Annotated in this window: 47 protein-coding genes and 2 tRNA genes; 27 read left to right on the forward strand and 22 right to left on the reverse strand. The window is 43.3% G+C overall.

Annotated features, from left to right (window positions below; all coding sequences use genetic code 11):
• The 3 genes from T538_RS0104130 to T538_RS0104140 all read right to left on the reverse strand — a co-directional run.
• On the reverse strand, nucleotides 1–247 hold a 247-nt coding region (locus tag T538_RS0104130; RefSeq protein ID WP_031540829.1), incomplete at its 3' end, for a DUF4372 domain-containing protein.
• Nucleotides 248–591: 344 nt separating this feature from the next.
• Complete coding sequence (locus T538_RS0104135) at nucleotides 592–1,752, reverse strand: OmpA family protein (RefSeq protein ID WP_081834856.1); 1,161 nt, start codon at nucleotides 1,750–1,752, stop codon at nucleotides 592–594.
• 12 nt (nucleotides 1,753–1,764) lie between these two features.
• Nucleotides 1,765–2,853 carry a hypothetical protein gene (locus tag T538_RS0104140; RefSeq protein ID WP_031540831.1) on the reverse strand — a complete coding sequence of 363 codons (1,089 nt, stop codon included), beginning with the start codon at nucleotides 2,851–2,853 and terminating at the stop codon, nucleotides 1,765–1,767.
• Between the two features lie 260 nt (nucleotides 2,854–3,113).
• Here T538_RS0104140 and T538_RS0104145 point away from each other — a divergent pair, with 260 nt between their 5' ends.
• The 6 genes from T538_RS0104145 to T538_RS0104170 all read left to right on the forward strand — a co-directional run bounded on the left by T538_RS0104145 (nucleotide 3,114) and on the right by T538_RS0104170 (nucleotide 9,965).
• Nucleotides 3,114–3,734 carry a fumarylacetoacetate hydrolase family protein gene (locus tag T538_RS0104145; RefSeq protein WP_031532324.1) on the forward strand — a complete coding sequence of 207 codons (621 nt, stop codon included), beginning with the start codon at nucleotides 3,114–3,116 and terminating at the stop codon, nucleotides 3,732–3,734.
• Nucleotides 3,735–3,742: 8 nt separating this feature from the next.
• A complete protein-coding gene (porU, locus tag T538_RS0104150; protein WP_081834857.1) occupies nucleotides 3,743–7,111 on the forward strand; it encodes a type IX secretion system sortase PorU in 3,369 nt (1,122 codons plus the stop codon).
• 30 nt (nucleotides 7,112–7,141) lie between these two features.
• The gene (gene porV / locus T538_RS0104155; protein ID WP_031532326.1) at nucleotides 7,142–8,314 is read left to right on the forward strand and encodes a type IX secretion system outer membrane channel protein PorV; all 1,173 of its coding nucleotides are present in this window, start codon (nucleotides 7,142–7,144) and stop codon (nucleotides 8,312–8,314) included.
• A gap of 4 nt (nucleotides 8,315–8,318) precedes the next feature.
• Nucleotides 8,319–8,798, forward strand: a complete 480-nt coding sequence (ispF, locus tag T538_RS0104160) for a 2-C-methyl-D-erythritol 2,4-cyclodiphosphate synthase (RefSeq protein ID WP_031532327.1) — start codon at nucleotides 8,319–8,321, stop codon at nucleotides 8,796–8,798.
• Complete coding sequence (locus T538_RS0104165) at nucleotides 8,798–9,883, forward strand: nucleotidyltransferase family protein (RefSeq protein ID WP_031532328.1); 1,086 nt, start codon at nucleotides 8,798–8,800, stop codon at nucleotides 9,881–9,883. Before ispF ends, T538_RS0104165 begins: the two co-directional genes overlap by 1 nt.
• A gap of 9 nt (nucleotides 9,884–9,892) precedes the next feature.
• A tRNA-Thr gene (locus tag T538_RS0104170) sits at nucleotides 9,893–9,965 on the forward strand.
• Between the two features lie 78 nt (nucleotides 9,966–10,043).
• Here T538_RS0104170 and T538_RS0104175 read toward each other — a convergent pair.
• Both T538_RS0104175 and ispE read right to left on the reverse strand, forming a co-directional pair.
• Nucleotides 10,044–10,643: a TlpA family protein disulfide reductase gene (locus T538_RS0104175; protein ID WP_051655868.1), complete on the reverse strand. Its 600-nt coding sequence runs from the start codon at nucleotides 10,641–10,643 to the stop codon at nucleotides 10,044–10,046.
• 11 nt (nucleotides 10,644–10,654) lie between these two features.
• On the reverse strand, nucleotides 10,655–11,476 hold the full coding sequence (gene ispE / locus T538_RS0104180; protein ID WP_031532330.1) for a 4-(cytidine 5'-diphospho)-2-C-methyl-D-erythritol kinase: 822 nt from the start codon (nucleotides 11,474–11,476) through the stop codon (nucleotides 10,655–10,657).
• Nucleotides 11,477–11,706: 230 nt separating this feature from the next.
• On the opposite strand from ispE, the gene dnaB reads away from it, so the two are divergent.
• From dnaB to T538_RS0104205, 5 genes are all read left to right on the forward strand, one after another.
• Nucleotides 11,707–13,284, forward strand: coding sequence for a replicative DNA helicase (dnaB, locus tag T538_RS0104185; protein ID WP_034538872.1), 1,578 nt, complete (start codon nucleotides 11,707–11,709; stop codon nucleotides 13,282–13,284).
• A 161-nt stretch (nucleotides 13,285–13,445) separates the two neighbouring features.
• On the forward strand, nucleotides 13,446–15,953 hold the full coding sequence (gene pheT / locus T538_RS0104190; protein ID WP_031532332.1) for a phenylalanine--tRNA ligase subunit beta: 2,508 nt from the start codon (nucleotides 13,446–13,448) through the stop codon (nucleotides 15,951–15,953).
• Between the two features lie 52 nt (nucleotides 15,954–16,005).
• Nucleotides 16,006–16,737: a YebC/PmpR family DNA-binding transcriptional regulator gene (locus tag T538_RS0104195; protein ID WP_031532333.1), complete on the forward strand. Its 732-nt coding sequence runs from the start codon at nucleotides 16,006–16,008 to the stop codon at nucleotides 16,735–16,737.
• Nucleotides 16,738–16,745: 8 nt separating this feature from the next.
• Nucleotides 16,746–16,997 (forward strand): TIGR03905 family TSCPD domain-containing protein, encoded by a 252-nt coding sequence (locus tag T538_RS0104200; protein ID WP_031532334.1) that lies wholly within the window; start codon nucleotides 16,746–16,748, stop codon nucleotides 16,995–16,997.
• Nucleotides 16,998–17,163: 166 nt separating this feature from the next.
• Nucleotides 17,164–18,831 (forward strand): formate--tetrahydrofolate ligase, encoded by a 1,668-nt coding sequence (locus T538_RS0104205; protein ID WP_031532335.1) that lies wholly within the window; start codon nucleotides 17,164–17,166, stop codon nucleotides 18,829–18,831.
• A 139-nt stretch (nucleotides 18,832–18,970) separates the two neighbouring features.
• Here the strand turns inward: T538_RS0104205 and T538_RS17010 are convergent, their stop codons facing one another.
• The gene (locus T538_RS17010; protein ID WP_081834859.1) at nucleotides 18,971–21,856 is read right to left on the reverse strand and encodes a mechanosensitive ion channel family protein; all 2,886 of its coding nucleotides are present in this window, start codon (nucleotides 21,854–21,856) and stop codon (nucleotides 18,971–18,973) included.
• A gap of 260 nt (nucleotides 21,857–22,116) precedes the next feature.
• Here T538_RS17010 and T538_RS0104215 point away from each other — a divergent pair, with 260 nt between their 5' ends.
• Nucleotides 22,117–22,980, forward strand: coding sequence for an ATPase (locus tag T538_RS0104215; protein ID WP_031532337.1), 864 nt, complete (start codon nucleotides 22,117–22,119; stop codon nucleotides 22,978–22,980).
• Here the strand turns inward: T538_RS0104215 and T538_RS0104220 are convergent.
• Nucleotides 22,977–23,363, reverse strand: coding sequence for a hypothetical protein (locus T538_RS0104220; RefSeq protein ID WP_031540832.1), 387 nt, complete (start codon nucleotides 23,361–23,363; stop codon nucleotides 22,977–22,979). The two genes, T538_RS0104215 and T538_RS0104220, sit on opposite strands and share 4 nt — an antisense overlap.
• Before the next feature lie 200 nt (nucleotides 23,364–23,563).
• On the opposite strand from T538_RS0104220, the gene T538_RS0104225 reads away from it, so the two are divergent.
• A tRNA-Val gene (locus T538_RS0104225) sits at nucleotides 23,564–23,638 on the forward strand.
• A 165-nt stretch (nucleotides 23,639–23,803) separates the two neighbouring features.
• Here the strand turns inward: T538_RS0104225 and kduI are convergent.
• From kduI to T538_RS0104270, 8 genes are all read right to left on the reverse strand, one after another.
• Complete coding sequence (kduI, locus tag T538_RS0104230; RefSeq protein ID WP_031532339.1) at nucleotides 23,804–24,802, reverse strand: 5-dehydro-4-deoxy-D-glucuronate isomerase; 999 nt, start codon at nucleotides 24,800–24,802, stop codon at nucleotides 23,804–23,806.
• Between the two features lie 24 nt (nucleotides 24,803–24,826).
• A complete protein-coding gene (locus T538_RS0104235) occupies nucleotides 24,827–26,224 on the reverse strand; it encodes a PTS galactitol transporter subunit IIC (RefSeq protein WP_031532340.1) in 1,398 nt (465 codons plus the stop codon).
• 248 nt (nucleotides 26,225–26,472) lie between these two features.
• On the reverse strand, nucleotides 26,473–28,005 hold the full coding sequence (locus T538_RS0104245; RefSeq protein ID WP_031532341.1) for an acyl-CoA carboxylase subunit beta: 1,533 nt from the start codon (nucleotides 28,003–28,005) through the stop codon (nucleotides 26,473–26,475).
• A 19-nt stretch (nucleotides 28,006–28,024) separates the two neighbouring features.
• Nucleotides 28,025–28,537 carry an acyl-CoA carboxylase biotin carboxyl carrier protein subunit gene (locus T538_RS0104250; protein ID WP_031532342.1) on the reverse strand — a complete coding sequence of 171 codons (513 nt, stop codon included), beginning with the start codon at nucleotides 28,535–28,537 and terminating at the stop codon, nucleotides 28,025–28,027.
• A gap of 2 nt (nucleotides 28,538–28,539) precedes the next feature.
• Nucleotides 28,540–30,075 (reverse strand): acetyl-CoA carboxylase biotin carboxylase subunit, encoded by a 1,536-nt coding sequence (accC, locus tag T538_RS0104255; protein ID WP_031532343.1) that lies wholly within the window; start codon nucleotides 30,073–30,075, stop codon nucleotides 28,540–28,542.
• Between the two features lie 152 nt (nucleotides 30,076–30,227).
• On the reverse strand, nucleotides 30,228–31,367 hold the full coding sequence (locus T538_RS0104260; protein ID WP_031532344.1) for a helicase associated domain-containing protein: 1,140 nt from the start codon (nucleotides 31,365–31,367) through the stop codon (nucleotides 30,228–30,230).
• 109 nt (nucleotides 31,368–31,476) lie between these two features.
• Entirely contained in the window at nucleotides 31,477–31,983 is a 507-nt protein-coding gene (locus tag T538_RS0104265; protein WP_031532345.1) for a hypothetical protein, read from the reverse strand.
• A 253-nt stretch (nucleotides 31,984–32,236) separates the two neighbouring features.
• Complete coding sequence (locus T538_RS0104270; RefSeq protein ID WP_031532346.1) at nucleotides 32,237–32,677, reverse strand: hypothetical protein; 441 nt, start codon at nucleotides 32,675–32,677, stop codon at nucleotides 32,237–32,239.
• 271 nt (nucleotides 32,678–32,948) lie between these two features.
• On the opposite strand from T538_RS0104270, the gene T538_RS0104275 reads away from it, so the two are divergent.
• Complete coding sequence (locus T538_RS0104275; RefSeq protein ID WP_031532347.1) at nucleotides 32,949–35,474, forward strand: endonuclease MutS2; 2,526 nt, start codon at nucleotides 32,949–32,951, stop codon at nucleotides 35,472–35,474.
• A 1,369-nt stretch (nucleotides 35,475–36,843) separates the two neighbouring features.
• Here T538_RS0104275 and T538_RS0104285 read toward each other — a convergent pair.
• Nucleotides 36,844–37,176, reverse strand: a complete 333-nt coding sequence (locus T538_RS0104285) for a translation initiation factor (protein ID WP_031532349.1) — start codon at nucleotides 37,174–37,176, stop codon at nucleotides 36,844–36,846.
• A gap of 140 nt (nucleotides 37,177–37,316) precedes the next feature.
• On the opposite strand from T538_RS0104285, the gene T538_RS0104290 reads away from it, so the two are divergent.
• Complete coding sequence (locus T538_RS0104290; protein ID WP_081834860.1) at nucleotides 37,317–38,384, forward strand: pectinesterase family protein; 1,068 nt, start codon at nucleotides 37,317–37,319, stop codon at nucleotides 38,382–38,384.
• Between the two features lie 38 nt (nucleotides 38,385–38,422).
• The gene (locus T538_RS0104295; RefSeq protein ID WP_139185165.1) at nucleotides 38,423–38,785 is read left to right on the forward strand and encodes a hypothetical protein; all 363 of its coding nucleotides are present in this window, start codon (nucleotides 38,423–38,425) and stop codon (nucleotides 38,783–38,785) included.
• A 62-nt stretch (nucleotides 38,786–38,847) separates the two neighbouring features.
• Here the strand turns inward: T538_RS0104295 and T538_RS0104300 are convergent, their stop codons facing one another.
• Nucleotides 38,848–39,264, reverse strand: coding sequence for a hypothetical protein (locus T538_RS0104300; RefSeq protein WP_031532352.1), 417 nt, complete (start codon nucleotides 39,262–39,264; stop codon nucleotides 38,848–38,850).
• Between the two features lie 150 nt (nucleotides 39,265–39,414).
• Here T538_RS0104300 and T538_RS0104305 point away from each other — a divergent pair, with 150 nt between their 5' ends.
• Nucleotides 39,415–40,185 carry a hypothetical protein gene (locus T538_RS0104305; protein ID WP_155992985.1) on the forward strand — a complete coding sequence of 257 codons (771 nt, stop codon included), beginning with the start codon at nucleotides 39,415–39,417 and terminating at the stop codon, nucleotides 40,183–40,185.
• Between the two features lie 49 nt (nucleotides 40,186–40,234).
• Here the strand turns inward: T538_RS0104305 and T538_RS0104310 are convergent, their stop codons facing one another.
• From T538_RS0104310 to T538_RS0104325, 4 genes are read right to left on the reverse strand one after another with little or no spacing between them, the layout of a single operon-like run.
• Nucleotides 40,235–40,981 carry an ABC transporter ATP-binding protein gene (locus tag T538_RS0104310; RefSeq protein WP_031532354.1) on the reverse strand — a complete coding sequence of 249 codons (747 nt, stop codon included), beginning with the start codon at nucleotides 40,979–40,981 and terminating at the stop codon, nucleotides 40,235–40,237.
• A gap of 12 nt (nucleotides 40,982–40,993) precedes the next feature.
• The gene (locus T538_RS0104315; protein ID WP_051655870.1) at nucleotides 40,994–42,511 is read right to left on the reverse strand and encodes a DUF5687 family protein; all 1,518 of its coding nucleotides are present in this window, start codon (nucleotides 42,509–42,511) and stop codon (nucleotides 40,994–40,996) included.
• A 38-nt stretch (nucleotides 42,512–42,549) separates the two neighbouring features.
• On the reverse strand, nucleotides 42,550–43,179 hold the full coding sequence (locus T538_RS0104320) for an outer membrane lipoprotein periplasmic chaperone LolA1 (protein ID WP_031532356.1): 630 nt from the start codon (nucleotides 43,177–43,179) through the stop codon (nucleotides 42,550–42,552).
• Between the two features lie 24 nt (nucleotides 43,180–43,203).
• Nucleotides 43,204–45,714 carry an FtsK/SpoIIIE family DNA translocase gene (locus T538_RS0104325; protein ID WP_031532357.1) on the reverse strand — a complete coding sequence of 837 codons (2,511 nt, stop codon included), beginning with the start codon at nucleotides 45,712–45,714 and terminating at the stop codon, nucleotides 43,204–43,206.
• A gap of 99 nt (nucleotides 45,715–45,813) precedes the next feature.
• Here T538_RS0104325 and T538_RS0104330 point away from each other — a divergent pair, with 99 nt between their 5' ends.
• From T538_RS0104330 to T538_RS0104365, 8 genes are all read left to right on the forward strand, one after another.
• On the forward strand, nucleotides 45,814–46,338 hold the full coding sequence (locus T538_RS0104330; RefSeq protein ID WP_031532358.1) for a DUF5063 domain-containing protein: 525 nt from the start codon (nucleotides 45,814–45,816) through the stop codon (nucleotides 46,336–46,338).
• A complete protein-coding gene (locus tag T538_RS0104335; protein ID WP_031532359.1) occupies nucleotides 46,335–46,979 on the forward strand; it encodes a 3'-5' exonuclease in 645 nt (214 codons plus the stop codon). The genes T538_RS0104330 and T538_RS0104335 overlap by 4 nt, the downstream gene beginning before the upstream one ends.
• Before the next feature lie 3 nt (nucleotides 46,980–46,982).
• Nucleotides 46,983–48,167 carry a class I SAM-dependent rRNA methyltransferase gene (locus tag T538_RS0104340; protein WP_031532360.1) on the forward strand — a complete coding sequence of 395 codons (1,185 nt, stop codon included), beginning with the start codon at nucleotides 46,983–46,985 and terminating at the stop codon, nucleotides 48,165–48,167.
• A 309-nt stretch (nucleotides 48,168–48,476) separates the two neighbouring features.
• Complete coding sequence (locus tag T538_RS0104345; protein ID WP_031532361.1) at nucleotides 48,477–49,019, forward strand: bifunctional nuclease family protein; 543 nt, start codon at nucleotides 48,477–48,479, stop codon at nucleotides 49,017–49,019.
• Complete coding sequence (locus tag T538_RS0104350) at nucleotides 49,020–49,790, forward strand: 16S rRNA (uracil(1498)-N(3))-methyltransferase (RefSeq protein WP_031532362.1); 771 nt, start codon at nucleotides 49,020–49,022, stop codon at nucleotides 49,788–49,790.
• Between the two features lie 26 nt (nucleotides 49,791–49,816).
• Nucleotides 49,817–51,250 (forward strand): DUF4836 family protein, encoded by a 1,434-nt coding sequence (locus T538_RS0104355; RefSeq protein ID WP_031532363.1) that lies wholly within the window; start codon nucleotides 49,817–49,819, stop codon nucleotides 51,248–51,250.
• Between the two features lie 3 nt (nucleotides 51,251–51,253).
• Entirely contained in the window at nucleotides 51,254–51,898 is a 645-nt protein-coding gene (locus T538_RS0104360; RefSeq protein ID WP_031532364.1) for an ATP-binding cassette domain-containing protein, read from the forward strand.
• On the forward strand, nucleotides 51,895–53,100 hold the full coding sequence (locus tag T538_RS0104365) for a hypothetical protein (RefSeq protein WP_031532365.1): 1,206 nt from the start codon (nucleotides 51,895–51,897) through the stop codon (nucleotides 53,098–53,100). Before T538_RS0104360 ends, T538_RS0104365 begins: the two co-directional genes overlap by 4 nt.
• Before the next feature lie 252 nt (nucleotides 53,101–53,352).
• Here the strand turns inward: T538_RS0104365 and T538_RS0104370 are convergent, their stop codons facing one another.
• Nucleotides 53,353–53,787 carry an NUDIX domain-containing protein gene (locus T538_RS0104370; RefSeq protein ID WP_031532366.1) on the reverse strand — a complete coding sequence of 145 codons (435 nt, stop codon included), beginning with the start codon at nucleotides 53,785–53,787 and terminating at the stop codon, nucleotides 53,353–53,355.
• A 169-nt stretch (nucleotides 53,788–53,956) separates the two neighbouring features.
• On the opposite strand from T538_RS0104370, the gene T538_RS0104375 reads away from it, so the two are divergent.
• Nucleotides 53,957–55,165, forward strand: coding sequence for a leucine-rich repeat domain-containing protein (locus T538_RS0104375; protein ID WP_031532367.1), 1,209 nt, complete (start codon nucleotides 53,957–53,959; stop codon nucleotides 55,163–55,165).
• A gap of 709 nt (nucleotides 55,166–55,874) precedes the next feature.
• Nucleotides 55,875–57,419, forward strand: coding sequence for an MATE family efflux transporter (locus T538_RS0104380; protein WP_031532368.1), 1,545 nt, complete (start codon nucleotides 55,875–55,877; stop codon nucleotides 57,417–57,419).
• Nucleotides 57,420–57,671 lie beyond the last annotated feature (252 nt).

Genomic DNA, 57,671 nt, shown 5'->3' on the forward strand with positions numbered 1-57,671 from the left:
AGTTCAGACCGAGATGATGCAGTTTGTGCGCCTCCGCTTTCATGCCTATCTCCAGTTCGCGCAGGGAATCAAAGTGATTCAATATGCCAAACAGCATAACGACCAGATGCTGGTATCCGTCAAAACGCTTCACATACGCCTCGCTGCCTTCTGTTTCACGGCTAATCTGCATGATTCTTTCACGGTCAAGCAGATTTAATATCTGACTATACACCGGCTGTCCGGTAAAATTGCTATCTTTGCCCATGTTATTGCTGTTTTGTGGTTAAAACAAAGATAACAAAAAGGGTCGGATTCCATGCGAGGAATACGACCTTAATTTTTTTCACACTAAAAATATTTTACCGGACAGCAATAATTATTAATTATGGAATTCTAATTCTACCGAAAATGTCAGACTATCAAGTTACTTAGGTAGTCTGTCAAATCGTTTATGGTGTTGATTTTTTATACTGATTTAATGGCATGCTGCAAAGGTAATAAAATTGTTGTTTTTGTCGATTGTTTTTGATTGCAATTAATAAAATAAAGTCAAAAAAATAAGGACTGTTCTTTAAAAACAGCCCTTATTATTATTTTCTGTAAATCGGGTTACTCGAAAGTTACAAATACTACCCGGTTCCAATCGTTCTCATTCTCGTATGGCTGAACTGTATCACCCTTACTTTCTGTGATTATACGATCTTCCTCAATCTTGTATCCTTTAACAAGCATCTTCTTTACATAGTCGGCACGACGCTGTGCTATGTATAGGTTGTAAACCGGAACACCAGTCTTTACGTCTGCGTATCCTACGATATTGGCTTTTGCATCAGGATGTTCCTTCAGGTATTCGGCAATAAGTGCCACCTGACTTGCCTGTGTCTTGTCAACCTTGTAGTCGTTGATAAGATAATTGATTCGGATATCATCGTCGACAGTATTGTTGTAGACGTTCTCGTCTTTTATGATTATCTTAGAAGCCTCTTCGAGTTCGTTGCGCTTTCTGTTTATCTCGTCGTTTAGATCTGCAACTTTGTTGGCATCAGTATAGTAATCATATTTCATTCGTCTGTCGCCATATCTGTCTTTGAAGTGATAACTGATACCAGCCAATACGCGAGCATAATAATCATATTCTCTCTGGTAGTAAACAGCGTTTGAAAAATCGTCTGTACTAGACAACGTTCCTTCGATGTTTAAGTCTACAGCTTCACTTAACTTTATTGCGAATTGCAAACCCAGACGTATTGCAAGGAAATGGTGTCCAGTAGTTCTGTATGGATATTTCTCTTTTCCGTAAACTTGCTTATCGAGTTCGTTATCATATCCCCAAAAGTAGTTGTAGCCAACACCTAGTAATCCGTTGACATTTACCTTTGTTGATTCTTTGTATTTACAGAACAAGCTGTTGAAGTTGAGAATTCCATCGACAAATGTATTTAAACTATTAAAGTGATAATTGCCGTTGTCCAAATTACTATTTGCTCCCCAATAGCTATCGTAACCACCTGTAAATCTGATACCCAGTGTTGGGTTGAAGAATTTACCGGCATGTATTTGTGCTGAATATCCAATATATTTGCCCATCGTCTTAAAACGTACATCTTCTATACCAGGATAGTTGATGCCGCCCTGTGCTCCAATAAACCAATTGTCGGAGCCGTTATAGTAACGAAGAGCGTGTATAGTATCAGGAGTTAGCTCTTGTGCGAATACCGAGCCAGACATTAAAACGCCGGCGCAGAGTAAACTAAAAAATCTTTTCTTCATATCGCCAAAGTTTTAATCGTTAATAAATACGTATGAAATATTCTTAGAATTTGAGTTGTCCTTTTCGATGTTATCGGCATTATCCTCGATAACAATCTTGCTTTCAGCAACATTCCAGTTGTCGATAAGCTCTTTCTTTACAGCTTCTGCACGAGAGTTGAACAACTCAACATTTCCGGTTGTCTTCTTTCGGCTGATATACACAACATCATTGTCATGTACATTCGCATTTTTTGCGATGTTGTACATTGTAGGTTTCTGACTAAATTCAATGTCGTTGTTCTTTGCTGGGAATGCAACGGTAGTGTAAATAGTCTTTGTCTCTACGTTGACCTTATTTATCTGAATGTTAGGATGCTTCTTCTTTTCCTCTATTTGTGCCTTCAGTCTGTTGATTTCATCGTTAATGTTGTCGTATTTACTCTGATCCAATCCTTTGCTATAGGTAAAGTTACGACTGCCGTCACTATTCTTGAAATGATAAGTGAAGCCTACCATTAGGTTTGCATGACCAGCCATAGCTGTTCTCTTTGGAGTATTTAGGTGGGCAGCTCCGTCGAATGTAGAAGGGTAGAATGAGTTAGTCAGTTCTGCATTCAGATGATACTTGTCATTCTTCAGTGCATAGTCGAGTCTCAAGCCGACTTTAGCGAAGAGAAAATACTTGTGTGTCAAAAGAGGATATTCTGAGCGATTTGTGTATGGTCTTCCCCAAATGTCAGAACCTCCAATACCCAGAACTCCGCTGAATGTACATCTTCTGTCCTCCTTGTAACCATAGAAAATGTTTGTAAAGTTTGGAAGCCAGTCTAGAGAGAGGCTTATTTCGTTAAAGCCGTATGACTTCTTCAAAGGAATATAGTAACCTTTGTTGTATCCATAAAGAGCCTGCAGACGCACTTCGCCTGCTGTACTGACCTTCTTACCTAATTGTAATCCGCCAGTTGCTCCGAAACGGTCGAGAAAATCGGCTTTTGTGGCGGCGTTTCCCCATGCAAATAGTCCTCCTCCGTTGACTCCGAAGTACCAGTTGTCACTGAATTTGGTATTGTTCAGGTGCTTTCCATCATTTAACTCAACGTTGTGTATGCTTTGAGCCATTGTGTGTGTGTAACCTAAACATGCCAAGAATAACATGATAAGTAATTTTTTCATTTGTCTTATGTTTAAAGTCTTTTCATTAATAATAAGATTCTATGTTATGTTCTTTTCCGACAATATTTTATTGCCGTTGATAAAATCGTATATACGGTGCAAAAGTAATGTTTTATGTGTAACTGACAAAAAACAAAGACGTTTTTTTTATTTTTTTTAATGTTTTTTGTAATTTTGCATGTAAATATAACATAATTAGGGTATTTATGAAAATTATAGCAGTAGGCATGAACTATGCCGAACACAATAAAGAACTTGATGGAACGTTAGTTAGTGTACCAGAGAATCCTGTTATTTTTATGAAACCAGACTCGGCCTTGCTGAAGGATGGAAAACCTTTTTTCATTCCTGATTGGGCTGAACAGTTTGATTATGAAACAGAATTGGTTGTTCGTATAAACAGGCTTGGAAAGTGCATCGCGCCGAGATTCGCGCATCGATACTACGATGCCTTTACGGTGGGAATAGACTTTACGGCACGAGATTTGCAGAGAAAATTCCGCGAGAAAGGTTATCCGTGGGAACTGTGCAAGGGCTTTGACAACTCTGCCGTTCTTGGAACATTTGTTCCGAAGGAGAAGTTTGCAGATGTGCAGAACTTGAATTTCAGTCTGAACATCGATGGTAAACAGGTGCAGAAGGGATGTACTGCCGATATGATTCATAAGGTTGACGATATAATTGCCTATGTTAGTCAGTTTTGTACATTAAAAATAGGTGATTTTCTTTTCACCGGAACGCCAGTTGGTGTAGGACCGGTGTCTGTAGGACAGCATCTCGAAGGTTTTCTGGAAGGCGAAAAAGTTCTTGACTTTAATATTAGATAAAAGGTTTGATGAGATTGATTGGTAAACTTTTGTTTTTTCTCTTCGGTATGTGCGGCATTTTGTCGGTACATGCATCGGGGTATGTCGCCAATTCCGTTCTCTCGCAAGGGAAGTGGGTGAAAATCAGCGTTCCTGCCGAGGGCGTTTATCAGTTGACCCCCGATTTGTTGAAAAAATGGGGTTTTACCAATCCTGATAAGGTAAGATTGTATGGCTATGGAGGAGAAATGCTTTCGGAAAACATTTCTCGGTGGCCGGGCGATGATTTGAAAGAGTTGCCTTTGTGGCGCGGACGAGGCGACAAATCGCTGTTGTTCTATGCCAAGGGCGTTGTAAAATGGAATCATTCTTACGGTCTGAAATTCTCTCGTGAAATAAATACTTATTCTACCGTATCGTGCTACTTCCTTACGGCTTCGGATGATGTAGAGCCGATGGCTTTTCCGCAGGAACAAGAGGATGGTGATGGTGATGAAACAAATACGTTTCCCGAGCATGTTTTGTACGAAGTTGATGCTGTGAGTTGGATGCCTGGTGGTCGTCATCTTTACGATTCTTTTAGTTTTTCGAATGGCGTTTCGAAGAAATACTCGTTAAGTATTCCTGGAACTAACGGTAGTGAGGCTCTGCTGGACGTCGTTTTCTCGGCTGATGCAGAATCGAGAGCTGAAATCTCGGTAAACGATGCAATGACGGGCGAACTCTCTATTCCGTCGCTTGCACAATATAATAGTGCCTCGGTTGTTTCTAACAGTTTTGAATTTATGCCTTCTGGCGATGTAGTTTCGATAGAAGTAACCCACAAATGTCAGTCTTCATCTGTTAAAGGCAGATTGGATTATCTGATGGTGTGTTATGAACGAATGTTGCAGATGACGTCGGGCTGTCTTAATTTCCGTCCTTATGAAAGTGGCGTCAAAAAGTTCTGCATTTCGGGAGCCGATGCCAATACCGTTATATGGAATGTGACGGATTCTGAAAATTATTCGGTGTTGAATGGTTCTCTTTCTAACGGAGAATACAACGTGACGGTCAAGACCTCGAAAGGAGATGAATTTGTTGCCGTAAATACAGCCTCAAATTTTGCAGCCCCTACATTTGTTGAGAATGTGAAGAATCAGAATCTTCATTCTTTGGAGGCGATAGATATGGTAATTATCGTTCCTGCCAGCGGCGCTTTGACCAGTCAGGCAGAGCGGCTTGCTGATGCTCATCGTGAGCAGGGGCTGAATGTTGAGGTCGTTCCGGCAGATTTGATTTATAACGAATTTTCTTCAGGAACTCCCGATGCAACTGCATATCGCCGTTTCATGAAGATGCTTTACGATAAAGCCGCAACCGAGGACGAAAGGCCTAAATATCTGCTCCTTTTCGGCGATTGTGCCTATGACAACCGAATGCTTACCAGCGATTTCTCGGCATATTCACAGAATGACTTTTTGCTTTGCTATGAATCGGAAAATTCATTGAGCGATACAAAAAGTTTCTGTGCAGAGGATTATTTCGGAATGTTCCAGGAAAAGAGCAATTTTGATATCTGCACGAGCACCGTACAACTTGGCATTGGCAGAATCCCGGCACGAACGGTGGCTCAGGCAAAAAATGTTGTTGATAAGACAATCGCCTATATGAAGAACGAGAATGCTGGCAAATGGCAGAATTTCTTCACGGCGATGGCTGACGACGATGAAACTCCTACGCATCAGAATGCCGAGGAAAAATTGGCTGCTGATGTCGAGGCGAATCACCCCGATATGATTGTGAACCGCATCTATTGGGATGCATACAGTCGCGAATCTACCGATGTTGGAGTGCGTTATCCCGCGGTAACAAAGGCAATAAAGAGTCAGATTAAGAATGGAAGTCTCGTTATGAATTATGCCGGTCATGGCGGCGAGACTACACTTTCGCACGAATATGCCATGACGCTTGCCGATTTCGAAGAAATCACTTCTCCTTATCTGCCGATGTGGGTTTTTGCATCGTGCAAGGTTATGCCTTTCGATGCTAATGTTTCGAATATCGGAGAGTCACTCATCCTGAAGGAAAAGGCAGGTGCGATAGCCGTCATGGCATCAGCCCGAACGGTTTATTCAAACTATAACAGCGCGCTCAACATGCTTCTTACAAAGTATCTTTTGGCTACAGATAAGAATGGAAGGCGATTCACCATCGGCGATGCTGTCCGTTTTACAAAATCGTCTCTTGTGACGGGCGAGGATGGTTATTCCGACCCAACGGAGAACAAACTTGCATACGCTCTTTTGGGCGATCCGGCAGTTACTCTTGCATTGCCAACAAATCAGGTCGTTGTGAACAGTTGCCGAGGAAAATCTGGCGTAAATAATAATAAGGTAAAAGCGAGTGCCGGAGATGTGATGACTGTAGATGGCGAAATTCGTGATGCAACAGGAAATATTATCGATGATTTTGACGGAATTATAGATTTGACAGTCTTTGATAATAAGGAGACTGTTACGACGAAAGGAAATATCGGCGAGAAACAGATTCTTGACTACGATTCTTATGAAAAGAAGATTTATATCGGTTCTGACTCAGTCCGCAACGGTCGATTCTCTATTTCGTTCCCGGTTCCGCTCGATATAAATTATTCCGACGATTACGGACTGATGAATTTCTATGCGTTGAACGACAAAGGTGTTTCGGCCCTTGGATATTATACCGATTTCATTGTTGGCGGAACGGTTGATGACGTGGCGTCTGATAATGAAGGTCCGCTGGTTGCGGCATATCTCAATTTGCCAACATTCAGCGATGGGGCGAAAGTGAATACAACGCCGTTCTTCGTTGCCCAACTCGAGGATGAAAGCGGAATAAACACGACTGGAAACGGAATCGGTCACGACATTGTTCTGATTGTTGATAACGACATAAATCAGACTTACATTCTAAACGATTATTATCAGTCTGAGGCTGGAAGTTATCAGAAGGGTAGCGTCGGTTTCTCTATTCCTGAACTCAGCATCGGAAAACATACGTTGCTTTTCAGAGCGTGGGACGTGAACAACAACTCGTCTGTTTACGAAACGTCTTTCGAGGTCAGCGAGAATGTTGCGCCTATGCTTAGTAGCGTTACTTGCTCGCCAAATCCGGCAAAAGAGCAGACTGTATTCACAATCGTAACCGACAGACCGGGCTCGACAGTTAAAGTAACCTTGCAGATTTTCGACTTTACTGGTCGAATGTTACATTCAGTTTCTGAAAGCGGAACGGCTACGACCGGAATGTTCCAGTATGTTTGGGATTTGACCACCGGCGGAGCGCGTCTGCAACGCGGAATGTATATCTATCGAATAATGGTTTCGACAGATAATGTGACATCAAATATGCAATCTGGCAAGATAATGATACAATAAAAAAGCATTTTTTGAGTTTATAGAAACAAGATGAAAAAAATATATTTATTAGCCATTGCAATTATTTCCACCTTGTGTGCCGAGGCGCAGAAAGAGAATTTTAACCCTATTTATACGGGTGTTAACTCTCTAGATATTGCTCCAGATGCACGCGGAGGCGCTCTTGGCGATGTAGGTGTGGCAACCGACCCCGACGTTCATTCGCAGTACTGGAATCCGGCAAAATATCCGTTTTGTATCAGCCGCTGCGGAGTGGCTTTGAACTATACTCCTTGGCTCAGACAGTTGGTAAGCGATATCGACCTTGCCTATGTTGATGGATATTATCGAATAGGCGATTATTCAGCCTTGAGTGCTTCATTGCGTTTTTTCTCGCTTGGCGAAGTGAATGTAAGTGAAGTTGGAGAAACTATTAATCCTCGTGAGTGGGCGGTAGATTTCGGCTATTCCCGAATGCTTTCCGAAACATTCTCGGCTGCCGTTGCTCTCCGGTACATCTATTCGGATATGTCTTACAAAGCCGATGATGAGTCTACTCCGGGTTCAGCCTTTGCTGCCGACATTGCGTTCTACTATCAGAACTATGTAATGCTTGCCAACCGCGAATGTCAGCTGGGCATCGGTCTTAATGCCAGCAACATTGGTAGTAAGATTTCGTATGATGGCGGAAACATAAACCAGTTTCTTCCGACTAATCTCCGACTTGGTGCATCGCTCATGGTTCCTATCGACGATTACAATACCTTCAGTTTCAGTGCCGATGCAAACAAACTGATGGTTCCAACCCGTCCGACAATGGATCAGTATGTGGCAGAGACCAATAGTGCAACCGATGATTATTCGGGCTACAACGAGTGGCTGTTCGACCAAGGTTATTACAATGTTTCGCCAATCGCCGGAATCTTCAAGAGTTTCCACGATGCTCCCGGTGGCTTTAAGGAAGAACTTGAGGAGATTAACTGGGGACTTGGTGCAGAATATTGCTATCACAATCAGTTTTCGCTCCGTGCCGGATATCATCACGAGAGTGCGAGCAAGGGTAATAGAAAATATTATTCAGTAGGAGCGGGCTTCAAAATGAATGTTTTCTCGCTCGATGCTTCTTACATTATTTCTACGGCACAGACAAATCCGCTCGATCAGACTTTGCGATTTTCGCTCACGTTCGATATGGATGGTCTAAAAGATATGTTCAGCAGATAGAATTATGAAAATACGCGTTGGATTTGGTTTTGACGTTCACAAACTTGTTGAGGACCGTGAACTTTGGATTGGTGGAATAAAACTTGAGCATGAGAAAGGACTTCTTGGCCACAGCGATGCCGATGTTCTTCTGCATGCAATATGCGATGCCTTGCTTGGCGCGGCTCACATGCGCGACATAGGCTATCATTTTCCCGATACAGCATCGGAATACGAAATGATTGACAGCAAGATTCTTCTGAAAAAGACAGTCGACTTGATTGCAACGAAGGGCTACACCGTCGGAAATATCGATGCAACGATATGTGCCGAGCGTCCGAAGATGAAGAATCACATCCCGGCGATGCAGAAATGTATTGCCGATGTAATTGGAATCGACGAAGAAGACGTGTCGGTTAAGGCCACAACAACCGAGAAACTCGGCTTTACCGGTCGTCAGGAAGGAATAAGCGCATACGCAACAGTGCTAATTCAGAAAGACTGATGTTCGACGGCGAATCATACAAGTGGGAAGTCGAGATGTGTCTGAAACTGCTTCGTGCGGCTCTGACAGGCGTTGCTCCCGACGAAGAACTTTTTGCCTCGCTTACCGACGAGCAATGGCGAAAAATCTACTATGCCTCGGTGGCGCACGGCGTTGCGACTTTGGTTCGCGACGGCTGGCTCATGCTCGATGAGGAACACTTTCCGCCTTCGCAAGTCCGTGTAACGTGGGCTTTCGATGCTCAGAAAACCGAGCGCAAGTATGCCGAGAAGTGGAAGGCTTTCATGTCGCTCCATTCGTTTCTGAAGTCGAACGGCATCGATTACATCCTTCTTAAGGGATTCACCACGGCGGCGTTCTATCCGATTCCGCATCATCGCGACTGTGGCGACATCGATATTTTCAGTTTTCAGCACGATGAGATTGATGAGTTGATGATGCAGAAAGGCATCGCTTTCGAGGAATCGGGTTGTGACGAAAAACATACGCTTTTTTTCTGGGAAAAAGTGCCTGTTGAGAACCATATTTTGATTTCTTACGAGAAAAGATTGAAATCTCGCGAAAAAGTTACAGATAAATATACAAATATTCTTGCAACTACCAAAAGAAAGCAGTATATTTGCGGTCCGAAAGGAGAACAAGTCGAAGTTGGCGCTGTTCCGGCAAGTATTCTGTTCCCGTATAATGCCTATCACATCGTAGGGCATTACACTTGGCAGACGGTAACGATGCGGCATCTTACCGATTGGTATGTGATGCGCAAGCACGTTTCGGAAGAAGAAACTGAGTATCCAGAGTCGGTTGCCTTGTATGTAGGGGTGATGGACGAACTAACGGAGCATTATTTCGAAGGCTCGACAAAGCCGCTCGGAGATTTAGCACAGAAGTATGTGCAGAGCGTATATAGCGTTCAGTGCGTGCCTGAGAAGGTTGACTTAAAGTTCTATTTCAATCTCCCTAAGCGTTGGAGGCATTTCAAACAACGCTATCAGAAATATTCGTCGCTTGCGCCAGAAGATAGGGCAACGGTCTGGGATATCGTGGGAGATTTGTGGCACAGATATGTGCTACAGCGTAAAGATTGATAAGATAACGCCGACGTGGCTCAGTTGGTAGAGCATTTCATTCGTAATGAAAGGGTCACGGGTTCGAGTCCCGTCGTCGGCTCATTTTAGGGAACGTTCCGAAAAATAAGAGGTCGAACAGATGTTTCTCTGTCCGACCTCTTATTTTATTCTTGATTGATTAGTTGTTCGAATTGCGAGTCAGTTCGAGTGCATTGTTCAAATCGTTTACCGAAGCCATTTTCTGAGCAAGAGTGCCAGAAAGTGCGACGTTCTTTTCGGTATCAAGATAAGTGTATTCCGTGTTGTCGCTGAACATTGAAACAACCTTGCCTGATTTGTTGCAGAAGTAAAGTCGCGGAATAATGTTCTTGGCAAAGATGTTGTAAATTGTTCTGGTGTCTTGCGGAGAGTAGGGTAAAACCAGATTGTTTTCCTGCCAGAATTTTGGAATTAACTCTAACTGAGTCTGTTCTCTTGAGATGCAGACGATTTTGAAATCAGCATCGTTCTGATGTTCTTTATAAAAGGTGTTGACAATCGGAAGTTCCTTCTTGCAGTCGCCACATTCTACGTTGAAGAACATGATGAGCGAGTTGTATCCGATGAGGTCTTGATTCGAAACTTTTGTCCCGTCGCTCATAGTTACCGAGAAGTCTGGAACTTTCTCGCCAACCTGCACATTTCCGTAGACGTTGTTATCCTCCTCGAAAATCTTGTCCTTGCATCCGAAAATGCAAAAACACAGTAGTAACACAGTGATGAATTTAACTCTTTTCATTTTATTATCTATTAAAGTTTCAAACATTTGCAGTAGCATCCCTCGAACTTTTCTTCAATATTTTCCTGCGGATTTCTGAAAATTCCGTAGACTGTCGAGCCAGAGCCGGACATCGATGCGTAGGCCGCGCCCATCTCGTACAGAGATTCCTTGATTCTGGCGATCTCGGGATGATTAGGAAATACGCTGTCTTCGAAATCGTTTACAATCAGATTTTTCCATTCTTCTATCGGCTTTTTATAGACTGATAGCAAGTTATGCTCGGGGAAGTGCGGGTGGATATTGGCGAAAGCCTCTTTCGTTGATATGAAAGTCTCGGGCTTTACAAGAATAAGATAATATCCTTTGAGCGAGAAGTCGATATCTGTGAAAATCTCGCCGATTCCTTCGGCATAGACGGGCTTGTTCTTGATGAAGATAGGACAGTCTGCCCCCAATTTCGTAGCGTATTTTTCGAGTTGCTCGTCGCTCAACTGAAGGTTGAAATGTTCGTTCAGCATCTTCAGCATGAATGATGCGTCAGCCGAGCCACCGCCGAGTCCGGCACCCGACGGAATGTTCTTTATCAAACTGGCGCGGATTCCTCTAACTTCGGGAAAATCGCGTTGCAAGGCGCGATAAGCCTTTATCACCAGATTTCCCTCCATCTCGTCGGCGGCACATTGTGTTCCGTTGACGAAGAGTTCGATGTCGCCATCGTCTAACGGGTTGATTTCGAGAACATCCTCAATAGCAATCGGATAGAAAATTGTCTGAAGATTGTGGTATCCGTCGGTTCTCTTCTCAACCACGTTCAAACCGATGTTTAGTTTTGCGTTTGGGAAAGTTATCATCTGTTTAGTTATTTTTTTCGCAAAGATAGGTAATTTTTGTTTATCATACGTTTCGAAGTCAGGAAAAACGAACCGCAGCAATCCGATTTAACCATAATATGTTAGATTGTGCCGAAGATTTGTGTCCGATGTTATGAACAGCGATTGTTTATAACTTATTGATAACTTTTGTTTGAATATTTATAAAATTATGGATAATGCGCCTATCTTTGCAGCCAAATAAATTAAATATGCCGATACAAAACAGACGCTATAGTAGAAAAAATGATGCAAACGTGCCGGAAGTGAGCGAGTTGGGACACTTGCAGCCACAGGCACCAGAGTTGGAGAAGGCTGTATTAGGAGCGTTGATGATTGAGCAGGATGCGTATTCGCTGGTGAGCGAGATATTGCGTCCTGAAAGTTTTTATGAAAAGCGTCATCAACTTTTGTATAAGGCTATTACGACTCTGGCTCTCGAACAGAAGCCTATTGACTTGCTTACCGTTGTTGAGCAGTTGAAAAGTTCGGGCGACCTCGAGGAAGTTGGCGGTCCGGTGTATGTAACCGAACTTAGCGGTATGGTGGCATCGTCTGCCCATATCTTGTTTCATGCGCGAATCATCGCCCAAAAATTTCTTGCGCGCCAGCTCATAACCTTCACGAGCAACATTCAGACAAAGGCTTTCGACGAGACACAGGATGTCGAAGACCTGATGCAAGAGGCTGAAGGTTCGCTCTTCGAGATTTCGCAGCACAACATGAAGAAGGATTATACGCAGATTGACCCAGTCATCAAGGAGGCGTATGATATGCTTCAGAAGGCGGCTGCGCGAACCGACGGTATGAGCGGATTGGCAACCGGCTTTACTCGTCTCGACAAGATGACGTCGGGCTGGCAGAATTCCGACCTTATTATTATTGCAGCCCGTCCTGCCATGGGAAAGACGGCTTTCGTACTTTCAATGGCAAAGAACATGGCGGTTGATATGAAGATTCCGGTGGCGATGTTCTCTCTTGAAATGAGCAATGTACAGTTGGTAAACCGTCTTATCTCCAACGTGTGCGAAATTCCGGGCGAGAAACTGAAGAGCGGACAGCTTGAACAGTACGAATGGGCTCAGCTCGACTATAAAATCCGCGACCTTTATTCAGCACCTTTTTATGTTGATGATACTCCGTCGCTTTCGGTTTTCGAACTGAGAACAAAGGCGCGACGACTTGTCCGCGAACATGGAGTAAAAATCATCCTTATCGACTACTTGCAGCTTATGAATGCAAGCGGAATGAGTTTCGGAAGCCGTCAGGAAGAGGTCTCTACCATCTCGCGTTCGCTCAAAGGTCTTGCCAAGGAGTTGAACATTCCGATTATTGCGCTGAGCCAGTTGAACCGTGGTGTAGAAGGACGTGAAGGTATCGATGGAAAGCGACCTCAGCTTAGCGACCTTCGTGAATCTGGTGCCATCGAGCAGGATGCCGATATGGTCTGCTTCATCCACCGACCTGAATATTATAAGATATATGAGGATGCCAAGGGTAACGACCTTCACGGCATGGCAGAAATCATCATAGCAAAGCATCGTAACGGTGCAGTTGGCGATGTGCTTCTGCGCTTCCGCGGAGAGTATGTTCGCTTCCAGAATGCCGACGACGACTACGTTCCGCAGCCGGGCGAGAATATGTCGAGCTACAAGTCGAAGATGAACGACGATTTTTCCGAGGGACAGTATGCAATGCCAACGGCGGCTGACATTCCGCCTTCTGGTGGAGCTGATAGCAATCCGTTTGGGAGTCAGTACACATCGGACAATGAGCCGATGCCTTTCTAAACAAAGACCATAAGTCCATTCCTTGAAAAGGGATTATCAATAGCGTGTCATTCTGAGTGTGAATTCCGAGTGACACTTTTTTTGTTTTTTATGAATGTCGTTTTGTATATTTTTTATAACTTTGCGCGATTTATTGTTTTTGAGTAAAAAAATAACTATATATGAATATCTCTTATAATTGGCTGAAGGAGTATGTAGATTTCGACCTTTCAGCACAAGAAGTGGCTGATGCACTTACAAGTGAAGGTCTTGAAGTTGGCTCTGTTGAAGAAGTGCAGACTATCAAAGGCGGTCTGCAAGGACTTGTTGTGGCTGAAGTGCTTACATGCGAGGCACATCCTAATTCAGATCACATGCACATAACAACCGTAAACATCGGCGAGGCTGAGCCTGTGCAGATTGTATGCGGTGCTGCAAACGTTGCTGCTGGTCAGAAGGTAATCGTTGCAACGCTCGGCACAAAACTCTACGATGGCGACGAGTGTTTCACTATCAAGAAGAGCAAGTTGCGCGGCGTTGAGAGCAACGGTATGATTTGTGCAGAAGATGAGATAGGTATAGGAAACGATCATAGCGGTATCATCGTGCTTCCAAACGACGCTGTTGTTGGAACTCCTGCTGCCGAATATTATAACATCAAGAGCGACTATGTAATCGAGGTCGATATCACTCCAAACCGTGCCGACGCTTGCTCGCACTACGGCGTGGCTCGCGACCTTTACGCATGGCTCGTTCAGAACGGATACAAGACATCAATTCATCGTCCAAGCGATGAGGCTTTTGCCGTTGACAACAACGATTTGGAGATTGACGTCGATGTACAGAATACCGAGGCTTGTCCTCGCTATGCAGCCGTAACTGTTACTGGTTGCGAGGTTAAGGAAAGTCCTGACTGGCTGAAGGACAAACTCCGCACAATCGGTTTGCGTCCAATCAACAACATCGTGGATATCACCAATTATATAATGATGGCATACGGCCAGCCATTGCACTGCTTCGATGCTGACATGATTGACGGCAAGAAGGTTGTTGTAAAGACTATGCCTGATGGAACTCCGTTCGTAACTCTCGATGGCGAGGAGCATAAGTTGAGCGACCGCGACCTTGCAATCTGCAATGCTAACGCTCCGATGTGCATCGCCGGCGTATTCGGCGGAAAGGGCTCTGGAACATACGAGACAACAAAGAACGTATTGTTCGAGAGTGCATACTTTAACCCAACCTGGATTAGAAAGAGTGCGCGCCGTCATGGCTTGAGCACTGATGCAAGTTTCCGTTTCGAGCGCGGAATCGACCCTAACGGTCAGATTTATGCTTTGAAGCAGGCTGCCATCTTGGCAAAGGAACTTGCCGGCGGTAAGGTTTCAATGCAGATAAAGGATGTTTATCCAAATCCGATTTCAGATTTCAAGGTAAGTGTAGAATACAAATATATCAACGACCTTATCGGCAAGGAGATTCCTGCCGATACCGTTAAGAGCATCGTAAAGTCTCTCGAGATGCAGATTCTTTCAGAAACTGCCGAAGGTCTTGAATTGCAGGTTCCTGCATATCGAGTTGATGTTCAGCGTCCTTGCGATGTTGTTGAGGATATCCTTCGCATCTACGGATATAACAATGTTGAGATTCCGACAAGCGTAAATTCATGTCTTGCCATCAAGGGCGACATCGACAAGAGCAACAAGTTGCAGAATCTTGTAGCAGAGCAGCTTGTAGGCTGTGGCTTCAACGAGATTCTTAACAACTCACTTACAAAGGCTGCTTACTATGACAATCTCGCAAGTTTCAAGAGCGAGAATCTTGTACGCGTAATCAATCCGCTTTCAACAGACCTTAACGTAATGCGTCAGACTCTGTTGTTCGGTGGTTTGGAGAGCATTGCTCACAATGTGAACCGCAAGAGCAGCAACCTCAAGTTCTTCGAGTTTGGCAACTGCTATTATTTCCATGCCGAGAACAAATGCGCCGATATTATTCCGGGTGTTTCAAAGAGCACAGAGCCTGAGGTTATCAAGCATGTTCTCGATGCTTACAGCGAGGATTATCATATGGCTCTCTGGCTTACAGGAAAGAAGGTGTCAGGCTCATGGGCGCATGCTGATGAGGCTTCGAGCATCTACGAACTGAAGGCTTATGTCCTGAACATTTTCGCCCGTCTTGGCGTTAACATGGCTTCTCTTGTAGTTGTTGACGGCAAGAGCGACATTTTCTCAAAGAGTGTCGAGATTCAGAATCGTGGTGGAAAAGTGCTTGCTGTGTTCGGTATCGTTAGCAAGAAACTTCAGAAGGCATTTGATATAGCAAACGAAGTTTACTATGCCGACATCAACTGGAAACTTGCTATGAAGGCAATCAAGAATAATAAGGTTAGTTACAAGGAAATCAGCAAGTTCCCTGCGGTTAGCCGTGACCTTGCATTGCTCGTTGACAAGAACGTTGAGTTTGCAGCCATCGAGGAGATTGCTTACAAGTGTGAGAAGAAACTCCTGAAGGATGTCAAGTTGTTCGATGTTTACGAAGGCAAGAATCTTGAGGCTGGCAAGAAGAGTTACGCTGTAAACTTCACTCTGCAAGATGAGCAGAAAACTCTGAACGACAAGCAGATTGATGCTATCATGAACAAGATAATCGATGCCCTCACAAAGCAACTCGACGCTAAGTTGAGATAATCTGACAGAGACATCAGAAAACGAAATATTAACTAAAAAATATAAAATACAAATGGGAAGAGCATTTGAATATAGAAAGGCTACCAAATTGAAGAGATGGGGCCACATGGCAAAGACTTTTACTCGCCTTGGCAAGCAGATTGCTATCGCTGTTAAGGCTGGTGGTCCAGAGCCAGAGAACAATCCGGCATTGCGTTCAATCATTGCTACTTGTAAGCGCGAGAACATGCCTAAGGATAACATCGAGCGTGCTATCAAGAACGCAATGGGAAAGGACCAGAGCGAATACAAGAGCATGACTTACGAGGGATACGGTCCTCACGGAATTGCTGTATTCGTTGATACTCTTACAGATAACACAACTCGTACCGTTGCCGATGTTCGCTCAGTATTCAACAAGTTCAGCGGAACACTCGGAACAACTGGTTCTTTGGCATATCTTTTCGACCATAAGTGCGTATTCACATTCAAGAAGGCTGCCGATACAGATATGGAAGAACTTATCCTTGAACTTATCGATTTCAACGTAGACGATGAGTTCGATGAGGACGAGGAAGAGGGTACAATCACAATCTACGGCGATCCTAAGAGCTATGCTCAGATTCAGAAGTTCCTCGAGGAAAAGGGCTTTGAGGATATCGGTGGTGAGTTCACTTATATTCCAAACGATTTGAAGGACGTTACTGACGAGCAGCGCGCATCTATCGACAAGATGGTTGAGCGTCTTGAGGAGTTCGACGACGTTCAGAGCGTATTCACTAACATGAAGCCAGCCGAGGCTTAATCTGTCAGATGAAAAAGGTTTATCAGACGCAGGGAACTTGCAGCAAGTTTATCGAGTTTGACGTTGAGGACGGAATCGTAAACGACGTAGTCTTTTACGGCGGATGCAACGGAAATCTTCAGGGAATAGCCCGTCTTGTGAAGGGTATGAAGGTCGATGATGTCATCTCTCGACTCGAAGGCATAAACTGCGGCGGAAAGGGAACCTCTTGCCCCGACCAGTTGGCAAAGGCTCTGCGCGAACAGATTGAAGGAATTTGATTCTTTTAGATTATAAAATAAAACTTTTAAAAAAGGATTACTTTTAAGTAATCCTTTTTTTTATTTGAATATAATTTAAATATTTATAAAAGTTGTGCGAATTGAAAAATGTTTTTATTTTTGCATGATTTTTAAATAAATATAAAAATACTGTTATAACAACAATATGAAGTCGGACATCGAAATCGCGAGAGAAAGTAAACTTGAGCCGATAGAGAACATTGCAAGAAAGATAGATATTCCTTTGGAAGAACTCGAACTTTACGGCAAGTATATTGCAAAAGTTCCAGAGAGGCTTATTGACGATTCGAAGGTGAAAGAGAGTAACCTGATTCTCGTCACGGCAATCACTCCAACAAAGGCTGGCATCGGAAAGACCACAGTCTCAATCGGCCTTGCCCTCGGTCTAAATAAGGTTGGCAAGAAAGCAGTCGTGGCATTGCGCGAGCCTTCGCTCGGTCCGTGCTTCGGAATGAAGGGCGGCGCTGCGGGTGGCGGTTATGCACAGGTTCTTCCAATGGAGAAGATAAACCTTCACTTTACGGGCGATTTTCACGCCATAACGAGTGCGCATAACATGATTTCTGCTTTGCTCGACAATTACATCTATCAGCATCAGGATGATGGATTTGGTTTGAAGCAGGTGCTCTGGAAGCGCGTTCTTGATGTGAACGACCGTTCTTTGCGCTACATCGTCACAGGGCTCGGACCTAAGACGAATGGTATAACTGCCGAGAGTGGATTCGACATCACTCCTGCCTCAGAGATTATGGCAATTCTCTGCCTTAGCAAGGATGAGGACGATTTGCGCAGAAGAATTGAAAATATTCTGCTTGGCATCACGCTCGACGACAAGCCTTTCACTGTTAAGGATATGGGTGTGGCTGGCGCGATTTGCGTGCTTTTGCGCGATGCCTTGCATCCTAATTTGGTTCAGACAACTGAGAATACGCCAGCCTTTGTACATGGCGGTCCGTTTGCCAACATTGCTCACGGTTGCAACACTGTTCTGGCAACTAAGTTGGCTATGACATATGGCGATTATGTCATCACCGAGGCCGGATTCGGTGCCGACCTTGGAGCTGAGAAGTTCTACGATATCAAATGCCGAAAATCGGGCATCACTCCAAAGTTGACCATCATTGTTGCAACGACTCAGGGCTTGAAGATGCATGGCGGCGTTCCGTTGGAGCGCATCAAAGAACCAGATGAACTCGGTCTTGTGCAGGGCTTGCAGAATCTCGACAAGCACATCCGTAATTTGAGAAAATTCGGTCAGACGGTGATTGTCTGCTTTAATCGTTTTGCAACCGATGTCGATTCAGAGTTGGAGCTCGTCAGAAAGCATTGCGAGGAATTGGGAGTGGGCTTTGCCATCAACAATGCCTTTACCGAAGGTGGCGATGGCGCTGTAGAGCTCGCAAGGCTTGTGGCTGATACTGTCGAGAAGAATCCTTCAGAGCCGCTGAATTTTGCTTATAATGACAATGATTCGGTAGAGGAGAAGATTTACAAGGTTGCTCACAACCTTTATGGCGCGAGCATCGTAACATACAGCAGTGCTGCAAAGAAGATGATGCAGAGAATTGAGCAGTTGGGCGTTTCGCACTTCCCAATTTGTATCGCCAAGACTCAGTATTCGTTCAGTACCGACCCTAAGATTTACGGTGCGGTAGATAATTTTCCGTTTGCCGTGCGCGACATCGTGATAAATCAGGGAGCAGAGATGCTTGTCGTCATTGCCGGAGAAATCCTCAGAATGCCGGGATTGCCAAAAGTTCCGCAGGCCGAGAAAATTGACATCGTAAACGGTCAGATTGAAGGTTTGTCATAGCAAAAGCATAAGTGTGTTCTCTTCCTGTAAAAAGGAAGGGCAATCATATAAAAGAAAGTCCTTATACGGACAATTAAGAATGAGAGGTTAAGAAAGAGAAGGCTGCAAGATTCGTTTCTTGCAGCCTTTGTTGTATTCATCAGTTTTCTGACGGTTTCTCGAAAATCTGGTTGTTTGCGCTTGTAACAGGAAGCGGCTCAACGTGGCGGATGTAGATATCGCGCTGTGGGAACGGAATCTCAATGTGATTAGCGTTGAGCGTGTTGTAGATGCTTTCCTTTATCTTTGCGCAGACGGCAATCTTCTTCTCAACAAGAACCCAGAAGGTAACGTACAGGTTAACGCTGTTGTCGCCGAAATCGTTGAAGATTACGCCGTAAGTCTGGTTCTTTGCCGTGCTGATGATGTCGCGGCCCAGATTATCCTTCTGAATCTCCTGTTCGATACATTTCACGAGCAGCTGGCGCACTTCCTCTACGTTTGCACCGTAAGCCACGCCAACAGGGACTTTTACAAGCTCGTACAGATGGTTCTTTGTTAGGTTCTTGAAATTCTTTGTAAAGAGCGAACTGTTCAGGAATGCAATCGTGCAGCCGTCGGCAGTACTGATTTGTGTACTCTGATATGTGATGCTCTCAACCTTTCCTCTTATGCCGTCGCACTCGATGTAGTCGCCAACATGCAGACGACCAGCCATGAGCGACATACCATAGAAGAAGTTCTCGAGCAAGTCCTTCATGGCGAAACCGACACCTGTTGCCAAACCTGCGGTGATGAGCGAAATTGCACTTGTAGAGATGCTGAACCATTTCATCACAAAGATGCAGTAGATACCCCAAACGGCAATTGTCGTGGCGTTGTCTGTAAGAGTATAGTTTGGTCTGTTCTGCCCGATAGTTGTAATCATTATGCCTTTTTCTTCCTTCAATGCCTGCGATTTTTTCTTGGCATATCTCCACCAGGCTTTTAGAGAATAGCAGATGTATCTGAAGATGAAGAACATTCCGATTACGAGGCAGATGCGTGCCAGCGACATCTGCAACTTTCCTTCTATATGAACGAATTCGAAGAAGAAGAAGTTCTTACAGATTTCCTGCATGTTAAATACTCCGGCAGCCCAGTTGATACAGAACAAAACAGAGATTACCGAGATGATTGGTACGAATGCCTGCTCAATGAAGTCGTAGAACCAAGTAATTCTAACGTATTCGCCACTCTTGTTCTTCATCACTTCCTCGGCGCTGTTGCGTTCTTTCTTAGTTGTGTTGCTGTCGTTTACAACCTCGTCAAGTTCCTTCGGACGCTTAGGTTCTGGACGGTTGTTGTTCTGAGCCTGCAACAGTTCGAACTTGTATTTGCGCTCGGCAGCCTTTCTTTTCTGAATTCTGAGATAAAGCACAACTTCGTGAAGAATGTACTTTCTCTTGTAGTTCTCAAGAATGTAATATATACATGTAATTGTTTGGATTGCCGTAAGTTGGAATAGCCACCAGATGAAAATCTGTACAGCCAATAGGGTATATCCGCACCACGACATTATGGTTGATATTACCATCGATGCCAGCGCAATCCATGTGTAGAACTGGTCAGAAAGACTGTGCTTCAAGTCCTCGAGTTCCAGTTTCTTTCTTATTCTGTTCATCGAAACATACTGCCAAATTGTGAAGATGAGCAGGATAGGAGGGAACACAAGCTCGATAATGTCGTTCGGAATGAAGATAATTCGGAACGAGATGATGATGAAGCCCATCAGGATGATTGGCGTGTAGAGCATGAATCCGCTTCGGATAAGTTTTCCGTTAAGACGGATAAGAAGCGAGATGAGGATAACGCCCACGAGCCATGCAAACTCGATAAGCAGGCTTGTCGCCATCTGCATGAAGTTGTTGCTTGGCATTATATTGCGCACAATCATAACGGCTATGGCAAACAGCACGAATGTTACGGCAAGCGTTATGCAGACTTTCTTCTGGGCAAATTCCTCACTCTTGAAATAGTTCTTTATTTTGTTGAATACGTTGTCTGACTCTTCTTCTTTCTTCTCCTTCTTCATAATCTTGCGATAGAAATTTTCGAGTCGCGAAACATTTCCGGCAATTCCGAGGATAAGTGCAGAACTGATTATTCCTGACAAAATGAGGTAGATAATGACGAAGATAGACAGGAAGATGACGATAGGACCTTTCCATTGTGAGCGAGCCTCTTTGTTTGCTGCAAACGAGTACTTGTTCTCAAAGTCCTCCTGTATGTTTCTTGTAACGCGGTCAAGACGGCTCAGAGTCTTGAAATAGTTGTTGCTTCCGTTCTTGAAGATAGAGTTCTGCAAGTCCTGATAGCGCATTTCTGCATAGTCATTCAGTTCCTTCAGTTTCTTGTTCAGACGCTCGTAGTCTTCCTTGTCGTATGTCATCTGGGTGCGCATCTGCTTGAACATTCCGAGAATCTCGTTGCAGTATTCAATACATTCGTCGCGCTCCTTCTGGCTCTTCTTGCTAAGTTGAGGGAAAGTCATTCCCTTCTTCTTCATCTCCTCCAGACGCTTTGCAAACTTGTGCTTCACGCTGTCGGGCATTGCGTTCATCCTTTTTTCTCTCTGGAGTTTTGCATTTCCCACAGCGGGACTGATGGCTTCAAGACTCGAAATCAATCCTTCGTATCTCAAAATTTCTACGTTCAAATTGTTAAGGATTGTTTCGTAAGGAACAGAATTACCTCTTGTAAACTGATGGTATAGTGTTGTTGCCTCGGAGCAGGCGTATGTCATGTCAAAAGTGTAGTCGGTTCGCTGCGAATAAATCATCAGCGACAGTTGGTTGCACTTTTGTATTGTCTGAATCATCTGCTTGTGCTGAGCGTCGTTACGCTGTTTGTATCTCACCATGCGCTTTTCCATGTTGTCATGGTAACTCTTCAGTTCCGAACGCAGCACGCTTATGGTCTGCTCCAGATTTTTTTCTTTCAGAACCGCATGCGAGTGCACGGAAAAGCACAATGCGATTAAAAGAAATAGAAAGATTTTTTTCATATATTACTACAATATTAGTTATTAAAATCTTGTGAACGAAAAATATATAGTTGCAAATATACAGCAAACATTGTTATAACAAAATAAATTCCGCATTTTATAACGGCATAATATTGCGTTTAGTGCCATCTTCCAGCGTTTTTTACGGCTATTTTTGCCCCAAAGAGGTACATTTTTGATAATTTGATATATTAAAAAATGTAAAAAGTCGGTTTGTAACCTTCTTTATCGTTAATTTTGCAGAATAAAACAGATTTTTTATGATTTTAATAGCCGATAGCGGATCTACAAAAACCGATTGGTACATAACAGGCGTTGAGCAGGCACGTCAGGTGCAGACTGCCGGCATGAATCCTTATATGCAGACTTTCGACTCGATGGTGCATATAATTCAGGACGACTTGCTGAAACTTCTTGGAACATCTTTCTTCGAGAAGGTCGAGGCTGATGAGGCTCCGCTCGAAGTCTATTTCTATGGTGCTGGTTGCACGGCAGAGAAGATTCCGTTGGTTGAATCGGCTTTGAAAACTGTTTTTTCTAACGCATCAATCTTTGTCGGAAGCGATTTGCTTGGTGCTGCTCGTGCTTTGTGTGGTGCCGAGAAGGGTATCGCCTGTATTCTTGGAACAGGTTCAAACTCATGCCTTTATGATGGCTGTGAGATTGCCGAGAACGTGTCGCCCCTCGGCTTTATTCTTGGCGACGAGGGTAGTGGTGCTGTGCTTGGCAAGATTTTCATAGGCAATTGCCTAAAAAAGCAGTTTGCAGACGCATTATGCCGTGAATTTTTGGGAGAGTATAACCTCACGGTAGCAGATATTATAAACAAAGTGTATCGTGAGCCGATGCCAAACAGATTCTTGGCAAGTTTCTGTCCGTTCATATACAAACATCGTCGAGAACCTGAAATCCATCAGATGCTCGACGAAGCATTCACTGCATTCTTTAAAAGAAATGTAAGTCTATATAGAAAGAAAGAACTTCCTGTAAACTTTGTTGGTAGTGTGGCATACTTTTATCAAGACGAACTGAAGCAAGTTGCATCGCGCGAAGGTTATCATGTCGGAACAATCCTTCGCAGTCCAATCGAGGGACTTTTGCGTTTCCACACTTTAAATGACTAATCTATAAGTCTTTCGTAAACTTTTATGTTTGCAGCGTTAGAACTAATAGAGCGCATGTTCGCATAGTCCTTTGTGATTGTCAAGTCCCACGAAGAATCAGGGTTGTCGGGGTTTTCATAGTGGAAAACATAACGACCTTCTTCCTCTTTCTGATATGCAAACTGTACATCTCCGTAATTGTTGTTGCCACTTGCATCCGAGAACCAACAAGTTGTATAGTCAGGAGTAAATGTTAAAAACTCAAGCGTATTGTTGGCTTTCATTTCCTCGTTTGTGCCTTTTATGATTTTTGCTGTGTTTCTGTATTTGAAAACGACATTTTGTGCTTCACAAAAGGCTGTGAAAAGTGTGATGCAAAATAATGTCAATAATAATCTCTTCATCTTCGTAATATTTCTGGTGTTATATATTGCAAATATAGATTACTAATTTGAAATATCAAATATAAATTGAAAAAAAAATCGCGGATTTTTTATGTTTTTTAACAATGTTGAAAATTTTGTTAAAATCGGTTAAAAAAAGTCCTGCTAAGATTTGGAAATATAAAATATTGTTTTTATCTTTGCATCGCTTTTCGAATAAAGGGCGTTTAGCTCAGCTGGTTTAGAGCATCTGCCTTACAAGCAGAGGGTCGGCGGTTCGAATCCGTCAACGCCCACTTAGGAGACTTCATTTTTTTTGAAGTCTCTTTTTTTTTATTGAATTTCCTAGTGTGTTTCTCGATTTGAATTTCTGAAATTAAAAAACGAACATTTTGTGTAATACAGAAAAAGGATAGAGTATCAAAACCCTATCCTTTCCTTAATTAGATATTATCGTCTTTTTATTTGATGTCGATAACTGGAATCTCGTCCTTGTCGTTGTAGTATAGATTCTCACCAGCCATACCCCAAATGAAAGTGTAGTAGTATGTACCGGCAGCAGCGTGCATTGACCACTCAGGGCTCATGATTGCCTGCTCGTTGTGTAACCATACGTTGCGGCTTTCCTGTGGTTCGCCCATAACGTGTGATATGGTCTGCTTCTCTGGAAGGTTGAAGTAATAGTAAGCCTCGATACGGCGACCATGAGTGTGAGGAGGCATTGTGTTCCATACTGCACCCGGGTTAAGCTGTGTCAAGCCGAGCTGCAACTGGCATGGGCCTTCTTCGAGCACGTCGTTTACGATTAGTTTGTAAACGGTACGGTTGTTTGCTTCTTCAGTAGTGCCAACTGGACCCCAAACGGCTGCTTTAAGCGAGCCCTTGCGACCGTCGAGTGTAATCCACTGTGTCTTATAGTGCTGATGAGCAGTAGCAGAGTTCAGATAGAACTTTGCTGGTTTGTTGGCGTCCTTAGAGCGGAATTCAACAACCTTGTTTACATCCTTGTCCTTGCCAATGTGACCGCGACCGATGTAAAGTGCTTCTTTTGGAGAAAGTGCATATTCCTTACCGTCAACAATTACGAAACCAACGCCCTCGCCGCAATTTACAACGCCAAGCTCGCGGTTGTAAAGGAAGTATTTCTCCTTGATGTTCTTGTCAACATCAAGACCAAGTTCCCAGAAATTCTCCAGCTTCAGAGTCTTCTTTACTGGCATTGCACCACCAAAGATAAAGCGGTCGTAGTGTGAATAAGTCAGGAGGATTGAGTCAGCCTCCATAACCTTCTCCATAACAAAACGCTCACGAAGCATCTTTGTGTCGTAGTGCTTTACATCCTCTGGATGACAAGCAGTCTGGAATTTTACATGCTGAGCACCAACGTAGCGGTCAGGCTCTGTAGCGTTTGCATTGAGTGCTGCAACTGCGAGTGCTGCAGCGAATAATATTTTCTTCATTTCAGTGTTATTGATTAGTTTGATTTAATTTGCTTTGTTAATCTGCTTTCTGTTCCAAGCAAGCAGAATGATTGTGATAACTGTCAGTATACCTGCGCCGATATAGTTGAGGTACTTCATACAACTGTATATCAAGAAGGCGATAGGAGATGAGGCAAAGTCGAGAGAACCAGCCTTGAATCCTTCTGGCACTTTCACAGCCTGATCGTCAGGGTGTGCAGCCGAAACCATCTGTGCTGCTGAAGTGAAGTTATCTGCCATCCATGTAACAAACAGCAATCCAACGGCAATAACAACCAAACCGACGATGAAACTCTTTACCACATTTCCGTTAGTGTATGGCAGAACCATTACAAAAACATAGAACATACCGGCAAGTGATGCCAATGGTAGGAACTGGTTGCCAGGAAGAACAACTGCAAGAACCAATGTAACTGGTATAAGCAGAAGGCTCACGATAAGTGTTGTTGGGTGACCGATAACAAGAGCAGGTGACATTCCGATGTAGAACTCTTTTTTGTCGCCAAACTTCTTTGCTATAAGTTCGCGTGTTGCTTCAGAGATAGGCTTCAATCCTTCGATAAAGAGGCTTGTGATTCTTGGAATAAGTTCCATCACGGCTCCCATCTTTATGCCAAGACCGAGTGTTGCTGGAATTTTGTCAACTAATTGCTTGCTGTCTTCGCAAGCCAAGCAGCCGATGGCAATGCCGATGATTACGCCCAAGAAAAGTGGTTCTCCAAACAAACCGAACTTCTTCTTCATTCCTTCTGCATCGATATTAAGTTTGTCGAATCCCGGAATCTTATCGAGAACTTTGCCTATTACGATGGCAAATGGAGTGAATCCCTGACAGAATGGCTGTGGAATGCTGATGCCTTCCATATTTGGGTAGAACTTCTGGAATTTCTTTGCTGTGAGGTCTGCCATAACAAGGGTTATGATATAGCAGATAATTGCAGCGAAGAATCCCCATACTACAGGGTAACTCCATCCAAGACTGTCGGCAAGGAAGTAAGTAACAGCGCCAATGAAGGCAAAATGCCAGTAGTTCCAAAGGTCTATGTTTACTGTTCGGGTGCAGCCACTCAGCAAAAGCAAAAGGTTAACGCCTAGACAAACAGGGATTATGAACGCTCCAACAGTTGTGTTGTATGCAACAGAAGCGGCAGCTGGCCATCCCATGTCGAATACCTTCAACTCAAGACCGTAAATTCTGACAACATCGTTTAGTGCAGGTCCAAGACTACTTGTCAGCAAGCCTGTGATAACACCCAAGCCTACGAAACCTACTCCGACATAAAGACCGCTTTTTAGAGCCTTAGAAAATTTGATGCCAATACAAACTCCAAGAATTGTGAAGATTATAGGCATCATCACGGCAGCCCCAAGGCCGATAATGTAAGAGAAAAATTGTTCCATAAAAAGGTTTTTCTTTTTTGATTAAAATATAATTAGTTAATAAATTTGGGTGCTAAGTTAGCAATTTTTTCTCATAATATAGTTATCGCACACGAAATATTTGAGTCAGCCAAATGTTAAATATTCTTTATTGCTCGTTTCCTTTTGTTTTTGGTGGTGGATATTGTCTATTTTTTGCATAAATCCCAAAAGCAAGCGCCACAAGAAAATGAATCTTGCAGCGCTTTTATATAACATAAGTCTGTTTGTTACAAAGGAATGTTTCCGTGCTTCTTTGGAGGAAGCGTCTTCATCTTGTTGCGAGCCATCTCGAGTGCCTGAATAATCTTTTTTCTTGTATCCTGAGGCATAATAATCTCATCAATGTAGCCGAGTTCTGCAACTCTGTATGGATTTGCGAAGTTCTCCTTGTACTCTTCGATGTGCTTCTTCTTCTCCTCGTCCGAAGCCTTGCGGTAAAGAAGGTTTACTGCACCCTCTGCGCCCATAACGGCAACCTCGGCTGTTGGGTATGCAAAGTTCACGTCAGAACCAATCTGTTTGCAAGACATAACGATGTATGCGCCGCCGTAAGCCTTTCGGGTAATTACTGTTACCTTTGGAACTGTTGCCTCTGCATAAGCGTAGACAACCTTTGCGCCGTGGCGGATGATACCGTTGTGCTCCTGAGTTGTTCCCGGAAGGAATCCCGGAACATCCTCGAATGTTACCAATGGAATGTTGAAGCAGTCGCAGAATCTTACGAAGCGTGCAATCTTGTCTGATGCGTCAATGTCGAGAACGCCTGCGTAGAATGCTGGCTGATTAGCAACGATGCCGACAGTTCTGCCAGCCATACGACCGAAACCGATGATTGCGTTCTTTGCAAAGTTGCCCTGAACCTCGAAGAAATAGTGGTCATCAAGCACAGGTTCGATGATATCCTTCATGTCGTAAGGCATGTTAGGGTCAGCAGGGATAACTGTATTCAGCGATTCCTCAACTCTTGCAATATCGTCGTTTGTTGGAACGGTAGCAATCTCGTCCATGTTGTTTGATGGCAAGAAACTCAGAAGCTCGCGGATTGCCATAAGCTGCTCCTCCTCTGTGTTGCTAAGGAAGTGTGCAACGCCGCTCTTGCTGCTGTGAGTGTAAGCACCGCCAAGTTCCTCCTTGCTAACGTCTTCGTGAGTTACGGTCTTTACAACATCCGGACCTGTGATAAACATGTGGCTGTTGTCCTTAACCATAAAAATGAAGTCGGTAAGTGCTGGAGAATAGCAGGCACCGCCGGCGCAAGGTCCCATGATTGCTGAAATCTGTGGGATTACGCCAGAAGAAATTGTGTTGTTGTAGAAGATTGAGGCAAAGCCTGTAAGACTTTCAACACCTTCCTGAATACGAGCGCCGCCTGAGTCGTTAAGACCGATGATAGGAGCACCGTTTCTGAGTGCCAGTTCCTGAATCTTTACAATTTTCTGAGCATTTACGGCACTTAGAGTACCGCCATATACTGTGAAGTCGAATGCGTAGACAAAAACCTGCTTGCCGTCAATCTTACCGTATCCTGAGATAACGCCATCGCCCGGAATGTGCGATTTGTCCATTCCGAAGTTTGTGCATCTGTGAACGGCAAACTTGTCCATCTCGACAAACGTACCCTTGTCGAGCAGCATATCAATACGTTCGCGGGCAGTCATCTTGCCTGCTGCGTGCTGCTTCTCAATGCGGTCAAGTCCGCCGCCAAGTTCTGCAGTCTTGTTTTTCTCTTCAAAAACTTTATATTTATCTTCTATTTCCATAAAAAAGGAATTTGAATTATCATTTATTATCTAAGTCAAGCAGCACCAATACTTGGTCGGAGGCAACGGTATCGCCCTCCTTCACAAGAATCTCCTTGATTGTGCAGTCTTGGTTCACCTTGTAGTTGCTCTGCATTTTCATTGCCTCGATAACTACGATGGTGTCGCCAGCCTTCACCTTGTCGCCAGCCTTGGCATGCACGCTTACAATCTTTCCCGGCATAGGAGAGATTATCTTACTGTCCTGACGGTCATCCTCGCCCTTCTTCAAGCGTAGATACTTGGCTGTTGAGTCGATAATCTCAACATCGTAAGAAGAGAAGTTTGCATTGACTTTGTATTTCTTTCCGCTTTCTGAGCGGATAAACTCTGCGTTAAAAGACTTTCCATCATACAAGATAGAACATCCGCCTCTTTCAACGAACGCAATGTCAAGGTCATACTCTGTGCCATCAATCTTTATGCGCACGTTATTGCCCTGCTTGCTGATTAGTTCAACGTCAGCAATTCTGTCACCTATCTTTATTTCCATAATTATATTCTTAAAACGCCTTTGTGCAAACCAAATTCTCTCCAACGGCTTGTAGCAGTGGCATCAGCCGAAACAACAGTCTTGTTCTCCTCAAGATTCATCAGATAGTCGATGTATGCTGCAACTATCGCAATGTTCTGCTTTGTACCGTTTTCTGGATCTTTCTTTGTCAGTTCCTCGCCGTGCTTTGCAATGAAGCCGGTATCGTAGTGTCCTTCTACGAAATCAGGAGTAGACATGATATTGCGCAGGTATTTTATGTTATTCTTTATACCTGTAATCTTAAACTCATACAGAACGCGGCGCATACGCTCGATGGCGTACTCGCGTGTTACAGCCCATACAATGAGTTTACCAATCATTGGGTCGTAGTGAACAGGGATTTCGTAGCCCTCATAAACATAACTATCCCAACGAACGCCGATACTGTTCGGCTCAACAAGTTGTTTGATTACGCCCGGAGCAGGCATGAAGTTCAGGTCTGTATCCTCGGCACAGATACGGCACTCGATGGCATGACCTCTCTGCTTGATGTCTTCCTGCTTTAAGCGCAATGGAATGCCTGATGCTACGTTAATCTGCTCTTTTACAAGGTCAATACCCAAAACCTCTTCGGTGATAGGATGTTCAACCTGAAGACGGGTATTCATTTCGAGGAAATAGAAATTGTGGTTCTTGTCAACCAAGAACTCGATTGTGCCGGCACCTTCGTAGTGTACAGCCTTGGCTGCTGCAACTGCGGCTTCGCCCATCTGCTTCTGTAGTTCAGGAAGCATGAATGGAGAAGGTGACTCTTCAACAATCTTCTGGTTGCGGCGCTGAACAGAACATTCGCGCTCGCAAAGATGTATAACGTTTCCATACGAATCGCCAAGAATCTGGAATTCAATATGGTGTGGTTCTTCTACGAATTTTTCGATGTAAACGGTATCGTCGCCGAATGAAGAAAGTGACTCTGATTTAGCGCTTGTGTATGCTTCAACAACCTCTTCTTCAGAGCGAATCAAGCGGATACCTTTACCACCGCCTCCCATTGATGCCTTCATCATTACAGGGAAGCCAATCTCTTTTGCTACCTTAATAGCCTCTTCTGCACTCTGCAAGCCTTTTTCTGTTCCCGGAACAACCGGAACGTTGGCTGCTTTCATACACTTGCGTGCCGAAATCTTGTCTCCCATCATATCCATAGTCTCGGCTGAAGGACCTATGAAAATTATTCCTTCTGCCTGACAACGGCGTACGAACTCGGAATTTTCAGAAAGGAAACCGTATCCCGGATGTATTGCGTCCGCATTGTGTTCCTTGGCGGCTTCGATTATCTTCTCTATGTTAAGATAACTTTCTTTTGATGCTGCAGGACCAAGGCATACAGCTTCGTCAGCATATAGTACATGTTTCGCGGTTCTATCAGCTTCAGAATAAACTGCAACAGATCTGATGCCCATCTCACGACATGAACGCATTACACGCATTGCAATTTCACCACGGTTTGCGATTAGTATTTTTTCGATCTTTCGTGGACTCTTGTTAATTTGCATTTTGTATTTAGTTTTTAATAAAAGTGCCCAAGCTAACAATAGCTTTTCGGGTATTTTTTACAAATTTGGCGCAAATATAATAGTTTTTTTTGGAACTATTACACGTTGAATATTTTTTTTACTTTTTACACCTCGTTTGTAGTGGCTGTTTATTATTCTTTCAGCAGTTTAAGCAAGCTTTCGTTGAATGGCTTGTATGTGCTTTCTTTTGGACTGTTGTTGGTTTCAGGCTCTGTGTTCTCGCCGTTTTCCCAAGGTCTGAAAGCCTTTTCTTCTTGCTGTCTGAAGTTCTTGTTATAGTTAGGACGCTGATTGCCTCTGTTGTCGTTGTTGTATTGTTGGTAGAATCCGTTACGGTTGTCGTTGTTGCGAGGCTGGAAATTTCTGTTGTTCTGACGGAAATTTCTGTTGTCGTAGTTGTTGTACTGACGCTCATTATCAAATGGCGCGTCGTTCTGTCCAAACTGGCGGTCATTATTCCGCTGGTAATTATTGTTGTAAGGACGATCGTAGTTCCTCTGCCTGTTGTCGTAGTTGTTGTATTGGCGGTCGTTGTTGAACGGTGTATCGTTCTGTCCGAACTGGCGGTCGTTATTCCGCTGGTAATTATTGTTGTACTGGCGGTCGTTGTTAAACTGTCGTCCTTTATTATTGAACTGCCTGTCGTTATTAAAGAATGGACGATCGTTGAAGAACCCGTTGTTGTCGTATCGCGTACCGTTGTCGTAAGGGTCGAACAATTCCTGATCCAAAGTTGGTGTTCTCTGGACGTTATCCTTCTCTTCTTCCTCTTCCTTTACGTATTCAACGATTTCCTCAAATAGATGTTTGAGTTTTATGTTGAGTTCTCCCTTTTCGATTTTTCTTTCGTTTCGGTAAATCCACTGGTAAAGGTTCATTTCATCCTTGTCCTGTAGATTGCTTTTAGGTAGCATACCACCATGTTCTTCCTTGAAACGTTTTACTGCATTGTACTTGTTCATCCATTGTAGTTCACGTCCTTCGGTAGGCATGGCAACAGACTTTGCTTTCTCTTCTGCGGCAACCTTAGGATCCAAAACAGTTTCTTTCCATTGGAACTGTATGTTGTTGAGCAACTGTACTTTCTCAAAATCGAGCATGTCTATTTTTGCATCCCGATAGAAGGCGCGTTGTTTTTCGCTCCATAGGTAAAGCTGCTTTTCCTTGCCGGTGCTGTCTTTTTGTGGCCAGCGCCCGTTTTGCTTGTAAAATTCTGCAAGTCTTTCGTAATTCTTCTTCCAGAAGTCTTGTGTACTCTGTATATTATCCATTGTTAATTTTTGTTCAATGCTAAATGAAATGTAGCGTTTTATCTCGTTGTGCTATTAACAGTTGATTGATATTGCTCTGTTTATAAATGGTAAATGTAAAACGCGTGCGTCACCGTTGCGGATATTCGCACTGAACTGTGTAAAGACCATCGTTGCCTTCTTTGAAAGAAAGCATGATGTCGTTCTTCTGATATGTCGTAGTACGTCCTGTACCATCGTCATTGACATCGTATTTTTGAAACAACTGTTCCCTACTTGTTTTAATAAACTCGCCAAAGAGCATTCTGTCTGTTGTCTGATATTGTATTAGTGACAGGTGCTTTCCGAAGAAAGAAACCTTGACGCATCCTGTTATTGATTCGTATGGTGGAATAACGTTGTGTATTGAATCAAAATTGCATGCTATGCTAAAACAAAGGTTCGTTACTGCCGGAAATTCTGGGTCTGGATGCTCGATGGTTCTGTAATCGGTCTGGAAGCCACTCTGCCTCATGACCTTGCAGATCTCAACCTCCTTGGCTTTTCCTAATGCGAAAAAGTCCTCTGGAGTAAGCTTCTGCCCGAAAGCCATCATAGCAAATGTAAGCAATATAATGAGTGAAAATATGCGTTTCATACCTGATTCTTTCTTTATTTTTCATCGTGTATCGACATTGCAAAGATAGTATAATTTTTTAATCTACAACAAAAAACGATTTTTTTTTGTCTCGAAAAGTTAAAAAAATATAAAAAGTGCATTTTTATCTTGCAAAATATCGCGAAAAATAACGGTTGAGAATCAATTATCGCACTGCTAAGATTCTGCTATTTATTGTTGATTTTAAATCAATTTGTGGCTTTTGCCCGTTTCTTTTGTATTCAGAATTGGTTCAACGCAACGGATAGTCGCATTGGATTGTGTAAAGACCATCGTTGCCTTCCTTGAAAGAAAGCATAATGTCACCTTTCCTATATGCTGTAGTGCGACCGGTCTCGTCGTCTGTTATGTCGAATTTCTGGAACAGCTGTTCTCTGGTCATCTTTATATACTCGCCAAATAACATTCTGTCTGTTGTCTGGTACATGGCAAGCGCAATGTGCTTTCCTATGAACGAGACTTTTACGCAGCCTGTAATGGCATCGTATGGTGGAAGTACGTTGAACTCTGAGTCGAATTTGCATGCGATGCTGTAACAAAGGTCGGTTATCTTTGGCGAATCGGGAGTTGAGGGCGGAAGCACTCTGTATGTAGATTCGAAACCGCTCTGTCGCATGATTTTATTGACGTCAACTTCCTTGGCTTTTCCGAATGAGAAAAAGTCTTCTGGCATAAGCTTTTGTCCGAAAGCTGCTATAGTAATTGTAAATAATAAAATGCTGAGTGAAAATACTCGTTTCATACCTATTCGTTCTTTTGTTTCTATCGTGTTTTTGGATTCGCAAAGATAGAATATTTTTTTCATTTTCCATTCAGAATTGTCTTCTTTTTTATAGCGAAAGGCTGAAAAACGTAAATTTTTCATTTCTGTTTTATAAAGATTCGTCTAAAATATTGTGAAGAATGCTTTATCGTGTTACTTTTGCGTCAAAATAAGAAAACAGATGATTTATCCGCAAAATTTTGAGCAGAAAATAGGTTTTGATACTATCAGGCAGCTTGTCTCGGGTTACTGCCTGAGCAGTCTTGGAAAGGGTAGGGTTGAGGATATGGCTTTCATGGACTCGCTGAACAATATAAAAGAAAAGCTTGAGCCTGTTGCTGAATTCATAAAGATGCTTGAGGCTGGTGAGGCTTTCCCCGACCAATATTTTTTTGATGTCAGAGATTCTTTGAAAAGAGTCCGCTTGGCAGGAACGTATCTCGACGAACAGGAACTTTTTGATTTGCGCCGTTCGCTTGAGACTATTCTGCTTGTGGTTAGTTTCGTGAACCGTACGTCGGGTGATGCAGAGGATGCTGGAGAATATCTTTATCCGGCTCTCCATCGCGTTGCTGGCGATGTTATGACATATCCGCAGTTGATAAAGCGTGTTGATTCGATTCTCGACAAATACGGTCGCGTAAAGGATTCGGCTTCGCCAGAATTGCTTCGAATCAGACAGGAACTTTCGCGCACGGCAGGAAGCGTTTCGAAAAGTCTTCAGTCTATTCTCCGTTCGGCACAGGCTGATGGCTTGGTAGACAAGGACGTTGCTCCGACTTTGCGCGACGGTCGCTTGGTTATCCCGGTTGCGCCAGCTATGAAACGACGCATAAAGGGCATTGTTCATGACGAATCGGCAACAGGAAAGACCGTTTTTATCGAGCCTGCCGAGGTTGTGGAGGCAAACAACCGCATCCGCGAACTTGAGGGCGAGGAAAAACGAGAGATTATTCACATTCTGACTCAATTTTCACAAATTGTACGTGAGCATGTTGACGGTATTCTCTCATCTTTCGAGTTTCTTGCAGATATCGATTTCATTCGTGCCAAGGCTTACTTTGCCCGTTCAATGAATGCCGTCATTCCCGAATGTGTCGAAGAGCCGAAGGTTGATTGGGTAAAGGTTAAGCATCCGTTGCTGCTTTTGTCGCTGGCAAACAGCGGTCGTGATGTTGTTCCGTTGGATATAAGGCTCGACAAGGCGCACAGAATCTTGATAATATCTGGTCCGAATGCCGGTGGAAAATCAGTCTGTCTGAAGACTGTGGCTCTGTTGCAATACATGGTTCAGTGCGGATTGCCGATAACAGTAGATGCAAATTCTACGGTCGGTGTATTTCAACATTTGTTCATAGATATGGGCGATGAGCAGAGCATCGAGAATGACCTCAGTACGTATTCGAGCCATCTGCTTAACATGAAGGTGATGATGAAGCAGTGCAACGGCAAGAGTCTTGTGATGGTAGATGAGTTCGGCTCGGGTACAGAGCCGATGATTGGCGGTGCAATGGCAGAATCGGTATTGAGGCGATTCAATGCGAAGAAGGCTTTTGGCGTTATAACTACTCACTATCAGAACCTTAAACATTTTGCCGAGGATAACGAGGGTGTGGTAAATGGCGCAATGCTTTACGACCGAAAGGAGATGAAGGCTCTGTTCCAACTCGAAATTGGTAATCCGGGAAGTTCGTTTGCCGTCGAGATTGCCCGAAAAATCGGTATTCCCGAAGATGTTATAGCCGATGCATCGGCAATCGTTGGTCAGGAATACATAAATGCCGACAAATATCTTCAGGATATTGTGCGCGATAAGCGTTATTGGGAGCACAAAAGACAGAATGTGCATCAGCGTGAGAAGCAATTGGAGCAGACTATAGCAAAATATGAGGCTGAAATAGCACAACTAAATGCCGAACGCAAGTCTATTCTAAAGGAGGCGAAAGAACAGGCGGCATCTTTGCTGAAAGAGAGTAACGCGCGAATAGAAAATACTATTCGCTCGATTAAGGAGGCTCAGGCTGAACAGGAAAAAACACGCAATGCCCGTCAGGAACTCGAGGAGTTCAAGGAGAACGTAAATAATAAGGAGGCAGAAGATAAGATTGCACGTAAAATGCAGCAACTTATTGACCGTCAGAACCGTAAGAATAAACGAAAGGAAGATAAGCAGAACGGCGTAGTTGCCAAGCCTAATGAAGTTCATCGCGAAGTGGTGGCAAGGGCTGTTGAAAACAAGCCATTCTTGCAGGGTGACACGGTTAGAATAAAAGGTCAGACTACGGTTGGCGTACTTGCTGAAGTGAACGGCAAAAATGCCATTGTGAATTTTGGTTCAATACGCACGAATGTGAAAATTGACCGACTTGAACATGCTAACAAACCGAAGGATAACGAGCCTAAGAGCTCGACCTTCGTGAGTCTCCAGACGCAGGACAGCGTTTATGAGAAGAAACTGAACTTTAAGCAGGATATCGACCTTAGAGGCATGAGGGGCGATGAGGCTGTGAATGCCGTGACATATTTTATAGATGATGCCATAATGCTTGGTTCGTCGCGAGTTCGTATTCTGCATGGTACAGGAACTGGCATCCTGCGTAATCTGATACGCGAATATCTGGCAACAGTTCCGGGGGTGAGGTCGTTCCACGATGAGCATGTTCAGTTTGGTGGCGCAGGCATAACGGTTGTAGAACTTGATAATTGATATACCTTTTCGGGCTCCGCGATAATTTTAGAAGTATCGCGGAGTTTTTTTATCTTGTGGTTCAGAAACTATGCGAGTTCGGAAAAAACGCAGCTTGTAATAATATGCAGATGTGAATTGAATCATTATGCAGAAAAGAGACAAAAAAGCTACTTTCAAGGTAGAGGCAAGTAAGGGGATAGTAAGGGGATAGCAAGGGGATAGTAAGAGGGTAGCTTCGAGGAAGAAAGCCGATGCGTATAATGATGCAAATGCAATTCATAATTCACAATTCAAAATTGCTTTCATAATTGCCGAGGGTTAGAAACGGACAATTTCGTCAGAAATTGTCCGTTTAGTATATGTTAGTGGCAAGGAACGTCGTAGGAACGTCGTAGGAACGTCGTAGGAACGTCGTAGGAACGTCGTAGGAACGTCGTAGGAACGTCGTAGGAACGTCGTAGGAACGTCGTAGGAACGTCGTAGGAACGTCGTGGAAATGTCGTGGGAAGGTAGGGGGAAGATAGAAGGAAGGTAGATGGAAGATAGAAGGAGAAGATAGGGAGTCCCAAATCCTTTGTTATACAAGTTCCTCTCCTCAGTAGGAAGATAGATGTAAGCAAAACTTCGTAATGACGCTGAAGGCGTCACCTCTCAGTAACCACAGCATCTGCGGACAGAAATGCTACAAATATCATCTACCCTGAAAGCGGTCGCCCGATGCGATAAATGGGGCACTCCTTCAGAGTGCTTGCTGCTTATAGCATCTATTCCGCAGGTCGTTCCGACTTACGGTCACTAAGTGGAGACGCTTTCAGCGTCTATAATGAGCATAATGCACAGAAAATCAGTTCTGTGATGTCTTGTAAAAAACAAACGATACATTGCATAAGTAAGAGGGTGTGTCAAAATGTAGTTTCAAGAGAAAAAGAATTCCAAACGATTCAATTTATACATTGCATAAGTAAGAATTGTATAATTCATCCAGAATTCGCGTAAATTTTAGTCGTAAATGTTGGGAGAAAACAGGCGGATTTGTTACATTTGATATGCGCATTTGTAAACTGGCATCAAAAAAGGGGAGCTTCTCACGAAGACCCCCTTTTCTATGTTTTATAGGTAAAATCTTTAAAGGTAAAAAGATTGAGTTTTGGATAACGATTGCAAAGGTACATTATTTTTTGAATAAACCAAATTTTTCCAGTAAAAAAATGCTTAAATCTATAAAAAAAACACAAAATAATATTTTGTATTCTTTCTTGTGTGCTCGGAAAGTGCTGTTTTATAACACTTTATGTAAATGATGACGAAAAACTGTATTAATTCGTTTTTTCGTCAAAAATACGAATCTGTTACATTTTTGATGTAACAAAAATTACCAGTTTATTTGTTACTTAGAGTTTGTGTAACCATTCTTTTTTAGGATTTCGACGATTTTTTCCTTCTGTTCGCCTTGAATTATTATTAAATCGTCTTTTGCGTTACCGCCAACTCCGCAAGCTGTCTTTAAAGTCTTGGCAAGTTGCTTCAAGTCATCTTGAGTTCCTACGAATCCGTCGACGATTGTTACCGTTTTGCCGCCTCTGCCATGCTTTTCAATCCTTACTCTCAGTTTTTGCTGGTTCTTTGGAAGTGTCTCTGGCTCGTCATTCTCCTCGGTTTCATAGTTGAAATCGGGATTGGTTGAATAAACTATGTTTAGTCTTTCTTTCCAGTCTGCCATAATCTTTAATGTTAAAATGTTTGTAAAAAAAGTTTATCTGTATTGCAAAGATAGCAGATTTCTTTAACAAACGCTGAAAAAATCTTGTTGGGATGCGAGAAAATATGTATATTGCAGCCAAAATGTAAACACATTAAAATATGAAACTATTACTTAACTCACTACAAAAAACATTTATGTTGATTCTGACCTTGACTTTATGCCATCATTCGGTGGCGAAGGAAGGAAAGAAAATATGGCTGAAGTCGGGCGATGCAAAAGGCTTGATTGATGCCATCGATGAACTGAACAAGACAAATGCTGATTCGCTTTGTGAACGTTCGTACATATTTCTGCCAAACGGAGTGTATGATTTCGGCGACAAGGTGCTGACGACCATCAGCGGAAACAATATCTCGATTATCGGCGAGAGCATGGATGGGGTGATAGTTAAAAATTCGCCCGATGTGGCAAACGAAGGCATCAGCAAGACGGCGACATTTCTGATAAAAGGTGCGGGAACATATCTTCAGAGTCTCACCATTCAGAATGCGATGAAGTTTTACGAATCGAAATTCGCAGGCAGAGCCGTAACGGTTCAGGACAAGGGAAACCATACGATAATGAAGAAGGTCAGACTTCTGTCTTATCAGGACACATACTATTCAAATTGCAGCACGTCGCAGTATTATTTTGAGGATTGTGAGATTCACGGAAATGTTGATTTCATTTGTGGCGAAGGCGATGTGTACTTTAACAGATGCACGATTGTTTCTGAAAAACGCAATTTGAATGGAAAAGGCGAGAGTACTATCGCTGCCCCTCGAACAAACAAAACCGACAGGGGATTTGTGATGTACAACTGTGTGGTGAGAACGGACAATACGCGTTTCAATTTCGGTCGTGCGTGGAAGGAAAAGGCGATGCTCGCATACGTCAATACTACTATCGAGCAGCCTGAACTGCTTGTTGCCACGCGATTCAATCCTAACTGCATGGGAACGATTGAGCAGACCTTCGTTGAGTGCGGAACGGTTGACGGTAAGGGGAAAAGTATAGTTCCGGCAAGCAATGTCGTAGAATTCTCACTGAAGGGCGAGAAACGAAAGGCAGAGACAATTCTGCCGTCTGCCGATGCAAAGAAATATGCTATCGGAAACGTCTACAAAAAGTGGCGAGCCGATAAAATCTGCAAGAAACTATATTTTGAGTGGAAGAACAACAAATAAAAATATTAAGAGACATGAAAAGAATTGCGTTTGTTTTTATGGCTTTATTCATGGTGTTGGGAGCAAACGCTCAGAAAAACACAATTCCTATCGTTAAATACGATATAAAGGATTGTATGAAGGAGCGATTCTCGCTTGAGAAGGTTGCACGAATGAATAAGTACGTTCCGCCTACATCAAGGGGAAGCGTGCTTTATTCCATCGACTATTACGATGAGATGAGCAGTCGCACTATCACCATTTTCGTACAGCCCAATGTGTGGCACAAGATTCTCGGCTTCCTCGATGCCAAGGCAGAGATGAACAAGCAGGAGGACAGTCATCCGTGGTGGCAGGAGCTTAACTCGCTAGTACTGTACAAACTGAACGGAGATTTCTGTTTTATCGATTTTTCGAAATAAACAAAAAAACAGTGCTGGGAGATTTGGTCAGTTCCAATCTTCCAGCATTGTTTTTAATATTGTTAGTCGAGCAGGTTGCCACCGATAGGGCAGAAATATTCGTCGATTACATCTTTCTTGAAGTTCTCGAATCTTATCGAGAAGCAGATGATATTGTTGTGTCGCTTTGTTTCGAGGAATACGTTTCCTTCGATGCCTCGTGATGTAACGGCCTGATATTTAATGGCGTTTCCAATGTTTTCCTTGTTTCCCTCTTCGAGATAGAATGCTTCGAGTGATGTGCTGGTGTGCATTATAACCTGCGAGCGTCCTACGACGATGAATTCTACTGTTCGCATTTCCTTGTCAATCTGCTCGCCCGTAGATGCCTGAGTACTAATTCTTTCGTTGGCATAATATACGGTAGAAACCACCTGAGTCTGAGCCTCCATTCCGAGCGATATGCAGACGAATGCAAGTATAATAAGTAATTTCTTCATAGTTCCTATTTTGTTTTATTTTGCAAAGGTAGTTTTTTTTTCCAATAGTGCAAATATACTTTACTTTTGTTTGTAAATTCTGCCTAAAAATAATACATTTGCAATATCGAATATAAATATTGAAGTCAAATCATTTAATCTTTAAAGGTCATGCGTAAATCAATTATCTTTTTACTTTCAGTTTTGTTTGGGACAACAACGCTGTTTGCCCAGAGAGATGGGGTTGAACCGTTCAAGAACTTATCGGTAGGTTTGAATATCGGAATTCTTTCGGGCGTTGGTATCGATGCCGGAACTTATGTATCTGACCATGTCGGATTACGTGCAGGATTCAATTATCTTAAAACTCCAAGTTTCGATAACGACTTTGATGCTTGGGTTGAAGAGGGACAGCACGCTAACTATAATTACGAGGCAACCGTAAAGGCTAATGCACGAGTAAATCTTTCAACATTCAAGGTGCTTGCCGACTACTATCCTAACAAGAAATGGCCGTTCCATGTAACAGGCGGTTTCTATATCGGTGCATCGAATATTGTTACCGTTGATGCGTATGCTGATGACATAAAGGTTGATGGAAAGACTTATAAGAGAGAAGACATAAAAAACTGGTACATAGATTTGGATGATACTCGCATCAAGGCGAAGGACGGAAAGGTTGATGCTGCCATTACAACGTGGTCGGTAAAACCATATGTCGGCATCGGCTTTGGAAACACTGTTCCGATGAAGCATCGTGTTGGCGTGATGGGCGAACTGGGCGTGATGTTCCATGGCAAGCCAAAAATTACAAGTAAGACCGACCCTGATATCATGACTCACGTTGCAGAGGCTGATGAATCGGACGAATTCTTCGATGTGATGCATAAAATTGTCGGAATCCCAGTTCTGAGCATCAGAATTTGCGGCAGAATATTCTAAAAATAAAGAAGTGTCATTCTAGAATAATTGAGTGACACTTCTTTTTTATTTAGTAGACGTTGAAATATTCGTTCAATGTTTTTTGAGCCTCCTCATCAACGTGAGTGATGTGCTGGATTATTTTTCCGCTTTCGAGAAGGGCAATCTCTGTACACAAGTCGACCGTGTGGTTTATGTTGTGGCTCGAAACGAGCACCGTGGCGTTGTTTTCCTGCTGATACTGCTTCAGCATTCGTTTGAAGATGCTCTGACTGCTTGGGTCGAGAAAGTTGAACGGTTCGTCGAGAATGACAATCTTCGGTGTGTGCAGAAGCGCACTGATGATGCCAATTTTCTGCTTGTTTCCTGCCGACATGTCACGTATTAGTTTCTTTTGCCCAAGAATCTCACCGTTCATGAAGTGCTCGTAAGAGGCCACTCGTTGGTTAATTGTCTCGATATCAATGTTCTCAATCTTGGCAATGAACGAAAAATATTCCTCTGGCGTGAGGTAGTCGATAAGAAATCCGGAATCGATATACGCTCCGGTGTACTTTTTCCATTCCTCGGTGTTGCTGGTTATGTAGCACACATCGGTTGTTTCGCCTTCCTCATCTGCCGGAATAGTTCCGCTGATGCTTATTTCACCCTCGTTAGGTTTTATCAGGTCGAGAATCATTCTGAAAAGCGTCGTCTTTCCGGCTCCGTTGTTGCCCACAAGTCCGAGAATTACTCCGTCGCTCACGGTAAAATCGGGAATGTCTACGGCAATCTTCTCGCCGAATGTTTTTTTTATGTCTTTTATTCTAATCTTCATAATTTCAGTTTTTTAGTTTGCTATTGTCTTTCTGAAGCCCTCAAGATTCTCGTATCTGCGTTTCATAAACTGGCGGTAGATGAATGTCAGCCAACGGCGGTGCAGAATAGTGCTTGCCAGACCTGCGACGAGCATAATGATGTAGCCGGCGTTGCTGTCGGTAAGCGCGTTTATGCTTCGGCAGATGACAATCGGAACGGAGAACGAGCCGAGTGAAACAAGCATCTGAATGTATTTGTTGTTTCGGTTGCTTGCCGTGAGAATGTTGTTGAGAGGAAGTGTCTCCTTATTTATTATGGCAAGGCTGAACATCGACGGAAAGACCAGTCCGATGGTTGCAAAAAGGTATGACAGAAGCGTAAGGATCTCGAGTTTACCCATAAAGACAGGCACAAGCATTATCAGAAACGGAAATACGGCGATGCAACACTGATAGTAGTATTTTGCACGCAGAAGCGAGTAGATGCTTTCTTTTCGTACCATAAGTCCGTCGATATAGTTGCCTTCAACGCCCATTATTCCGGTTAGCGTCATTGTGCCGATAACCGTGCAGCAGTACAGCCCGATGAAGTCGGACATAAAAGAGATGCCATCGTAGACCGATGAAAGTCCGAGTAGAATCGTGAATACAGCGACGATGCAGAGAGCCGAGATATACAGCTTCCGGATTGCTTTGTTTCTCATCGCACTCTTAACTTCGAGTTTCAGATATTCGCCAATCTCGCCCCAGCGGTCAAAGAATGTGAGCGTATTTACTTTTTTCAGCGATTTTTCCTTCGTGTTTCCTGCCAATTCGTCGAGCATAAAATATCTCTGAACCTTAATGTTTATGCCGAAAACGGCGCAGGTTATTAGAATTAGAATGAGGAACGAAATTGGATTCCACAGAATGAAACCTTCGCCAAAATCGATGAGTAGTCTGCCCACAAAGTCGAAACAGAATGAGACGGCGCACAAGGCTGCAAATGTTGCTATCGGAAGCAAAATCCACAGAATGTGATGCTTGCTAAGAGTTCGGCAAAGAAGGTAGAACAGACTGTTGATGGCGAAAAGCATCCACCAACCCAACAAGAATCCGATGATTCCGCTGAAGCCGTAGAACTTAAAGATGGTTACGCAGGCAAATGGCAGAAGCATCGAGAACCAGAAGCAGTTGTAAAGTCGGGTTGCATCTTTTACGAGATAGCATTTTATAATGGTGTCGCGACTTATTGGCAGCAGGCTGAACGGCTTTACTTGCTGCGACGGCGTTTGCTGGAACATGTACCTGATGAAGAAATCAATCGTCGGCAATACAACCATTCCGCGGTGCAGCATGTGATAAGGCTCCATTCCCGGAAAACATTCGGTAAGAATTCCGGGCAGCATTACAAGTCCTATTACAAAAAGGTAGACGACGTAAAACGCAAGAGTGAGCAGTATGAGGAATAGTGCAAGTTTGTTCTTCTCGAACATAGGATTGCGTTTTTCCGACTTCCTGTTCAGTTCCTGTACAGTTCTGTATATTTGCCAGTTTCGTCTAAGGCTCATAATTATTAGTCGTTATTTAAGGCTGATGTGCCGATTCGTTATCTTAAATCGACAACATCAACTTTTGGATATTTGCGTTTGTTGAAGTTGAAAAGCGTGTCACTGAAATTCTGCTTTGCCGAGTACGAACTGATTTTGATGTTCGTAGTGCCCTTGTTTGTCTGCATTGAAACGAAAAGAGGGTTGTTTGTCTTGGCATCGAGATAGATGTTTATGGTTTTCAGCGATGCTTTCTTGTCTTGCGCAGTCAAAACAACCTCGTTTATTTTTCGGCTGCTGTAAACCTTTTTCTTGCCCATAGTGCAAGTGTATCCATTCTTGTACAGATTCAGAAAGGCGTAAGGGTTGATGTGCTGAAGTTCGTCGGCATCGGGATTGCTCACGTTCACCTCCTCGTTTGCCTTTACGTAGCTCCACTGTGTTTTTCCGTTGAACCACACTTCCATCTGCGGAGTTGAGAGGTAGAACTTGCTGTTCTTCAGTTTTAGTGTTCCGCTGAGGCTGCCCGACGGCGCGCTGATTGAGAATCCTATTTTAACGCCTCCTGCGCTTGTAAAAGCGTATGATGCTTTGTCTAAGAGCTTTACAGCCTGATTGTTGCTTTGCTGCGCGAACAGTGTGGCAACGGCAAAAAGTAGTAAAAATAATGTAGATGCTATTTTTTTCATGATTTTAAAAGTTATTTTTTCTTGTTAAATATTTAGGTTCGAAAGTCGCATTTCGAGGTCGGTCTGGTCAACGCACAGAACCTCACGCGGTTTTGCTCCGCGAGTAGGACCAACGATTCCGGCTTTTTCCAACTGGTCCATGATTCTTCCGGCACGGTTGTATCCGATAGAGAACTTTCTCTGAATCAGTGAGGTAGAGCCTTGCTGCATATCTACTATGAGTTGAGCAGCCTCTTTGAACATTGGGTCGATGTCGCCGTCAATCTGTCCCGTTCCGCCACCTTCGCCGCCTTCCTCCGCAGGAACTTCAGGAAGCATCCATGCCGTTGTGTAGCCTTGCTGCTTCTCGATGTAGTTGCAGATGTTCTCGACCTCTGGAGTATCAACAAAGGCACACTGGACGCGCACAGGCTCTTCGCCTTGCAGATAAAGCATGTCGCCTCGTCCGATAAGTTGTTGTGCTCCTGAGCGGTCGAGGATTGTGCGTGAGTCCATCATCGCTGCCACGCGGAATGCCACGCGTGCAGGGAAGTTCGCCTTTATCGTACCCGTGATGATGTTCGTTGTAGGTCGCTGGGTTGCGATAATCATGTGAATGCCGACGGCTCGGGCAAGCTGCGCGATACGGCAGATAGGAAGCTCGATTTCCTTTCCGGCGGTCATGATAAGGTCGCCGAACTCATCGATTATGACTACGATGTACGGCATAAATCTGTGTCCGTTGTCCGGGTTGAGTTTGCGGCTCTTGAACAACTCGTTGTATTCCTTTATGTTACGCACTCTGGCTTTTTTCAGAAGGTCGTAGCGCATATCCATCTCGTAGCAGAGGCTCTTGAGTGTCTGCACAACCTTTGTAACGTCGGTGATGATGGCATCTTCGCCGTCGGGAAGTTTGGCGAGGAAGTGTCGCTCGATAGGCGAGTAGACGCTGAATTCAACTTTTTTCGGGTCTACCATCACGAGTTTCAGTTCAGCCGGATGCTTCTTGTACAGAAGTGAAGTGATTATTGCATTCAATCCAACAGACTTACCCATACCTGTTGCTCCGGCAACGAGCATGTGTGGTGCTTTGGCAAGGTCGACCATGAACACTTCGTTCGTAATCGTCTTTCCGAAGGCGATAGGCAGAGCCATCTTCGATTCTTGGAAAGTTCGGGTGTTCATGATGCTCTCCATCGAAACAATCTTTTTGTCCTTGTTCGGGACCTCGATACCGATTGTTCCCTTTCCCGGAATTGGCGCGATGATACGTATTCCGAGGGCGGCAAGGCTCAGGGCGATATCATTTTCGAGGCTTGCAACCTTGCTTATTCTCACGCCTCGCTGAAGCGTGATTTCGTAGAGCGTGATTGTTGGACCAACGGTTGCCTGAATGCTTGTTATCTCAACGCCGAAGTCGTTCAGAACCTCGGTGATGCGTTTCTTGTTGGCTTCCTGCTCCTGCTGGTCGATGGTTACGGCATTGTCGCCCATCTTGTTAAGCAGGCTTAACGTTGGAAATTTGTAGAATTCGAGGTCGAGCCTTGGGTCGTAAGGCGCGAGCGGCTTGCTTGGGTCGATGGCATCGTCGGATGTACCGGCGGTAACATCAAAAACAGGCTCTTTATCGGTGATTTCTGCCTCCGTGTTGGCATCGTCTTCTTCGTTCTGACTGTTGATGACGTTCTGTTCATCCTCCACGTTCGGGTCATCGTCAGGCTCGTTGTCAGACGGTGTAACGGCAGGCTTTCTTATTGGCTCGGTTGGTTCTGGCATTTGCTTAGGTTCAGCCTCTTCTTCAGCCTCAATTTCTTCTGGCAAAGAAGATTCGTCTTCAAGTTCTTCCTCTTCCTCGTCATTTTCTTCTTCTTCGTCCATATTGCGGAACCGCTCATCATCTTCAGGCGTCTGCTGACCGATTATAACCTTATCCTTCTTCTTTCTGTAAGTCGAAAGCGAAGTGAGTTTCTTTAGCAAGATAATTGTCTCGTCGCTGAGGCAGATGGCATAGCAGATTGCGCTGATAAACAGAAAGATGATTACTCCGGCTGTGCCAATCTGACCGTTCATCCACTTGAACATATTTATTCCGTGCTGTCCGCCAAATCGGATGAAGAAAGGACAATCGAGAAATTCAAAGTCAATCATGCCGAACAGAAGTGAGTTCCACAGCATTATGAGCGACAGGTACACGAACCATTTCCACAAACGGATGCGGAACGATTTGGTGAGTTTCAGTCCAGCCATAATCATGAAAACCGGGATTACGAAAGCCGGAAATCCGAAACATTTATTTATGAGGTAATAACTGATTTTAGCACCTCTTATACCCATCATGTTCTTAATGTTCTCAACGGCAGGTGAGCCGTCTGAAACCTCGCTGTAGTCTTCTGAGCCCGTAGAGAGAAACGACAGGAAAGCCAAGATGATGAAAATGGCTATGCCTATAAGAATTATGCCGGCAATCGGGCATATCTTCTCGCTGTCGAGCATCTTACGCGCTTCTTCGGTTGCTTTTGTTTGGAATGTATCTTTGTTGTTTGACTTGTTTGCCATACTGGTTTATCAAAATTTTGTGCAAATGTAGTTGAAAAATTGGTAAAAAACATCTATGTAAGGAAGTTTTTATATAATTTTGTAACTTAAAACGAATATATGGAAGGAAAAGATTCTATAATAATGAACCGCGATGTAGTGGAGTTCGTTACCGTTTCTGTTGAATTCTGCGCTTTTCTTGAGAAGTTCGAAAAAATCACGCGCAGGGAAATGGCTGGCTACATGCTCAAGGTTTTACCACTTATATACATTAAAGCAACGCTTTTGCCCAAGATTGATGCTATTGGTATGGGAGAGGTCGAATCGTTCGTAAAGGAAGACGATTACGAGGCGGTGCGCAGTTATGTGTCGGTGAATTTTGCCGACCTTGATACTTATCTCGATGTATTCGTCGAGGATTTCAAGTATAGCGAAACACCGGTGATGAAGACAATTTCCGAGGATATTGCCGACATCTATCAGGATGTGCGCGACTTTGTGTCAAACTATCGTTCGGGAGTCGAGGACATCGTTGTCGATGCGCTTGCCCAAGTAAAGGAAAATTTCGAGATGTTCTGGGGGCAGAAACTGGTGAACACAATGCGTGCCATTCACGAGGTTTATTACAACGAGAGCGAAGAATGAAACAACTATATAATAAGGTTGACAAGAAGAGCATAGCCGAGATGGAACGCGTGCTCTTCGACGGAAAGATTGTGGTAGTGCAGAGTCAGCGCGAGGCTGAATCGGCTGTGAAATATTTGTTGGAGCAGGACATTCTGGGCTTCGACACCGAGACTCGTCCAAGTTTCAGAAAGGGTGTTGAATATAAGGTGTCGCTCGTTCAGTGCGCCTCTCGCGATATGTGCTTCCTCTTCAGATTGAATCTCATCGGAATGCCCGATTGCTTGATAAAACTTCTCGAAGACCTCACCGTTCCGAAGGTCGGTCTGTCGCTGAAGGACGATTTCAGCCAACTTCACAAGCGTGCAGGATTCACCCCCGGAGATTTCTATGAACTTCAGCAGTATGTAAAGACATTCGGCATCGAAGACCAGAGCCTTCAGAAACTCTATGCCAACGTGTTCGGACGAAAGATTTCGAAGGGGCAGCGGCTAACCAACTGGGAAGCGCCGATACTCACCGAGGCTCAGAAGAAATATGCGGCAACCGATGCGTGGGCGTGCATCATGCTCTACGAGGAACTCGAACGCCTGCGGGCATCAAACGATTACGAAATTATAAAAATGGTTGAACCAGAGGAGGTTCCGGCCGAAAATAATTGATATATGGCATATAACACACTATATTTAAAAAAAGGTAAGGATGAATCGTTGAAGCGTTTTCATCCTTGGGTTTTTTCTGGCGCTTTGCAGCAGATTCCTTCGGGTTTGGAAGAAGGCTCAATTGTGAGGGTTCTTGACAACGATGGAAAGTTCATCGCTGTAGGTCATTGGCAGATTGGCAGCATCGCCGTCCGCGTGCTTTCTTTCGACGATGAGGAGATTAACTTCGACTTCTGGAAGCGTCGCCTGAAGGTTGCCGACGATGTGCGCCGAAGCATCGGTGTGGCTGGCAGAGCCGACAACACTACATACCGAATGGTTCACGGCGAGGGCGACAATCTTCCGGGATTGGTTATCGACCGCTACGGAAGCACCGTCGTTATGCAGGCTCATTCCGTAGGAATGCATGTGTGCCGAGAGGAGATAGCCAAGGCTATCGTGGATGTGATGAACGGCGAGGTTGAGAATGTTTACTATAAGAGTGAGACGACGCTTCCGTTCAAGGCCGACTTGAATCAGGAAAACGGCTTCTTGATTGGCGGAAGCAAGGATAACGTGGCTCTTGAGAATGGCCTGAAGTTCCATGTCGATTGGTTGAAAGGTCAGAAGACTGGTTTCTTCGTTGACCAGCGCGACAACCGAAGCCTTCTGGAGCATTATGCCAAGGGACGCAGCGTTCTTAATATGTTCTGCTATACTGGCGGATTCTCGTTCTATGCAATGCGTGGCGGAGCGAAGTTGGTTCACTCTGTAGACAGTTCGGCAAAGGCGATTGACCTTACGAATGCCAACGTAGAACTTAACTTTCCGGGCGATGAACGTCACAAGGCCTATGCCGAAGATGCCTTCAAGTATCTCGAAGCAATGGGCGACCAGTATGATTTGATAATTCTCGACCCTCCTGCGTTTGCAAAGCACAAAGATGCACTCCGCAATGCGCTGAGAGGATATACAAAACTCAATGCCAAGGCTTTCGAGAAGATTAAGCCGGGTGGAATCTTGTTTACCTTCAGTTGCTCTCAGGCGGTGAATAAAGACCAGTTCCGCATGGCGGTGTTTACGGCTGCGGCACAGAGCGGCAGAAGCGTGAGAATACTCCATCAACTACATCAGCCAGCCGACCATCCGATAAACATCTACCATCCCGAAGGCGAGTATCTGAAAGGCTTGGTATTGTATGTGGAATAAAAAAATAGGATAGTGTATCTCTCTACACTATCCTAATTTTTTTTGTTGCCTTTTACTGTAGTAAAGTAAGCAAAAAAAAGAAGGTTGTCCTCCCGACAACCAATCTTTAATAACCTTTAATCTAATACCATGAAAAACACGGTGCAAAGATATTGATAAATTATGTTATTCAACATAAAACTACTAAAAATCTTTACCTATTTAACATTTTTTAACATTTGTAAAAATTTTATCTTTAATAAACACCATAATTTTGCAGTTATATTAAAATATGTTTGTATTTTAGCACTTTAAAAGTTCGAAAAACTAATGGTAGAGTTGGAATTGGTTGGATTTGCGGAACTGAAGAAAATATCTTCGTTTTACACAATGTGTCTGCACGAGAAGGGCGGGACACGCAAACTTCTTGTGCCTATTGGAGATGTTGAATACGCGTTCTTGCAGAGGCTCGATTTGAAGAACAGGCGTGTGCGCCCCTTTATGCCCGATGTGGTTAATAATCTGCTGACCAAACTTAATTACAAAATCGACATGGTTATAATAAAAAGTGTGAGCCACGGAATATTCAGTTCGGATATAGTGGTTTCGCCGAAAGATGGCGGCGAAAGCATCACTCTCGACTGCCGCCTGACCGATGCCGTGTCGATGGCTATCGTTACCGAGGCTCCGATTTTTGTGAAGAAAGAAGTTCTTGATGCCGAGTATGCAAGCAAGGCGAGGGGAGACAGAGAGATGCTCTCGTTAAACAGTCTGCCAACAAGTATTCTGAAAGAGGCGATGGACATGGCGGTGAAGTCTGAAAACTATGAGCTTGCCGCACAACTCCGAAATGAAATAAACATGAGAAAATAAATGAAAGAGGTCAGATTCTTTTATGTGCCAGATGCAAAGTCTGGCATCTTGCCAAGTGATGAGGCTTCGCATTGTGCAAGGGTTCTTCGCCTGAAAGAGGGCGACGAATTGATGCTTGCCGATGGAAATGGCGTATTCTACAAGGCGCAACTCACGGCTGTGAGCAACCACAAGTGCCTTTATTCGATAATTGAAGAAGATGTTCAGAAAAAGGCTTGGGAAGGAAATATCCACATTGCGGTGGCCCCGACCAAGAATATGGACCGAATTGAGTGGTTTGCCGAGAAAGCGACCGAAATAGGTATCGACAGACTTTCGTTTTTGAACTGTCGCTTTTCTGAACGCACGGTTATAAAGAATGAGCGAGTGGAGAAAATCCTTGTGTCTGCGCTGAAACAGAGCCACAAGGCATTCATGCCGCAACTCGACGAGATGATGCCTTTCAAGAAGTTTGTCGAGGAGGCAGATGCCGAAGACAAGTTCATTTGCCATTGCTACGACGAGGGCGATTTGGCTGACGATTGTCGCGAATCTCAGGCTGAAGGAGTACGGGTTGTAGACGGAAAGCCGTTGCTTCACGACCTTCTTTGCCGTGGCAAAAAAACGCTTGTGATGGTCGGCCCAGAAGGCGATTTCAGTATCGACGAGGTTGAGTTCGCCCTTCGTCACGGATTCCGTTCAGTTAGCCTTGGCAAAAGCAGGCTTCGCACCGAGACGGCGGCTCTCACTGCCGTTCACATGATGTGGCTTGTGAATCAGAACTGCGATTAAACGTATAATCAAAATAATCTAATCAGATGAAACGAATTTTTGTTGCTTTAGTCTGCACTCTGCTGCTGGTAGCGTGCAGTCAAGACGATTACACAAACGTCATTCCTGCCAACTCTAAGGCGGTTGTGTATTTCGATTTAAAGAGTATTGCCGTAAAGTCGGGCATTGGCGAGCTCAATTATCAGAATGAATTGCTCGACAAACTTAACAGCAAGGATAGTAATAACGACAAGGAACTGTCAAAATATATCGAAGATCCGACCGAAATAGGACTCGATTTCGGCAAAAGAATCTATGGATTCTACACGGCTAACGATTACTTCTGCATCACAGCCAAGATGAACGACGAGTCGGATTTCGAGGAATTTCTTGAATTTGTAAAGAAACAGGGCTTGGCTTCGGCCGTTACCGAGAAGAACGGTGTAAAGTTTGCTGAGCTTTATGGCTCGGTTCAAGTTGCCTTCAACGACAACACATGCCTTTTCTCGATGGGTACAGGCAACGTTGTGAAGAACACGCTCACTCAGCTTCTGTCGCAGAGTAAGGAAGAAAGTTTTGCGGCTTCTACGCGATTCGAGAAACTTGTGGCTACAAACAAGGATATTGCGTTGCTCACTTCGCTCGACATCGTTCCGAAGGAATATGCCGGATATTTCCGCGTTGGTTTGCCCGAAACGGTCGATAATGATAAAATATGTTTCCTCAGCACCTTGAATTTTGACAATGGCGAGATTGTTTTCAAAGGACAGGCTTTCTCTGACGTCGCTCAGGTTCAGAAGATGCTCGACGAGAAGTCTGGCGCATTCGGCAAACTTGAAGGAACATTCTTATCAAAAGTTCCATACGATGGCAAATGTTCGGCGTTGGCGGTTGTAAATTGCGCGTCGGGCGAAAAGTTGCTCGACTTCTGCCGAAAAATCCCGGCATTGCGCACTATGCTCATTGGCATGAACATGAATTTCGAGGCCGATGCTATGCTGAAATCTGCCAAGGGCGATATTCAGTTTACTGCCGTGAATGCCGATAATTTCTTGATTCAGGCTAATGTTTCGGATGTCGCTTTTGCCGGTGGCAAGGAAAACTATCAGATTGAAGCTGGCGAGAAATCTGCTTTTGTAAATGTCAAAGACAAGGTCCTGAAGATATCGAACGGTGAGGCTACCTTGAATTCTGCATCAAAGATTGCCGCTCCGAAATTGCTCGATGCTAAATCTGGCAGTTTCAAGGGTGTCGACCTAAAGAAAAAATCGTTCTTTGCAGCCTTTATGGTGGGCGAATTGATGACGCAGAATCTGGTTCAGAAAGAACTGTCGTCTGTCGGAATGTATGCCAACTACGCTCGCGGTGTTTTCAACAATGTAGACGCTGTTGTTCTGGCATCCGAGGGCAATAATGATATTGAATTTCATGTAATGATGAAGGATTCGAAAATAAACTTTTTAAAGCAAATTTGGAAATAGGAGATGGAAAGTATTGAACTGAAGAACACCCTTCCGCAAGTGTTTGCCAGCCGAGACTCGATAGAGAGCGACGTGTGGCACAAGGAAATTGCGCTTCAGAAAGGAAAGTTGTATCTGCTTGAGGCAAATTCCGGAACAGGAAAATCGTCTTTTTGCAGTTACATCTTTGGTTACAGAAAAGATTATCAGGGTATTATCTGTTTCGACGGAAAGAATATCAACAATCTTACCACATCGCAGTGGGTAGATGTCAGAAAAAATCATATCTCAATGCTGTGGCAGGAACTTAGGCTCTTTCCAGAACTCACAGCGTTCGATAATGTGTTGATAAAGAATAACCTGACAGGTTTTCAGAAGAAAAAGCAGATTGACGAATGGTTCGAGATGCTCGGCATTGCCGACAAGAAGGACGCAAAAATCGGTCGCATGAGTTTTGGACAGCAGCAGCGCGTGGCTATGATTAGGGCTCTCTGTCAGCCATTCGACTTCATTTTTGCCGACGAACCAATAAGTCATCTCGACGACCGTAACAGCGAGATTATGGCTTCAATCATGATGACCGAGGCAAAGCGTCAGGGTGCAGGCGTTATCGTAACAAGTATTGGAAAGCACATGGTGCTCGATTATGAAAGGGTTTTGAAATTATGAGATTAGTTTGGAAGTTATTAAGACAGCATATCAGCGTGCCTCAGTTTGTGGGCTTCTTGTTCGCCAATCTGTTTGGAATGGTAATTGTGCTCGTCGGATTTCAGTTTTATTCCGATGTTGTGCCGTTGTTTCAGCAGGGCGACAGTTTTATGCGCGAAGATTATCTTATTGTAAGCAAGAAAATTAGCACCTTTGGCAGTGTGATGGGAAAGACCAATACGTTCTCTGCCAGCGATATAGACGAGATTAAGGAACAGCCGTTCACAAGTCAGATTGGCGCGTTCACTCCTTCGGCATTCAAGGTGAGTGCATCGATGGGGCTCGAAGGGGCGGAGGGTTTCACTACCGAGATGTTCTTCGAGAGCGTACCAGACCATTTCGTGGATGTCAGTCTCGATGACTGGACTTTCAGCGAGGGAGATAAGGAGATTCCTATTATTATCCCTCGCAACTATCTGAATATGTATAATTTCGGCTTCGCTCAGAGCCGTTCGCTTCCGAAGGTTAGCGAGGGACTTATGGGAATGATTCATTTCGATATATCTATCCGCGGAAACGGAAAGTCGGATATGTATAAAGGTCGAATAATCGGATTCAGTAGCCGACTTAATACGATTCTTGTGCCAGAGAAGTTCATGAAGTGGGCTAATTCGTACTATTCTGCCGATGCTGGTGTTGACAACGAGCCTTCGCGTATGATTCTCGAAGTCAAGAATCCTGCGGACGAGAACATCGCCAAATTCTTCCAGAGCAAGGATTATGAGACCGAGGACAACAAACTCGATGCAGGAAAGACAACGTGGTTTTTGCGTATGATGGTTGGCATCGTGATGATTATCGGTTTGCTCATCAGCGCACTCAGTTTCTATATTCTGATGCTCAGTATCTATCTTTTGGTTGAAAAAAACGCAAGCAAGTTAGAAAATCTTCTGCTCATTGGCTACAGTCCTGTCAAGGTTGCGTTGCCGTATCAGACCCTTACAATATTGTTGAATGTGGCGGTTCTTGTTGTTGCCGTCATTGTTGTGGCGTTAGTCCGCAGTTATTACATGGATGTGGTAACGATGCTTTATCCGCAGATTGAGACAGGAACGCTTTTCCCTGCAATCGGTCTTGGAATTTTGCTATTCGTTGTGGTTAGTTTGTTGAATATAGTCGTTGTAAAGGGTAAAGTGATGCAAATTTGGCAGAGAAAAGATTGAAACCTTGTTCAGTTTGAATGTAGTTTTGTTCTAATTGTACAGATGATGTTTTTTTGTCTCGAAATATTTCTTTGTAACGAAAAAACACTTTATCTTTGCATATACAAAAAAAGAATCTCGAAAAAATTCTATTCATAAATTCTAAATTCGTAAGAAGCGGTGTGTGTGAACATACCGCTTTTTTGATACCCATTCTCTGTTTAAAAATAAAGTCCAAAGAATTAGTTTTACAATTCTTTGGACTTTCCTATATTATTTCGTTTTGTTGTAGAGCCTTATAGCATCGCTCATTATGTCGGCATGGTCGAAAGCCAGTTTGGGCAAAGCCGACAGTTCGAACCATTCGGCCTTGGCAGCATCGTCAAGACCTCTGACTTGGGCTGGCTTGTCTATTACGGCGAGGTAGGCAACCGAGATTGTGCGTCCGCGTGGGTCGCGGTTAACTTTCGAGTATGCACCAATCTGTTTCACCTCTTTTATATGTAGTCCTGTTTCTTCTTTCAGTTCGCGAATGGCGCATTGTTCGGTCGTCTCGTCCATATCCATAAATCCGCCCGGAAATGCCCAGCAACCTTTGTAAGGCTCTCCGCCACGCTGAATCAGTAGTACTTTCGGGCTGTCTTCTTTTGTAATAACCACGCAGTCGGCAGTAACCGCAGGTCGTGGATATTCGTATGTATAACTCATAATGTTTAAATTTAAAATGTGTGTTGCAAAAGTATTAAAAATATTGTTCTGATTGTACTTTTTCTTTTTGTTATTGTTGATGTCTTGTGCGTTTTGTTATTTTTGCTGCGATATTGTACAAACTTAAAAGTGCGGTTGAACTTTTGTTATATCTAAAATCGAAAGTAATATGATTCAGAATAAAAAGGTCTTCGGACTTGCTCTTTTGTGCATGATGGCTTCTTTCTCTTTCGGAAGTTCAGTATGTCTGCAAAATTCAACTGTTGAGGCTGAAGATTTTTCTTCAGACACAAAAGACGAGTGTGGTGCGGTTTACAGTCGCGACGGAAAATGTCTTCTGAAAGTTCCTCAAGACCTTGTAGAATATAAGGTGAAAGAAGGAACGGAGGTGATTGGCGATGCTGCTTTTAGCGGTTGTAAAATTGAGAAGATATTTTTTCCGCCAAGTCTGAAAAATATACGTCCGTACGCATTTTCCGAAGTCTTTTCTCTGAAGAACCTCGTCCTTCCCGAAGGCATGGAGAAGATAGACAGTCTTGCTTTCGCCGATTTCTTTTCGTTGGAAAGCATCACTATTCCAAATTCCGTGAGGGCGATAGGTGAGTGTGCTTTCAAAAATTGCGAACGACTTAAATCTATAAGACTTCCGAAGGGAATAAAGTGGATAGAGAGGCGCACGTTTGATTGTTGTTACGAGTTGAAATATGTATATATTCCAGAAAATCTGGATTTTATAGCCGAAGATTGTTTTGGCAATTGTTACAACCTCGAAAGAATAGAAGTTGCGCCTTCAAATCGGAAATTTTGTAGCGTAGACGGTGTTCTTTATTCAAAGGATAAAAAGACGCTTATTGTGTTCCCGGGAACCAATGGCGGCGAGAAAACAGCAGCTATTGCTGAAGGAACAGAGGCGATAGGAGCGCATGCTTTCGATACCTTTTATTCGTGTTTCGATTTTGAACCATCGAGAACGTTCTTTATTCCCAAAAGTCTGAAAGATGTCCGCAACATTGATTTTTCTTTGTTGGTTTCAGTCGAAGTTGATGATGCAAATCCTGTATTTTGTAGTGCCGATGGACTTCTGCTTTCTAAAGATAGAAAATCTCTGGTTGCGTGTCCGGCAGGAAAGGTTGCAGAAGGAAAACTCGTTGTTCCCGATGGCATCGAAACGATAAGAAGCAATGCTTTTGGTGGCTTGTATTTTGATGTTCTTGAACTCCCAAGTAGCATCTCACAAATCGAAGGAAATGTTTTTATAGAGGTTGAAACGCCAGACGGCAATGAACTAATAAAATCCATTCTCGTTCCAAAGGGTACTATTGCAAAATTTCAGAAGATGATACCAACGAAATTCCATTCGTTGATGAAAGAAAAATGACATTGATTAGCAGTATTTGTGTTTTTATTGTCAATATCTGTAAAAAAAACTTTAATTATATTTCTTTGATTTTCAGTAAATAACGAATTTCTGTTTTAAACAGATGTTTGATTTTCTTTTTATTTTCTTGGCTAAATACAATATTATTTGTACTTTTGTGAGCCGTTTAGAAGTATCTCTTCGCAAGAGGTGGTGTTCTTAGGGTCGGAAAACCTTATCTAATAATTGAATTCTGATACGATTTGTGAGGACTCTTTGCATTAGAACACATTCTGAACGTGTGGTTAATTTTAAGTCTTTACATGTCGCTTCCTTATAAGTACATACGAGACAAAAAGTCTATTGAGCAATTAAATGGAATTCACATTCAAAAATGTGGAGACCCCAGAAATTTGTCTTGAATTTGATGTGCAAAATCTCCATTTTTGCTTTTTTAGAAAATACGATAATATAAAATCATATCGATGTAGTTCTCCTTCTAAATAAGGATGTGACCATAGACGTAGTAAGGGGATAGCAAGCAGAAAGTAAGAATTTGGAGTACGAAAAAAGCAGAGTCTGGGAAAATATAATTCTCTTTCTTATTATTATAAAGAAAGATCTATATCTTGACGTTCTATTGGTTGAGTGCTTTATATATAATTTAAGGTCACAAATATATGAAGACATTTAAGGATATGGAAAAACAATAGATAAAAGTTCTAAGATTATGGCCGAAACGAAACCTAATGTTGTTAATAACCAACGCATAGCGAAGAACACCTTTCTTCTGTATATGCGCACGATGCTTACAATGGTTATATCATTGTATACAAGTCGTGTGATTCTTCAAATTCTTGGAGTAGAAGATTATGGTATTTATAATGTTGTAGGAGGTTTTGTTACATTGATGAGTTTTGTTAGTGGAGCTATGAGTACAAGTACCTCTCGCTATATTACGTTTGCTCTGGGTAAGTGTGATGATAAGTACATCAAGGATGTTTTCTCGACAGCTTTATTAGCCCATCTGCTAATTGTTGGCGTTATTGTGTTCTTTGGAGAGACTGTCGGTTTGTGGTTTGTTCTAAATAAACTTGTTATTCCTGAAGGGAGGATGACGGCCGCAATAGTCGCTTATCAGGTTGGGTTGCTGTCAATGGTTGTCTATATGTGGAGTATCCCGTACAACGCTTGTATCATAGCCCACGAACAAATGTCTGCTTTTGCCTATATCTCTATTTATGAGGCTGTTTCCAAGTTATTGATTGTTTTTCTATTTGTTTATATTCCTATTGATAGGTTAATATCCTATTCAATCCTTCTTTTTACAATCCAATTATCTGTTCGTTTTATTTATTCATGGTATTGTCGTAAGCATTTTGAGGAGAGTAAATTCACATTTTTGTGGGACAAGAGATTACTCAAAGAAATGATATCATTTGCCGGATGGAATCTTTGGGGAAGTGCTTCATACGCTTTATTTACTCAAGGTGTTAATATTCTATTAAATATGTTTTTTTGCCCTGTAGTTAATGCAGCAAGAGGTATAGCTGTACAGGTCCAATCAGCAGTCTCTATTTTTGCTTCAAATTTTCAGACAGCTATTAATCCTCAGATAACCAAAACATACGCGAACTCGGAAATAGATGCAATGCATTCACTCATTTTTCGCAGTTCCAAGTTTTCGTTTTTTTTATTGTTCTGCTTGTCTTTGCCAATAATAATTGAGAGTGAATTTATCCTTTCTTTATGGTTGAAAACTGTGCCAAATTATACGGCTATTTTTCTACAACTAATGTTGTGCATTTGTATTATAGATGCTATGTCAAATCCTCTAATGACTGCGGCTGCGGCAACAGGCAAGGTTAAGTTATATCAATCAGTCATAGGGACGATAGTCGTAATGATTTTTCCTATTTCTTATGTGGCGCTTAAACTAGGTGGTAATCCTGAGTCCGTGTTTTATGTGCATATTGCTGTTGCAATAATTGCTACGGTTGTAAGGTTATTCCTTATCCGCCATATGATTAAATTGTCAATCTCATCCTTTATTCGAAAGTGCATAATACCGTGTATTATGGTTGCATCCGTATCATTTGTTTCTATGAGGCTTTTGAAGAATGCTTTACCATATACTGTTGCAACTTCTTGCGCTATGATAGGCATATCTATCATTGTTGTATGTGTAACATTCTTCTTTATGGGGATGACAACAGGTGAACGACACTTCATATATGGGAGGATAAAAACAGTTGTTTCTAGAATCAAGAAATAATCAATATTATTGGCTCCAGCGGTGTTTATGATAATCCATACTTAGGTGTATCTGAAACTAATACAATTTGTAGTTACCGCATTTTTATTATTCTTGCTCCCCACTATATACATTTACATTTTCAAGCGAATGAATAATAACCAATCTATGATTTCTTCAGGTGGGGAAAATGTGATGGTGCATAAGTTTATAAATTGGTAAAGAATATTCAACATAACAATGGCAAATTTCTATGTCAAGTTAAGATATAAA

It is taken from the genome of Bacteroides sp. Ga6A2, assembly GCF_000702225.1.
Lineage (GTDB): Bacteria > Bacteroidota > Bacteroidia > Bacteroidales > Bacteroidaceae > Ga6A1.

What these genes read in the sequence shown, in the direction of transcription:
- T538_RS0104245 (WP_031532341.1), bottom strand. Translation starts at nt 28,005, where the DNA reads ATGGAAATAGAAGATAAATATAAAGTTTTTGAAGAGAAAAACAAGACT.
- T538_RS0104340 (WP_031532360.1), top strand. Translation starts at nt 46,983, where the DNA reads ATGGCATATAACACACTATATTTAAAAAAAGGTAAGGATGAATCGTTG.
- T538_RS17010 (WP_081834859.1), bottom strand. Translation starts at nt 21,856, where the DNA reads ATGAAAAAAATCTTTCTATTTCTTTTAATCGCATTGTGCTTTTCCGTG.
- T538_RS0104380 (WP_031532368.1), top strand. Translation starts at nt 55,875, where the DNA reads ATGGCCGAAACGAAACCTAATGTTGTTAATAACCAACGCATAGCGAAG.
- T538_RS0104265 (WP_031532345.1), bottom strand. Translation starts at nt 31,983, where the DNA reads ATGAAACGCATATTTTCACTCATTATATTGCTTACATTTGCTATGATG.
- T538_RS0104325 (WP_031532357.1), bottom strand. Translation starts at nt 45,714, where the DNA reads ATGGCAAACAAGTCAAACAACAAAGATACATTCCAAACAAAAGCAACC.
- T538_RS0104300 (WP_031532352.1), bottom strand. Translation starts at nt 39,264, where the DNA reads ATGAAGAAATTACTTATTATACTTGCATTCGTCTGCATATCGCTCGGA.
- T538_RS0104270 (WP_031532346.1), bottom strand. Translation starts at nt 32,677, where the DNA reads ATGCCAGAAGACTTTTTCTCATTCGGAAAAGCCAAGGAAGTTGACGTC.
- T538_RS0104275 (WP_031532347.1), top strand. Translation starts at nt 32,949, where the DNA reads ATGATTTATCCGCAAAATTTTGAGCAGAAAATAGGTTTTGATACTATC.
- accC (WP_031532343.1), bottom strand. Translation starts at nt 30,075, where the DNA reads ATGCAAATTAACAAGAGTCCACGAAAGATCGAAAAAATACTAATCGCA.
- T538_RS0104140 (WP_031540831.1), bottom strand. Translation starts at nt 2,853, where the DNA reads ATGGCTCAAAGCATACACAACGTTGAGTTAAATGATGGAAAGCACCTG.
- T538_RS0104205 (WP_031532335.1), top strand. Translation starts at nt 17,164, where the DNA reads ATGAAGTCGGACATCGAAATCGCGAGAGAAAGTAAACTTGAGCCGATA.
- T538_RS0104135 (WP_081834856.1), bottom strand. Translation starts at nt 1,752, where the DNA reads ATGAAGAAAAGATTTTTTAGTTTACTCTGCGCCGGCGTTTTAATGTCT.
- T538_RS0104195 (WP_031532333.1), top strand. Translation starts at nt 16,006, where the DNA reads ATGGGAAGAGCATTTGAATATAGAAAGGCTACCAAATTGAAGAGATGG.
- T538_RS0104285 (WP_031532349.1), bottom strand. Translation starts at nt 37,176, where the DNA reads ATGGCAGACTGGAAAGAAAGACTAAACATAGTTTATTCAACCAATCCC.
- T538_RS0104360 (WP_031532364.1), top strand. Translation starts at nt 51,254, where the DNA reads ATGGAAAGTATTGAACTGAAGAACACCCTTCCGCAAGTGTTTGCCAGC.
- T538_RS0104355 (WP_031532363.1), top strand. Translation starts at nt 49,817, where the DNA reads ATGAAACGAATTTTTGTTGCTTTAGTCTGCACTCTGCTGCTGGTAGCG.
- T538_RS0104370 (WP_031532366.1), bottom strand. Translation starts at nt 53,787, where the DNA reads ATGAGTTATACATACGAATATCCACGACCTGCGGTTACTGCCGACTGC.
- T538_RS0104175 (WP_051655868.1), bottom strand. Translation starts at nt 10,643, where the DNA reads ATGAAAAGAGTTAAATTCATCACTGTGTTACTACTGTGTTTTTGCATT.
- T538_RS0104290 (WP_081834860.1), top strand. Translation starts at nt 37,317, where the DNA reads ATGAAACTATTACTTAACTCACTACAAAAAACATTTATGTTGATTCTG.
- T538_RS0104235 (WP_031532340.1), bottom strand. Translation starts at nt 26,224, where the DNA reads ATGGAACAATTTTTCTCTTACATTATCGGCCTTGGGGCTGCCGTGATG.
- T538_RS0104375 (WP_031532367.1), top strand. Translation starts at nt 53,957, where the DNA reads ATGATTCAGAATAAAAAGGTCTTCGGACTTGCTCTTTTGTGCATGATG.
- T538_RS0104330 (WP_031532358.1), top strand. Translation starts at nt 45,814, where the DNA reads ATGGAAGGAAAAGATTCTATAATAATGAACCGCGATGTAGTGGAGTTC.
- T538_RS0104310 (WP_031532354.1), bottom strand. Translation starts at nt 40,981, where the DNA reads ATGAAGATTAGAATAAAAGACATAAAAAAAACATTCGGCGAGAAGATT.
- pheT (WP_031532332.1), top strand. Translation starts at nt 13,446, where the DNA reads ATGAATATCTCTTATAATTGGCTGAAGGAGTATGTAGATTTCGACCTT.
- kduI (WP_031532339.1), bottom strand. Translation starts at nt 24,802, where the DNA reads ATGAAGAAAATATTATTCGCTGCAGCACTCGCAGTTGCAGCACTCAAT.
- dnaB (WP_034538872.1), top strand. Translation starts at nt 11,707, where the DNA reads ATGCCGATACAAAACAGACGCTATAGTAGAAAAAATGATGCAAACGTG.
- T538_RS0104335 (WP_031532359.1), top strand. Translation starts at nt 46,335, where the DNA reads ATGAAACAACTATATAATAAGGTTGACAAGAAGAGCATAGCCGAGATG.
- porV (WP_031532326.1), top strand. Translation starts at nt 7,142, where the DNA reads ATGAAAAAAATATATTTATTAGCCATTGCAATTATTTCCACCTTGTGT.
- ispE (WP_031532330.1), bottom strand. Translation starts at nt 11,476, where the DNA reads ATGATAACTTTCCCAAACGCAAAACTAAACATCGGTTTGAACGTGGTT.
- T538_RS0104220 (WP_031540832.1), bottom strand. Translation starts at nt 23,363, where the DNA reads ATGAAGAGATTATTATTGACATTATTTTGCATCACACTTTTCACAGCC.
- T538_RS0104365 (WP_031532365.1), top strand. Translation starts at nt 51,895, where the DNA reads ATGAGATTAGTTTGGAAGTTATTAAGACAGCATATCAGCGTGCCTCAG.
- T538_RS0104320 (WP_031532356.1), bottom strand. Translation starts at nt 43,179, where the DNA reads ATGAAAAAAATAGCATCTACATTATTTTTACTACTTTTTGCCGTTGCC.
- ispF (WP_031532327.1), top strand. Translation starts at nt 8,319, where the DNA reads ATGAAAATACGCGTTGGATTTGGTTTTGACGTTCACAAACTTGTTGAG.
- T538_RS0104250 (WP_031532342.1), bottom strand. Translation starts at nt 28,537, where the DNA reads ATGGAAATAAAGATAGGTGACAGAATTGCTGACGTTGAACTAATCAGC.
- porU (WP_081834857.1), top strand. Translation starts at nt 3,743, where the DNA reads ATGAGATTGATTGGTAAACTTTTGTTTTTTCTCTTCGGTATGTGCGGC.
- T538_RS0104305 (WP_155992985.1), top strand. Translation starts at nt 39,415, where the DNA reads ATGCGTAAATCAATTATCTTTTTACTTTCAGTTTTGTTTGGGACAACA.
- T538_RS0104165 (WP_031532328.1), top strand. Translation starts at nt 8,798, where the DNA reads ATGTTCGACGGCGAATCATACAAGTGGGAAGTCGAGATGTGTCTGAAA.
- T538_RS0104295 (WP_139185165.1), top strand. Translation starts at nt 38,423, where the DNA reads ATGGCTTTATTCATGGTGTTGGGAGCAAACGCTCAGAAAAACACAATT.
- T538_RS0104315 (WP_051655870.1), bottom strand. Translation starts at nt 42,511, where the DNA reads ATGAGCCTTAGACGAAACTGGCAAATATACAGAACTGTACAGGAACTG.
- T538_RS0104215 (WP_031532337.1), top strand. Translation starts at nt 22,117, where the DNA reads ATGATTTTAATAGCCGATAGCGGATCTACAAAAACCGATTGGTACATA.
- T538_RS0104350 (WP_031532362.1), top strand. Translation starts at nt 49,020, where the DNA reads ATGAAAGAGGTCAGATTCTTTTATGTGCCAGATGCAAAGTCTGGCATC.
- T538_RS0104200 (WP_031532334.1), top strand. Translation starts at nt 16,746, where the DNA reads ATGAAAAAGGTTTATCAGACGCAGGGAACTTGCAGCAAGTTTATCGAG.
- T538_RS0104345 (WP_031532361.1), top strand. Translation starts at nt 48,477, where the DNA reads ATGGTAGAGTTGGAATTGGTTGGATTTGCGGAACTGAAGAAAATATCT.
- T538_RS0104260 (WP_031532344.1), bottom strand. Translation starts at nt 31,367, where the DNA reads ATGGATAATATACAGAGTACACAAGACTTCTGGAAGAAGAATTACGAA.
- T538_RS0104145 (WP_031532324.1), top strand. Translation starts at nt 3,114, where the DNA reads ATGAAAATTATAGCAGTAGGCATGAACTATGCCGAACACAATAAAGAA.